Annotated in this window: 50 protein-coding genes (2 of these 50 running past the window's edge); 27 read left to right on the forward strand and 23 right to left on the reverse strand. The window is 74.4% G+C overall.

The window, feature by feature from the left end; all coding sequences use genetic code 11:
• Positions 1-674, reverse strand: partial view of an acyl-CoA dehydrogenase family protein gene (locus tag IE326_RS02065; protein WP_190040664.1) — the 5' portion only. Its footprint begins 478 nt before the window's first position; the window shows 674 of its 1,152 coding nt (coding positions 1-674); the start codon lies at positions 672-674; its stop codon lies off the left edge, out of view.
• A gap of 116 nt (positions 675-790) precedes the next feature.
• Between IE326_RS02065 and IE326_RS02070 the strand changes: the two genes are divergently transcribed.
• The 3 genes from IE326_RS02070 (at position 791) to IE326_RS02080 (ending at position 3,988) form a co-directional block, all read left to right on the forward strand.
• Complete coding sequence (locus IE326_RS02070) at positions 791-1,396, forward strand: TetR/AcrR family transcriptional regulator (RefSeq protein WP_190040665.1); 606 nt, start codon at positions 791-793, stop codon at positions 1,394-1,396.
• A gap of 72 nt (positions 1,397-1,468) precedes the next feature.
• On the forward strand, positions 1,469-2,770 hold the full coding sequence (locus tag IE326_RS02075; protein WP_150235660.1) for an ROK family transcriptional regulator: 1,302 nt from the start codon (positions 1,469-1,471) through the stop codon (positions 2,768-2,770).
• Between the two features lie 147 nt (positions 2,771-2,917).
• A complete protein-coding gene (locus IE326_RS02080; protein WP_190040666.1) occupies positions 2,918-3,988 on the forward strand; it encodes an SCO7460 family lipoprotein in 1,071 nt (356 codons plus the stop codon).
• A 97-nt stretch (positions 3,989-4,085) separates the two neighbouring features.
• Here the strand turns inward: IE326_RS02080 and IE326_RS02085 are convergent, their stop codons facing one another.
• The 6 genes from IE326_RS02085 to IE326_RS02110 all read right to left on the reverse strand — a co-directional run bounded on the left by IE326_RS02085 (position 4,086) and on the right by IE326_RS02110 (position 11,289).
• Entirely contained in the window at positions 4,086-4,421 is a 336-nt protein-coding gene (locus tag IE326_RS02085) for a hypothetical protein (RefSeq protein ID WP_150235664.1), read from the reverse strand.
• A 110-nt stretch (positions 4,422-4,531) separates the two neighbouring features.
• Positions 4,532-5,671: an XdhC family protein gene (locus tag IE326_RS02090; protein WP_150235666.1), complete on the reverse strand. Its 1,140-nt coding sequence runs from the start codon at positions 5,669-5,671 to the stop codon at positions 4,532-4,534.
• Positions 5,672-5,712: 41 nt separating this feature from the next.
• A complete protein-coding gene (locus IE326_RS02095; RefSeq protein ID WP_030760417.1) occupies positions 5,713-7,185 on the reverse strand; it encodes an NCS2 family permease in 1,473 nt (490 codons plus the stop codon).
• 215 nt (positions 7,186-7,400) lie between these two features.
• Positions 7,401-9,800 carry a xanthine dehydrogenase subunit D gene (gene pucD / locus IE326_RS02100; protein WP_150235670.1) on the reverse strand — a complete coding sequence of 800 codons (2,400 nt, stop codon included), beginning with the start codon at positions 9,798-9,800 and terminating at the stop codon, positions 7,401-7,403.
• 2 nt (positions 9,801-9,802) lie between these two features.
• Positions 9,803-10,396 carry a (2Fe-2S)-binding protein gene (locus IE326_RS02105; protein ID WP_150235672.1) on the reverse strand — a complete coding sequence of 198 codons (594 nt, stop codon included), beginning with the start codon at positions 10,394-10,396 and terminating at the stop codon, positions 9,803-9,805.
• A gap of 2 nt (positions 10,397-10,398) precedes the next feature.
• Positions 10,399-11,289 carry an FAD binding domain-containing protein gene (locus tag IE326_RS02110; protein ID WP_150235674.1) on the reverse strand — a complete coding sequence of 297 codons (891 nt, stop codon included), beginning with the start codon at positions 11,287-11,289 and terminating at the stop codon, positions 10,399-10,401.
• A 312-nt stretch (positions 11,290-11,601) separates the two neighbouring features.
• On the opposite strand from IE326_RS02110, the gene IE326_RS02115 reads away from it, so the two are divergent.
• The gene (locus IE326_RS02115; RefSeq protein ID WP_190040667.1) at positions 11,602-13,296 is read left to right on the forward strand and encodes a PucR family transcriptional regulator; all 1,695 of its coding nucleotides are present in this window, start codon (positions 11,602-11,604) and stop codon (positions 13,294-13,296) included.
• Positions 13,297-13,696: 400 nt separating this feature from the next.
• Positions 13,697-14,500, forward strand: coding sequence for a hypothetical protein (locus tag IE326_RS02120; protein ID WP_373310150.1), 804 nt, complete (start codon positions 13,697-13,699; stop codon positions 14,498-14,500).
• A gap of 13 nt (positions 14,501-14,513) precedes the next feature.
• Here IE326_RS02120 and IE326_RS02125 read toward each other — a convergent pair whose 3' ends face one another.
• Both IE326_RS02125 and IE326_RS02130 read right to left on the reverse strand, forming a co-directional pair.
• The gene (locus IE326_RS02125; RefSeq protein WP_190040668.1) at positions 14,514-16,106 is read right to left on the reverse strand and encodes a WD40 repeat domain-containing protein; all 1,593 of its coding nucleotides are present in this window, start codon (positions 16,104-16,106) and stop codon (positions 14,514-14,516) included.
• A 150-nt stretch (positions 16,107-16,256) separates the two neighbouring features.
• On the reverse strand, positions 16,257-17,147 hold the full coding sequence (locus IE326_RS02130) for a GntR family transcriptional regulator (RefSeq protein ID WP_373310151.1): 891 nt from the start codon (positions 17,145-17,147) through the stop codon (positions 16,257-16,259).
• A gap of 194 nt (positions 17,148-17,341) precedes the next feature.
• On the opposite strand from IE326_RS02130, the gene IE326_RS02135 reads away from it, so the two are divergent.
• The gene (locus IE326_RS02135; protein WP_190040670.1) at positions 17,342-18,214 is read left to right on the forward strand and encodes a (2Fe-2S)-binding protein; all 873 of its coding nucleotides are present in this window, start codon (positions 17,342-17,344) and stop codon (positions 18,212-18,214) included.
• A gap of 195 nt (positions 18,215-18,409) precedes the next feature.
• Positions 18,410-19,498, forward strand: coding sequence for a DUF2637 domain-containing protein (locus IE326_RS02140; RefSeq protein ID WP_150235682.1), 1,089 nt, complete (start codon positions 18,410-18,412; stop codon positions 19,496-19,498).
• A 37-nt stretch (positions 19,499-19,535) separates the two neighbouring features.
• Here IE326_RS02140 and IE326_RS02145 read toward each other — a convergent pair whose 3' ends face one another.
• The 4 genes from IE326_RS02145 to IE326_RS02160 form a co-directional block, all read right to left on the reverse strand.
• Positions 19,536-19,874 (reverse strand): ATP-binding protein, encoded by a 339-nt coding sequence (locus IE326_RS02145; RefSeq protein WP_308440297.1) that lies wholly within the window; start codon positions 19,872-19,874, stop codon positions 19,536-19,538.
• A gap of 150 nt (positions 19,875-20,024) precedes the next feature.
• Positions 20,025-21,767 carry a pyruvate dehydrogenase gene (locus tag IE326_RS02150; RefSeq protein WP_150235686.1) on the reverse strand — a complete coding sequence of 581 codons (1,743 nt, stop codon included), beginning with the start codon at positions 21,765-21,767 and terminating at the stop codon, positions 20,025-20,027.
• Positions 21,768-21,794: 27 nt separating this feature from the next.
• Positions 21,795-23,510 carry a protein phosphatase 2C domain-containing protein gene (locus tag IE326_RS02155; protein ID WP_190040671.1) on the reverse strand — a complete coding sequence of 572 codons (1,716 nt, stop codon included), beginning with the start codon at positions 23,508-23,510 and terminating at the stop codon, positions 21,795-21,797.
• Between the two features lie 123 nt (positions 23,511-23,633).
• Complete coding sequence (locus tag IE326_RS02160; RefSeq protein WP_190040672.1) at positions 23,634-27,404, reverse strand: S8 family peptidase; 3,771 nt, start codon at positions 27,402-27,404, stop codon at positions 23,634-23,636.
• 232 nt (positions 27,405-27,636) lie between these two features.
• Between IE326_RS02160 and IE326_RS02165 the strand changes: the two genes are divergently transcribed.
• Together IE326_RS02165 and IE326_RS02170 are read left to right on the forward strand one after the other, a co-directional pair.
• Positions 27,637-28,620 carry a helix-turn-helix domain-containing protein gene (locus IE326_RS02165; protein WP_150235691.1) on the forward strand — a complete coding sequence of 328 codons (984 nt, stop codon included), beginning with the start codon at positions 27,637-27,639 and terminating at the stop codon, positions 28,618-28,620.
• A 166-nt stretch (positions 28,621-28,786) separates the two neighbouring features.
• Positions 28,787-29,269, forward strand: a complete 483-nt coding sequence (locus IE326_RS02170; RefSeq protein WP_150235693.1) for a DUF456 domain-containing protein — start codon at positions 28,787-28,789, stop codon at positions 29,267-29,269.
• Here the strand turns inward: IE326_RS02170 and IE326_RS02175 are convergent.
• From IE326_RS02175 to IE326_RS02185, 3 genes are all read right to left on the reverse strand, one after another.
• Entirely contained in the window at positions 29,256-30,599 is a 1,344-nt protein-coding gene (locus IE326_RS02175; RefSeq protein ID WP_229915172.1) for a bifunctional transcriptional activator/DNA repair enzyme AdaA, read from the reverse strand. The genes IE326_RS02170 and IE326_RS02175 overlap by 14 nt on opposite strands.
• Before the next feature lie 100 nt (positions 30,600-30,699).
• Entirely contained in the window at positions 30,700-31,827 is a 1,128-nt protein-coding gene (gene rsgA / locus IE326_RS02180; RefSeq protein ID WP_190040674.1) for a ribosome small subunit-dependent GTPase A, read from the reverse strand.
• Between the two features lie 288 nt (positions 31,828-32,115).
• Positions 32,116-33,072, reverse strand: coding sequence for a GlxA family transcriptional regulator (locus tag IE326_RS02185; RefSeq protein ID WP_150235700.1), 957 nt, complete (start codon positions 33,070-33,072; stop codon positions 32,116-32,118).
• 124 nt (positions 33,073-33,196) lie between these two features.
• Here IE326_RS02185 and IE326_RS02190 point away from each other — a divergent pair, with 124 nt between their 5' ends.
• Positions 33,197-34,129, forward strand: a complete 933-nt coding sequence (locus IE326_RS02190) for an NADP-dependent oxidoreductase (protein WP_150236279.1) — start codon at positions 33,197-33,199, stop codon at positions 34,127-34,129.
• Between the two features lie 114 nt (positions 34,130-34,243).
• The gene (locus IE326_RS02195) at positions 34,244-34,651 is read left to right on the forward strand and encodes a VOC family protein (protein WP_150236280.1); all 408 of its coding nucleotides are present in this window, start codon (positions 34,244-34,246) and stop codon (positions 34,649-34,651) included.
• On the opposite strand, the gene IE326_RS02200 is transcribed toward IE326_RS02195, so the two are convergent.
• Both IE326_RS02200 and IE326_RS02205 read right to left on the reverse strand, forming a co-directional pair.
• Positions 34,576-35,325 carry a helix-turn-helix domain-containing protein gene (locus tag IE326_RS02200; RefSeq protein ID WP_190042129.1) on the reverse strand — a complete coding sequence of 250 codons (750 nt, stop codon included), beginning with the start codon at positions 35,323-35,325 and terminating at the stop codon, positions 34,576-34,578. The genes IE326_RS02195 and IE326_RS02200 overlap by 76 nt on opposite strands.
• Positions 35,326-35,383: 58 nt before the next feature.
• Entirely contained in the window at positions 35,384-36,508 is a 1,125-nt protein-coding gene (locus IE326_RS02205; RefSeq protein ID WP_190040675.1) for a YihY/virulence factor BrkB family protein, read from the reverse strand.
• A 17-nt stretch (positions 36,509-36,525) separates the two neighbouring features.
• Between IE326_RS02205 and IE326_RS02210 the strand changes: the two genes are divergently transcribed.
• The 14 genes from IE326_RS02210 to IE326_RS02270 all read left to right on the forward strand — a co-directional run bounded on the left by IE326_RS02210 (position 36,526) and on the right by IE326_RS02270 (position 50,302).
• Positions 36,526-38,163, forward strand: a complete 1,638-nt coding sequence (locus IE326_RS02210) for an acyl-CoA dehydrogenase family protein (protein ID WP_190040676.1) — start codon at positions 36,526-36,528, stop codon at positions 38,161-38,163.
• 433 nt (positions 38,164-38,596) lie between these two features.
• Entirely contained in the window at positions 38,597-39,910 is a 1,314-nt protein-coding gene (locus IE326_RS02215; protein ID WP_229915173.1) for a helix-turn-helix domain-containing protein, read from the forward strand.
• Positions 39,911-40,175: 265 nt separating this feature from the next.
• Complete coding sequence (locus IE326_RS02220) at positions 40,176-40,745, forward strand: GNAT family N-acetyltransferase (RefSeq protein ID WP_150235706.1); 570 nt, start codon at positions 40,176-40,178, stop codon at positions 40,743-40,745.
• A gap of 145 nt (positions 40,746-40,890) precedes the next feature.
• Positions 40,891-40,974, forward strand: a complete 84-nt coding sequence (locus IE326_RS41795; protein ID WP_311136957.1) for a putative leader peptide — start codon at positions 40,891-40,893, stop codon at positions 40,972-40,974.
• A gap of 125 nt (positions 40,975-41,099) precedes the next feature.
• Positions 41,100-42,797: a nitrite/sulfite reductase gene (locus IE326_RS02225; protein ID WP_150235708.1), complete on the forward strand. Its 1,698-nt coding sequence runs from the start codon at positions 41,100-41,102 to the stop codon at positions 42,795-42,797.
• Positions 42,794-42,973, forward strand: a complete 180-nt coding sequence (locus tag IE326_RS02230) for a hypothetical protein (protein ID WP_190040677.1) — start codon at positions 42,794-42,796, stop codon at positions 42,971-42,973. The genes IE326_RS02225 and IE326_RS02230 overlap by 4 nt, the downstream gene beginning before the upstream one ends.
• Complete coding sequence (locus IE326_RS02235) at positions 42,970-43,686, forward strand: phosphoadenylyl-sulfate reductase (protein WP_190040678.1); 717 nt, start codon at positions 42,970-42,972, stop codon at positions 43,684-43,686. Before IE326_RS02230 ends, IE326_RS02235 begins: the two co-directional genes overlap by 4 nt.
• The gene (gene cysC, locus IE326_RS02240; RefSeq protein ID WP_150235714.1) at positions 43,686-44,252 is read left to right on the forward strand and encodes an adenylyl-sulfate kinase; all 567 of its coding nucleotides are present in this window, start codon (positions 43,686-43,688) and stop codon (positions 44,250-44,252) included. Before IE326_RS02235 ends, cysC begins: the two co-directional genes overlap by 1 nt.
• The gene (gene cysD, locus IE326_RS02245; protein WP_150235717.1) at positions 44,249-45,184 is read left to right on the forward strand and encodes a sulfate adenylyltransferase subunit CysD; all 936 of its coding nucleotides are present in this window, start codon (positions 44,249-44,251) and stop codon (positions 45,182-45,184) included. Before cysC ends, cysD begins: the two co-directional genes overlap by 4 nt.
• The gene (locus IE326_RS02250; protein ID WP_150235719.1) at positions 45,184-46,524 is read left to right on the forward strand and encodes a sulfate adenylyltransferase subunit 1; all 1,341 of its coding nucleotides are present in this window, start codon (positions 45,184-45,186) and stop codon (positions 46,522-46,524) included. The genes cysD and IE326_RS02250 overlap by 1 nt, the downstream gene beginning before the upstream one ends.
• A 204-nt stretch (positions 46,525-46,728) precedes the next feature.
• Positions 46,729-47,850 carry an aliphatic sulfonate ABC transporter substrate-binding protein gene (locus IE326_RS02255; RefSeq protein WP_190040679.1) on the forward strand — a complete coding sequence of 374 codons (1,122 nt, stop codon included), beginning with the start codon at positions 46,729-46,731 and terminating at the stop codon, positions 47,848-47,850.
• A 26-nt stretch (positions 47,851-47,876) separates the two neighbouring features.
• The gene (locus IE326_RS02260; protein WP_150235723.1) at positions 47,877-48,671 is read left to right on the forward strand and encodes an ABC transporter ATP-binding protein; all 795 of its coding nucleotides are present in this window, start codon (positions 47,877-47,879) and stop codon (positions 48,669-48,671) included.
• Positions 48,658-49,545 carry an ABC transporter permease gene (locus tag IE326_RS02265; RefSeq protein ID WP_190040680.1) on the forward strand — a complete coding sequence of 296 codons (888 nt, stop codon included), beginning with the start codon at positions 48,658-48,660 and terminating at the stop codon, positions 49,543-49,545. Before IE326_RS02260 ends, IE326_RS02265 begins: the two co-directional genes overlap by 14 nt.
• Positions 49,546-49,558: 13 nt before the next feature.
• On the forward strand, positions 49,559-50,302 hold the full coding sequence (locus IE326_RS02270) for a sirohydrochlorin chelatase (RefSeq protein ID WP_190040681.1): 744 nt from the start codon (positions 49,559-49,561) through the stop codon (positions 50,300-50,302).
• 15 nt (positions 50,303-50,317) lie between these two features.
• Here IE326_RS02270 and IE326_RS02275 read toward each other — a convergent pair whose 3' ends face one another.
• A complete protein-coding gene (locus IE326_RS02275) occupies positions 50,318-50,869 on the reverse strand; it encodes a DUF1697 domain-containing protein (RefSeq protein WP_150235729.1) in 552 nt (183 codons plus the stop codon).
• 194 nt (positions 50,870-51,063) lie between these two features.
• On the opposite strand from IE326_RS02275, the gene IE326_RS02280 reads away from it, so the two are divergent.
• Together IE326_RS02280 and IE326_RS02285 are read left to right on the forward strand one after the other, a co-directional pair.
• Positions 51,064-51,921 carry a phosphotransferase gene (locus IE326_RS02280; protein ID WP_150235732.1) on the forward strand — a complete coding sequence of 286 codons (858 nt, stop codon included), beginning with the start codon at positions 51,064-51,066 and terminating at the stop codon, positions 51,919-51,921.
• A gap of 54 nt (positions 51,922-51,975) precedes the next feature.
• Positions 51,976-52,803: an alpha/beta fold hydrolase gene (locus IE326_RS02285; RefSeq protein ID WP_150235735.1), complete on the forward strand. Its 828-nt coding sequence runs from the start codon at positions 51,976-51,978 to the stop codon at positions 52,801-52,803.
• Positions 52,804-52,850: 47 nt separating this feature from the next.
• Here IE326_RS02285 and IE326_RS02290 read toward each other — a convergent pair whose 3' ends face one another.
• The 4 genes from IE326_RS02290 to IE326_RS02305 form a co-directional block, all read right to left on the reverse strand.
• Positions 52,851-53,576 carry a 3'-5' exonuclease gene (locus tag IE326_RS02290; protein WP_150235737.1) on the reverse strand — a complete coding sequence of 242 codons (726 nt, stop codon included), beginning with the start codon at positions 53,574-53,576 and terminating at the stop codon, positions 52,851-52,853.
• Positions 53,577-53,642: 66 nt separating this feature from the next.
• Complete coding sequence (locus tag IE326_RS02295; protein ID WP_150235739.1) at positions 53,643-54,929, reverse strand: DUF5919 domain-containing protein; 1,287 nt, start codon at positions 54,927-54,929, stop codon at positions 53,643-53,645.
• Positions 54,930-55,038: 109 nt separating this feature from the next.
• Entirely contained in the window at positions 55,039-56,364 is a 1,326-nt protein-coding gene (locus IE326_RS02300) for a copper amine oxidase (protein ID WP_150235741.1), read from the reverse strand.
• A gap of 71 nt (positions 56,365-56,435) precedes the next feature.
• A protein-coding gene (locus IE326_RS02305; RefSeq protein ID WP_229915174.1) for a Tat pathway signal sequence domain protein crosses the window boundary here: on the reverse strand, positions 56,436-56,689 show its 3' portion. The gene runs 574 nt beyond the window's last position; the window shows 254 of its 828 coding nt (coding positions 575-828); its start codon lies off the right edge, out of view; it ends in the stop codon at positions 56,436-56,438.

The raw sequence follows: 56,689 nt of genomic DNA on the forward strand, positions 1-56,689 counted from the left end.
AGGCGGTCCTCCTCGATGAGGGCGCCGTCCCAGTAGGCGGAGGTGGTGGGGACCGCCTGGAGGCCCATCTTGCGCTCGGGGGCGCCGAAGGAGAGGCCCTCGGCCTCGCCGGGGGCGAGGAAGCAGGAGACGCCGTGGCCGCCGGGGGCGGTGCGGGCGAAGAGGGCGTAGAAGCCGGCCCTGCCGCCGTGGGTGATCCACGCCTTGGTGCCGGTGATCCGGTAGCCGCCGTCCTCCTGCCGCTCGGCCTTGCAGGCGAGGGCGGCGGCGTCCGAGCCGGCCTGCGGCTCGGAGAGGCTGTAGCCGCCGACGAGGCGGCCCTCCAGCATCGAGGGGAGCCAGCGCTCCTTCTGCGCGTCGGTGCCGAAGGCGTAGAGCGGGTGGCAGGCGAGCGTGTGGACGCTGGTGGCGACCGCGACGGCCGCCCAGCGGGCCGCGAGCTCCTCCAGGACCTGGAGGTAGACCTCGTACGGCTGCCCGCCGCCGCCGTACTCCTCGGGGTAGGGCAGGCCGAGCAGCCCGGCCCGGCCGAGCGTGGCGAAGAGACCCTCGGGATAGGTCTCGGCGGCCTCGTGTGCGTCCACCCGGGGCGAGAGCTCGCGGTCGGCGATCTCGCGGGTGAGGGCGATGAGGTCCGCCGCCTCGGGGGTGGGAAGCAGGCGGTCGACATCCATGGCGACTCCATCGGCGCGCAAAGTGGTACTCGGACGGGTACTCCAGTACCGCTAAAAATAGCGCACCGGAGAGCGGACGTAACCCCTCCGGTCGAGTGGCCCGGCATACTGTCCGGGTGATCGAGACCTCCGCCGCCGGTGCCCCGAAGCTCACGGGCCGCGGAGCGGCGCGCCGCTCCGCCCTCTTCGAGGAACTGGTCGCCCTGCTCGTCGACGAGGGCTTCGCCCGGCTGACCCTGGACGACCTCGCCGCCCGCCTGCACTGCTCCAAGCGCACCCTCTACGGCCTCGCCGGCAGCAAGGAGCAGCTGGTCCGGGCCGCCGTCGTGCACTTCTTCCGGCGCGCCACGGCCCGGGTGGAGGCCGTCCTGGCCGCCGCGACCGGGCCCGCCGAGCGGCTCGCCGCCTATCTGCGGGCCGTCTCCGCCGAGCTGGCCCCGGTCTCCCCGCGCTTCTTCGACGACGTGGCCGCCTTCGAGCCCGCCGCCGAGGTGTACGAGCGGAACACCCGGGCCGCCGCCGGCCGGGTGAAGGAGATCATCGAGGAGGGCGTCAGGGCCGGCGTCTTCCGGGAGGTCCACGTGGCCTTCGCCGCCGACATCATCGCCTCCGTCATGGTCCGCATCCAGCGCCGCCAGGTGGCCTCCGCCACCGGCCTCGCGGACGCGGAGGCGTACGACCAGCTGGCCGAGCTGCTGCTCAGCGGGCTGCGCCGGGCCTGAAGCGGCCCCGGACGAACCACCCCGCCGGACGGACCGCCACCGTCCGCCGGACCACCACCGCGAAGGAGCCCAGTGACCAGACCGAACGGCCGGACCGTGCGGGACCTGCGGCGCGAGAACCGCACCGCGGTCCTCCGGCGGCTCTACTTCGACGGCCCCATGAGCCGCTTCTCGCTCGGCCCCGCCACCGGGCTCAGCTCGGGCTCCATCAGCAACGTCGTCGCGGAGCTGGTCGCCGAGGGCCTCGTCGAGGAGGCCGGCAGCGTCGACTCGGCCGGCGGGCGCCCCCGCATCCTGCTGCGCGTCGCCCCCGCCGGGGGGCGCATGATCGGCGTCGACATCGGCGAGACCCGGGTCCGGATCGAGCTCTTCGACCTCACCCTCACCGAGCTCGCCCGCGCCGAGCGCCCGCTGGCCCCCTCGGGGACCGGGAGCGGGCGGTACGACGTCGGGGTCGTCGTGGGCCACGTCCGCGAGGGCATCGCGGAGGTGCTGCGGGAGGCGGACGTCCCCGCCGGGGCGCTCCTCGGCGTCGGCGTCGGCGTCCCCGGCATCGTCGAGCACCCCGAGGGCGGCGGGGCGGTGGTGCACGGGCAGACGATCGGCTGGGACGCGGTGCCGCTGGAGCGGCTGCTGCGCGAGGCGGTCGACCTGCCGGCGGAGGTGCCGTACCGGATCGAGAACGGCGCCCAGACCCTCGGCCAGGCCGAGACCTGGTTCGGCGCGGGCCGGGACGCGGCGAGCGCCGTCGTGGTCCTCTTCGGCTCCGGCGTCGGCGCCTGCGTGACCACCGACCCGCTGGGGCCGGGGCGCGCGCTGGAGTGGGGCCACCTGAAGGTGCGGGTCCGGGGGCGGCGCTGCCGCTGCGGCGCCCGGGGCTGCCTGGAGGCGTACGCCGGCGCGGGGGCGCTCCTGGAGCGGTGGCGGGAGGCCGGCGGCGAGCCCCCGGCGGGCGCCGACGAGGAGACCGCGCTCGCCGCGCTGCTGACCGCCGCGTATCCCTCGGAGGGCGCCCCGGACCCGGCCGCGCTCGCCGTCCTGGAGGAGACCGCCGAGTACCTGGGCGCCGGCTTCGCCGACCTCGTGAACCTCTTCCAGCCGGAGCGGATCCTCGTCGGCGGCTGGGCCGGACTGCTGCTCGGCGCCCGTTTCCTGGCATCCGTCGAGGAGCACGCCCGCGCGTACGCCCTGGCGTACCCGGCGGCCCGGGTCACCATCGGCATGGGCATGCTCGGCCCGGAGGCGGTCACCGTGGGCGCGGCGATACTCCCCCTGGCCGACTTCTTCGCGCGCGGCGGTCGCCACGAGTCCCCCGGCCCGGCCGGCGAGCCCCCGGCCTGGGCGGAGACCGTCCGGGAACGCGCGGCCCGCTGACCCCACCGGGCGCGGGAGCGGGTACGCGGCTCCCGGACCGATGCGGGTACGGCGCCGGGCCCCGGTGAGTAGCCGTACTCACGCGGACCCTTCCGCTCCCGGCCTACCGTCGGTCCGGGAGACGCGGACGGCGGCGGGGAGGCCCTCATGGCACGGTCACGGCGCGGCGCGGGGCGCCGTCGGGCGGGGGCGCTCGCCCTGGTCCTGGCGGCGGCCGGCGTCACCGGCTGCGGGACCTTCTCGACCGGGGACGACCGGGGGCGCGCGGTGGAGATCGCGGAGCGGGTCGCCCCCGGCGAGCTGGAGGTGATCGGCGCCCGCACGCTCTTCCCGCAGGCCGGCGGCTCGGAGGTGAGCTTCCGCGTGGTGGGCGACGCCGACGCCGTCGTCCGGCTGCGGGTGGACGCGGAGAAGAGCGACTGCGAGGGCCGCGACTGCGCGGAGCGGCTGACCGCCGCGGTCGCCGACGCGCGGCGGGAGGCGGACGGGTTCCGGCTGATGCGGCGGGAGTTCGGGGCGTGCGGGTACGAGGTGCACGGGCTGTCCGCCGACGGGACGGGGCCGTGGATCGCCGCCCCCGTCGACGCGGAGTCCGTACGTCCCCTGGTCGCGTCCGTCGGCGCCTGCCTGGAGCGGTGGACCCGGGCCCGGGGCGGCGCGGCGCCCCCGTACCTCTCCGTGAAGGTGGCCCCGCCGGAGCGCGCGGACGGCCTTCCCGGCGACCCCGGGCTCCCCTCCCTGGTGCGGCTCACCTCCGGCGAGCGGCTGGGGAGGCTGGGCTCGGGGACGTACCACCGGGTGGGGTTCCGCGCGGGGCCCGGCGGGCGGCTCGACCGGGACTCGGGCGAGATCGACCTCGTCCAGCCCTTCGAGGAGCGGCAGCGCTTCGCCGCGGCGGTCCGGGAGGCGGCGGCCGAGTGGCTCCGCACCCGCGCCGAGCCGCCGCTGCCGGACGCGGTGACCTCCGAGTTCACCGGCGTCTGGAAGCTGGTCCCGGGCCGGGTCGACCGGTTCGGCGGCTGGGTCCTGTACTGCGAGCGGCCCGAGGGCGAGCGCCCGGTCTGCCCGGGGCGGCACGCCCTGGCGGTCACGGTCGGCCCGGACGGCGCCCTGACCGCCGAACCGCGGGCCTTCCGGGACGTCCGGGAGGGCAACGGCCTCCTCGGCCTCCCGGACGAGGGGGACGGCGCGCCGTCGTACGCCTGGCCCGGCCCCTGAGCACGGGCCCGGCCGGGCCCCGGTCCTCGCCGGGGGTCCCCCCGTACGGCGGGGCCCCGTACGCCGGTCGGCCCCGGGCGCCGGTCGGTGCCGGGCGTCAGTCCTGGCCCCGTCCCGTCCCGCCCGGGACGGGACGGGGCGCGCGGGTGACGAGGACCTCGCCGTCGGCGGTGGCGGTGGCCGTGAAGCCGGCCTCGCGGAAGACGCTGAGGAGGGCCTGGCCGAGCACCGCGCGGATGCCGTCCATCCGGGCGAACCCGGCGACCTCGGGGTCGTCGGCGTGGGCGGCGATGGCGGGCCGGACGAGGGCGTCGGCGTGCCAGCCGACCCGGACGCCGTCGCCGTGGGCCATCACGGTGAGGCCGCTCCCGGAGCCGTAGCCGGCGCGGGCCAGCACGGTCTGCACCTCGTGGATCAGCCGCCCGTCCGTCACGGGTCCTCCGTCCGCTCTCCGTACCTTCCCCTCCGGCACCTCCCATTCTGGCGGCAGACCGCTCCGGGGGCAGGCCGCGGGGAGTGACGTGCGGGGGGGGGAGCCGGGATCTAGGCGACGGAGCCGATGCGGCCCGCGACGGGGGCGTCCGGGCCGTCGTGGTGGATCGGGGTGTGGGCGCCCGTGAGGGAGACGCCGCTGCCGCCGCGGCGGTCGGCGACGATCTCCGCGGCGATCGACAGGGCCGTCTCCTCCGGGGTGCGGGCACCGAGGTCGAGGCCGATCGGAGAGCGCAGGCGGGCCAGTTCGAGTTCGGTGACGCCGACCTCGCGGAGCCGGGCGTTGCGGTCCTCGTGGGTGCGGCGGGAGCCCATCGCGCCGACGTAGGCGACGGGGAGCCTCAGGGCGGCCCGGAGGAGGGGGACGTCGAACTTGGCGTCGTGGGTGAGCACGCACAGGACGGTACGGGCGTCGACCTCCGTCGACTCCAGGTAGCGGTGGGGCCACTCGACGACGACCTCGTCGGCCTCGGGGAAGCGCCGGGCGGTCGCGAAGACCGGGCGGGCGTCGCAGACGGTGACGTGGTAGCCGAGGAACTTGCCGACCCGGACGAGCGCGGAGGCGAAGTCGATGGCACCGAAGACGATCATGCGGGGGGCGGGGACGGAGGACTCGACGAGCAGGGTCAGCGGCTGTCCGCAGCGGCTGCCGTCCTCGCCGATCTCCACCGTGCCGGTGCGGCCGGCGTCGAGCAGGGCGCGGGCCTCGGCGGCGGCGGTGCGGTCCAGCTCCGGGTGGCCGCCGAGCCCGCCCTCGTACGAGCCGTCCGGGCGGACCAGGAGCGCCCGGCCGAGCAGCTCGCCGGGGCCGGAGACGATCCGGGCGAGGGCCGCCGCCTCCCCCGAGACGGCGGCGGCCAGCGCGGCGGGGAAGACCCCGCCGCGGACCGGGGTGACGAGGATGTCGATGATGCCGCCGCAGGTCAGACCGACCGCGAAGGCGTCCTCGTCGCTGTAGCCGAAGCGTTCGACGACGACCTCGCCGTCGTCGAGCGCCGCCCGGCACAGCTCGTACACCGCGCCCTCCACGCATCCGCCGGAGACCGAGCCGATCGCCGTGCCCTCGCTGTCGACGGCGAGCGCGGCGCCGGGCTGCCGGGGCGCGCTGCCGCCGACGGCCACGACGGTGGCCACGGCGAAGTCGCGTCCCTGCTCGACCCACCGGTGCAGCTCTTCGGCGATGTCCAGCATGTCGGTCTCCTTGGCGGTGTGGGGAGGGCGGCGGTCGGGCGTCAGCTGACGCCCAGCCATCCCTCGATGGGGTGAAGGGCGAAGAACACGATGAATATCGCGGTCAGGCACCACATGAACGCGCCGACCTCGCGGGCCTTGCCCTGCGCCACCTTGATGACGGTGTAGGCGATGACGCCGGCCGCGACGCCCGGGGTGATGCTGTAGGTGAACGGCATCAGGACGACGGTCAGGAAGACCGGGATGGCGACGGAGCTGTCGCCCCAGTTCACGTGCTTGGCGTTCATCATCATCATCGCGCCGATGACGACCAGGGCGGCGGAGCCGACCTCGCGGGGCACGATCTGGGTGATGGGGGTGAAGAAGAGGCAGGCCGCGAAGAACAGGCCGGTGATCACCGAGGAGAAGCCGGTGCGGGCGCCCTCGCCGACGCCGGTGGCGGACTCCACGAAGACGGTCTGGCCGGAGGCGCCGGAGACGCCGCCGATCGCGCCGCCCGCGCCGTCGATGAAGAGGGCCTTGGACAGGCCGGGCATGCGGCCCTTGTCGTCGGCGAGGTTGGCCTCGGTGCCGACGCCGATGATGGTGGCCATGGCGTCGAAGAAGCCGGCGAGGACCAGGGTGAAGACGATGACGCCGACGGTGATGTAGCCGACGTCGCCCCAGCCCCCGAAGGAGACGTCGCCGAAGAGCGAGAAGTCCGGGGCGGAGACCGCGCTGCCCTTGAGCTCCGGGGAGCCGTTGGCCCAGGAGCCGGGGCCCTTGGCGGGGATGTCGGCGACGGCGTTGACGATCAGGGAGACGATCGTGCCGCCGACGATGCCGATGAGGATGGCGCCGGGGACCTTGCGGGCCTGGAGGGCGAAGATCGCGAGCAGGGTGACCGCGAAGATCAGGACCGGCCAGCCGACGAGTTCGCCGCCGGAGCCCATGGTGACGGGCGGGCCGAACTGCGGTCCCGCGCCGACGAAGCCGGCCTTGTTGAAGCCGATCAGGGCGATGAAGAGGCCGATGCCGATGGTGATGCCGTGCTTGAGCGGCAGCGGGATGGCGTTCATGATCATCTCGCGGAGGCCGGTGACCACCAGGAGACAGATCACCAGGCCGTAGACCACGCACATGCCCATGGCCTGCGGCCAGGTCATCTGGGGGACGACCTGGGTGGCGAGCACGCCGGAGACGCTGAGGCCGGCCGCGAGGACGAGCGGGACCTTGCCGACGAAGCCCATCAGCAGGGTGGTCACCGCCGCCGCGAGGGCGGTCGCCGTGATGACGGCGGAGGAGGCGAGGACGTGCTTGTCGACGTCCGGGCCGCCCAGGAGGATCGGGTTGAGCAGGAGGATGTACGCCATCGCCATGAAGGTGGTGACGCCACCGCGGATCTCCGTGCCGACGGAGGATCCTCTCTCCGAGATGTGAAAGTACCGGTCGAGCCAAGACCGTCCGGCGGGGTTGCGCGAGCCGGAGCCCGCGTCTTCCGCTGCGGTCTTGGGCTCCACGGACGACTGGGTCATGGGGCCTACTCCCAAGGTTCAAAGGGGCACCCGCATCAGATGTCGAACTCTGAGGTGGAGAACGCGGGATTTGGGATATTTCGTTGGCTGCACGACCCGGGGGACGGCCCGAGACGAACGGGGTGCTGCGGGGCACTGCGGGGATACGACTCCGGGCGGCGCGTGCGCGGGGAAGGTGTGACGTTCCCGGGGAGGCGCGCACCGCCCGGAGGGTCCTACAGGGTGCCGGTGAGCGCCTCGGGGCGGACCGGCGTCTTATTGAGCTCCAGGCCCGTCGCCGCCCGGATCGCCGCGAGGACGGCCGGCGTGGACGACAGGGTCGGGGCCTCGCCGATGCCCCGCACGCCGTACGGCGCGTTGGGGTCGGCCAGTTCGAGGTAGTCGACCGGGATGGTCGGCGTGTCGAGGATGGTGGGGATCAGGTAGTCCGTGAAGGAGGGGTTGCGCACCTTCGCGGTCTTCGGGTCGACGATGATCTCCTCCATCACCGCGACGCCCAGGCCCTGGGTGGTGCCGCCCTGGATCTGGCCGACCACGGAGAGCGGGTTGACCGCCTTGCCGACGTCCTGGGCGCAGGCCAGTTCGATGACCTTGACCAGGCCGAGCTCGGTGTCGACCTCCACCACCGCGCGGTGCGCGGCGAAGGCGTACTGCACGTGGCCGTCGCCCTGGCCGGTGACGAGGTCGAAGGCCTGGGTCGGACGGTGCCGCCACTCCTCCTCGACCTCCACGGCCTGGTCCTCCAGGACGTCCGCGATGGTGGCGAGGGCCTCGCCGCCGTCGGTGACGACCTTGCCGCCCTCCAGGAGGAGTTCGGCGTTGGCCCACGCCGGGTGGTACGAGCCGAACTTGCGCCGGCCGATCTCCAGGACCTTCTCGCGGACGAGCTCGCAGGAGTTCTTGATGGCGCCGCCGGTCATGTACGTCTGGCGGCCCGCGGAGGTCGAACCGGCCGAGCCCACCTGGGTGTCGGCGGGGTGGATGGTGACCTGCTGGACGCCGAGCTCGGTGCGGGCGATCTGGGCGTGGATGGTGACGCCGCCCTGGCCGACCTCCGCCGCGGCGGTGTGGACCGTGGCGACGGCCTCGCCGTTGATGACCTCGATGCGGATCTTGGCGGTCGAGTAGTCGTCGAAGCCCTCGGAGAAGCCGACGTTCTTGATGCCGACCGCGTAGCCGACGCCGCGCACGACGCCCTCGCCGTGCGAGGTGTTGGACAGGCCGCCGGGCAGCGCGCGGACGTCCGCGCCCTCGCCGGCGGTCTCCCACTGGCGCTCCGGCGGCAGCGGGCGGGCCTTGACCCGGCGCAGCAGCTCGGCGACCGGGGCCGGCGAGTCCACGACCTGGCCGGTCGGCATGATCGTGCCCTGCTCCATGGCGTTGAGCTGGCGCAGCTCCACCGGGTCCATGCCCAGCTTCGCCGCGAGCTTGTCCATCTGGGCCTCGTAGGCGAAGCACGCCTGGACCGCGCCGAAGCCGCGCATGGCGCCGCAGGGCGGGTTGTTGGTGTAGAGGCCGATCGCCTCGATCTCCACGTCCTCGACGACGTAGGGGCCGATCGAGAGGGAGGAGGCGTTGCCGACGACCGAGGCCGTGGAGGAGGCGTACGCGCCGCCGTCGAGCACGATCCTGCACTTGACGTGCGTGAGCTTGCCGTCCTTGGTGGCGCCGTGCTCGTACCAGAGCTTCGCCGGGTGCCGGTGGACGTGCCCGAAGAAGGACTCGTACCGGTTGTAGACCATCTTGACCGGCTTGCCGGTGCGCAGGGCGAGGACCGAGGCGAGGATCTGCATGGAGATGTCCTCGCGGCCGCCGAAGGCGCCGCCGACACCGGCCATGGTCATCCGGACCTTCTCCTCGGGCAGGCCGAGGCAGGGCGCGATCTGCTTGAGGTCCGAGTGCAGCCACTGGGTGGCGACGTAGAGGTCGACGCCGCCGTCCTCGGCCGGCACGGCGAGGCCGGACTCGGGGCCGAGGAACGCCTGGTCCTGCATGCCGAAGGTGTACTCGCCGGTGACGATCACGTCGGCGCGCTTCGCGGCCTCGGCGGCGTCGCCGCGGATGATCGGCTGGCGGTGCACGATGTTGGGGTGCGGGACGTGACCGGAGTGGTGGTCGTCGCGGTTCTCGTGCACCAGGATCGCGTCGGGGGCGAGGGCGGACGCCTCGTCCGTGACGACCGGGAGCTCCCGGTACTCGACCTTGATCTTGGCGGCGGCGCGGCGGGCGGTCTCCGGGTGGTCGGCCGCCACGAGGGCGACCGGCTCGCCGTGGTGGCGGACCTTGCCGTAGGCGAGGACCGGGGTGTCCTGGAACTCCATGCCGTAGTTCTTCGCGGCCGGCAGGTCCTCGTGGGTCAGCACGGCGTAGACGCCGTCCATCGTGAGGGCCTCGGAGGTGTCGATGGACACGATCTCGGCGTGTGCGACGGTGGAGCGCAGGATCTGGCCCCACAGCATGTCCTCGTGCCACATGTCCGAGGAGTAGGCGAACTCGCCGGTGACCTTGAGGGTGCCGTCCGGGCGGAGCGTGGACTCGCCGATGCCGCCCTTGACGTGGTTCTGGGTGACGTCGGTGGGCGTGCCCACCGGTACGGTACGGGTGTTCTGAGCCATCGTCAGACCGCCTCTCCCTGACGCTCCTGGCGCGCGGCCGCCAGGCGGACCGCGTCGAGGATCTTCTCGTAACCGGTGCAGCGGCAGAGGTTGCCGGAGAGCGCCTCGCGGATGTCCGCGTCCGTCGGGGACGGGTTGCGCTCCAGCATCTCGTCGGCCGCGACCAGCAGGCCGGGGGTGCAGAAGCCGCACTGGACGGCGCCGGCGTCGATGAACGCCTGCTGGATCGGGGAGAGTTCGACGCCCTCGCCGGTCTGGGAGTCCTGCGGCTTCGCCTCCCACTTCTTGGCGGAGTCGATGGAGGTGCCACAGGCGCCGGAGGCGCAACCGCCGTGCTCGGCACGCTGCTTGGCGTAGTCCGCCAGCCCCTCGACCGTGACGACCTCGCGGCCCTCGGCCTGACCGGCGGCGACGAGACAGGAACAGACCGGCACGCCGTCGAGGCGGACCGTGCAGGAACCGCACTCGCCCTGCTCGCAGGCGTTCTTGGAGCCGGGCAGGCCCAGGCGCTCGCGGAGGACGTAGAGGAGGGACTCGCCCTCCCAGACGTCGTCGGCTTCCTGCGGACGGCCGTTGACGGTGAAATTGACGCGCATGGTCATGCAGCTCCCTCAAGCGGGCGGCCGGTGCCGCGGTACTGCTCCCAGGTCCAGCCCAGCTGGCGGCGGGCCATGATGCCGACGGCGTGGCGACGGTACTTCGCGGTGCCGCGGACGTCGTCGATCGGGTTGGCGGCGCCCGAGCACAGGTCGGCGAACTGCTTCGCGATCGACGGGGTGATGATCTTGCCGTTGTCCCAGAAGCCGCCCTCCTCCAGGGCCGCGTTCAGGAAGGACTCGGCCTCCTTGGCGCGGATCGGGGTGGGCGCGGCCGAACCGATGCCGGTGCGGACGGTCCGGGTCTCCGGGTGCAGTGCCAGGCCGAAGGCGCAGACGGCGATGACCATCGCGTTGCGGGTGCCGACCTTGGAGTACTGCTGGGGGCCGTCCGCCTTCTTGACGTGGACGGTCTTGATGAGCTCGTCGGGCTGGAGCGCGTTGCGCTTCACGCCGGTGTAGAACTCGTCGATCGGGATGAAGCGGCTGCCGCGCACCGACTCGACCTCGACCTCGGCGCCGGCGGCGAGGAGGGCGGGGTGGGCGTCACCGGCCGGGGAGGCGGTGCCGAGGTTGCCGCCGACTCCTCCCCGGTTGCGGATCTGGGGGGAGGCGACCGTGTGGGAGGCGAGCGCCAGGCCCGGCAGCTCGGCCCGCAGGTTCTCCATGATCTGCGTGTACGGAACGGAAGCGCCGAGCCGGACGTTCTCCTCGCCGACCTCCCACTCGCGCAGCAGCTCGATGCGGTTCAGGTCCAGCAGGTACTCGGGTCGCCGGTGGTCGAAGTTGATCTCGACCATGACGTCGGTACCGCCGGCGATGGGCACGGCTGTGGGGTGCTCTGCCTTGGCGGCGAGCGCCTCCTCCCAGCTGGCGGGGCGAAGGAAGTCCATGGTGGCTCTCTTCTAGTGATTCTGGTGGGGGTCGGACGTCTGGGCCCTGGGGGACGTTCGGCCCTCGACTTCGGTGTTCATGTCCTGTTCACGCGGTGTGTGGCCTAGTACACAAGCCCGCCGACCCGGTGTGCAGTAACCGAAAACATGAAGGAGTTGGCCGGTGCCCCGGCACGTCTTGTAGATTCGAACGAAAGGCGGACACCTGTCACCTCGCTGTTTCCCCCTGGAAACGGTGACACCACTCCGCCGACCCCACCCGTCGACTATGCGACAACCCCACCACCCACTCGAAGGAACGGCGGCGACACCATGCGGCTGCGCGCACTGCTGGAGAACGACGCGCTCGGGCTGCGCCTGCTGGGCGGCGAGGACGAGCTGGACCGCTCGGTCCGCGGCGTGATGACCACGGACCTCAAGGACCCCAGCCGCTACCTGTCGGGCGGCGAGCTGGTGCTCACCGGTCTGGCCTGGCTGCGGGAGCCGGCCGACGCCGAGCCCTTCGTCCGGATCCTCAGCCAGACCGGGGTGGCCGCGCTCGCGGCCGGCGAGGCCGAGCTCGGCGACATCCCCGACGATCTCGTGACGGCGTGTTCGCGCCATCGCCTGCCGCTCTTCGCGGTCAACGAATCCGTTGCGTTCGCGACGATCACCGAGCACGTCGTCCGCCAGGTCTCCGGCGAGCGGGCCGGCGACCTGGCGGCCGTCGTGGACCGGCACCGGCGCCTGATGACCTCCGGTCCGGCCGGCGGCGGCCCGGAGGCCGTCCTCGACCTCCTCGGCTCCGACCTGGACCTGCGGGCCTGGGTCCTGTCCCCCACCGGACGGCAGATCGCGGGCGCCGGCGAGCCCCTCGACCCGGCCCTCGCCGCCGGCCTGGCGGGCGAGCACCTGGCCGCCACCCGGACCGGCCGGCGCGGCCCGCACCGGCTGACCTCGCACGGCACGGCGTACTCGCTCTTCCCGATCCGCAACACCGGCCGGGCCGCCGGGCCCGCCGCCCGGGACGTGCGCGAGACGGTCCTGTCGGACTGGCTGCTCGCCGTCGAGGCCGACGCCGGGGACTGGCCGGCCGCCCGGCTCGACCTGCTCCAGGGCGTCACCCAGCTGATCTCCGTCGAGCGCGACCGGCGCGACGCGGCCCGCACGGTGCGCCGCCGCCTCGCCCAGGAGGTCCTGGAGCTGGTGCAGACGGGTGCCGCGCCCGCCGAGATCGCGGCCCGGCTGCGGGTCGCCGCCCCGGTGCTGCTGCCCGGCCTCGGCGCCGCCCCGCACTGGCAGGTCGTCGTCGCCCGCGTCGAGTGGGACCAGGACGGCGGCCAGGCCCCGATCGAGGCCGGCCCGGTCACCCAGGCGCTCCTGGAGGAGATCCTGGTGGACCCGGCGACCGCCGGCGCCGAGTCCGCCGACCGGATCGCCGTCGCCCACACCGGCGACGAGGCCATCGCGCTGGTGCCGCTGGCCGGCGGCCCGCTCCCGGAGAGCGAGGACGACGGCCCGGCCCCCGCCCTGGGCCTGCACGCGGACGCCCTGCTCGCGGCGGTACGGGCTCCGCTCTCGGCGGGCCTCGCCGACGACGGGCGGCTCACGCTGGGCGTCAGCGCCGCCGTGCACTCGGCGGAGGGCCTGCGCGGCGCCCTGGAGGAGGCCCGGCACGCCCGCCGGGTGGCGGCCGCCCGCCCCGGCCGGGTCTGCGCGGCGGGCCACCACGAGCTGGCCTCGCACGTGCTGCTGCTGCCCTTCGTCCCGGACGACGTGCGGCGCGCCTTCACCGCCCGGCTGCTCGACCCGCTGCGGAACTACGACCGGCGCCACCGCGCCGAGCTCATCCCGACGCTGGAGGCGTTCCTGGACTGCGACGGCTCCTGGACGCGCTGCGCGACCCGGCTCCACCTGCACGTGAACACGCTGCGCTACCGGGTGGGCCGGATCGAGCAGCTGACGGGCCGGGACCTGTCCCGCCTGGAGGACAAGCTCGACTTCTTCCTCGCCCTGCGCATGAGCTGACGCCCGCGTCACGAGGTGACGCCCCGCGCGCGAGCCGACGCCTCCTCATGAGCCGACAGCCCCGCGCGGGCCGGCGCCGTCCCGCCCTCGGCCGGGTGCCTTCCGGAAGGCACCCGGCCGCTTGCGGAATTCACTCCTTCGGCTGAGTCCTGAGGGGTGGGACGAGGCCCCTCGGCGCACCCTTCCGCCGCCGCCCCGCGCACCGCCGCCCTCCCTGATCACCCCCGTGATCACGGGCCCCGGCGGCCCCCGACGGCCCCTCCGCCCCGGCTCCGGCGGCGCGCCCCACCCGCTCCGCGGCTTTGTGAAATTTTTCACCCGACCCCTTGGCCGGGTACTCCCCTTCGTGCTGAGATGCCGTCCTACTCAACAGCTCGATGGCGCGCTCGGGGAGGGCAATGTGGCGGACACCGCCATGTCTGGTTCCGAATCAGGGGGCGGCGGAGACCCGTCCCTCGCCCACGGCAAGGAGACTCCGGTGGAGACCGCCATATGGCGGCTCCGCTCCCGCGGCTGCTGGGCCGACGCGGCGGCGCTGCTCGCCCCCCGCGCCCACGAACCGGCCGCCGCGCTCGAACGGGCCGCGCTGCTGATCGAGCGCTGCCTCTACACCGAACAGGGCTGGGCCGAGGCCGAGGAGGCGCTGCGCGCCGCCGAGGCGGTCGCGAGCAGCGACGAGGAGCGCGGCGCGGCGGCCTGCGAACGCGGCTACCTCGCCTACGCCTCCACCCTCCTCGGCGTGCGGGACCGCGCCGACGAGGCCCGGATGGCGCTGGGCCGGGCCGCGGCCCTGATCGCCCCCTCGGCGGCGGGCCGTCCGCTGCTGGACTACCGGCGCGGGCTGATCGCGCAGAACCTCGGCGACTCCCCGCAGGCGGCCAGGGCCGCGTACCGCCGCGCGCACGCCGGGGCGACCGCGCAGGACGACCGGCTGCTGCTCTCCTCCACCTGGCGGCACCTCGCCGGACTGGCCCTGCGCGAGGGCGAGTTGGCGGAGGCCCGGCACGGCTTCGCCGAATCGCTGCGGATCCGGGAGGAGTTGGGCTATCTGGTCGGCACGGCTCCGGCGCTGACCGCGCTGGCCGACACGGAGACGGAACCGGAGGCGGGCCGGCTGCGCGCCGAGGCCCGCCGCCTCTTCCGCCTCCTGGGCGGCGTGCCGACCTGGCTGGCCGGCCAGCTGACGCCCCGCACCGCCATGTGACGGGGCGTCACCCTCACCGCGGTTCGAGGCAGACGAGGCTCTCGTCGGTGCCGACGACGAGCGCCCCGGTGGCGGTGACCGCGACGGCGCGGACCGCCGGGCCCGGCCGGAAGGAACGGCGCCGGCCGCCCTCGGCGGGGATCAGCTCGACCCGTCCGTCCGCCCAGGCGGCGGCGACGAGCGGGCCGCCGGGGGCGGGGGCCGCGTGCAGGGCCACGACCGGCGCCCCGCGCTCGGCCAGGGGCTCGGGGACGGGCGCGCGGCCGGGGGTCCACAGCCGGACGGTGCCGTCGGCGCCGCCCGAGCAGACGAAGGGGGTCTCCGACTCGACGGCGGTCACCGCCGTGACCCGGCCGCTGTGCGCGGCGGCCTGGTGGAGGCCGGTCACCCCGAAGGCGTGGACGGAGCCGAGCCGGTCCCCCACCACCACCGAGCCCGCGATGGCCGCGAGGGCCGTGCCGGGGTGCCGGGACAGGGTGGTGGAGACGGCCTCGGTCAGCCGCTCCAGATAGGGCGGCCGGGGGGCCGTGCCCGGCACCGTGTGCAGCCGGCCGCGTTCGTCGAGCAGCAGCACCGTGCCGTCCGCGGTGGGCGCGAGGGCCGTGATCCGGCCGCCGGCCCGGTGCGCGAGCCGTCCCTCGGGGGCGGCGTCGGACTCCCGCACCAGCCGGACCGTGCCCGTGCCGTCGCCGACCAGCAGCAGTCCGGCCGAGGGGCCCCCGGCGGTGGCGCCGAGCACCGCGACCGGTCCGGGCCAGGGCGGGGCGACGTCGCCGCGGTGCCGCGCCCAGCGCATCCGCCACGGCGCGGCCCCGGCCCGCGCGGCGAGGGCGGGCCGCAGCCGGGGGTCGGCGCCGTCGCCGAGCGCGGTGAGCAGCACCAGGGCCCGGCCGGCCGGGCCGTCCGCCGCGCACACCGCCTGTCCGGCCCGCAGCCAGGCGTCCCGCAGCCCGCCGTGGTCCTCGGCGCGGGCGGCGTAGCCGGTGGTGACGAGCAGCGGGTCGGCGGCGCAGACGGCGGCGGGGTCGGAGAGCTCGGGCAGCGGGGGCGAGGGCGGGGCGGACGGGACGGGCGGGACGTCCCCGTCCCCTTCGAGGTCGACGACGGTGGTGCGGGCGGCCCGGGGCGGCCGGGTGCCGGTGCGGACCTCCACCACCAGCCGGATCCGGCCGATCTCGGCGAGCCCGGCGAGGAGTTCGGCGACGGCCTCCGGCTCGGCGGCGGCGTGCAGGTCGGTGAGGAGCAGGACGGTCCGCCCGGCACGGCGGGCCTCGCTGGTGGCGAGGGCGGGGGCGAGGTCGGCGGGGGTCCTGGCGACCACGCCCAGGCGGTCGGCCAGCGTCCAGGCCACGCCGAGGGCGCTCTGCCCGGCGAGGGGGACGAGGACCCGGGCGGTCCTGGTCCGGCCGCGCCGGGCCCGGGTCTCGTGCCCGGCGAGCCAGCCGAGCAGCGCCGTCTTCCCGCTCCCCGCGCCCCCGGTGACCAGGCACAGCCGGGGCGCGTCCGGGTCGGTGAGCCAGCCGAGCAGGGCGGTGGCCCCGGGGTCCGCACCGCTGCTGGGGGAGGGTCGGCGTCCGTCCGCGGGGGACGGGGTCGCGGACGGCATGGGGCACACCTCACGGGTGACGCGGTACGGGCTGACGCCCCCGACCTTAGTGGGCCCCGGTGACGCGGGGCGCCCCCTCCGCCGCACCCCTTCCACCGCACTTTCCGGCCACTCCCCGGACGGCGCCCGGGGAGCGCCCCGCTCCCCCTCTCAGGCTCCGGCGAAGTGCTCCCGCACCAGGGCCTCGACGACCGGGAGGTCCTGGGCGGCCAGGGCGTCCAGGAGCGCGCTGTGCTCGGCGGCGTCGGCGACCAGGTCGGCGTGGCGCGGGACGGGGGCGCTGAGGAGGGGCCACTGGGAGCGGCGGTGGAGGTCGTCGGCGATGGCGAGGAGCTGCTCGTTCCCGGCGAGGGCGAGGACCGCGTGGTGGAAGGCGCGGTCGGTCTCGGCGTAGTGGGCGCGGTCGCCGCGGGCCGCCGCGGCGCCGGTGGCCTCGGCGAGCGGGCGGAGTCCGGCCCAGCGCGCGGCGGGGACGGTGCGGGCCAGCCGCAGCATGACCGGGACCTCGATGAGGGCGCGGACCTCGGCCAGCTCGGCCAGCTCGCGGGGGGTGCGGACGACGACGCGGAAGCCTCGGTTGGGGACGACCTCGACGGCGCCCTCGACGGCGAGGCGCTGCATGGCCTCGCGGACGGGGGTGGCGGAGACGCCGAAGCGCTCGCCGAGGGCGGGGGCGGAGTAGACCTCGCCGGGCCGCAGCTCCCCGGCGACGAGGGCGGTGCGCAGGGCGTCGAGGACCTGCCCCCGGACCGAGTGCCGCCGCACGGCCCGCGGACCGCCGCCGGGCAGGGGGGCCTCGCCGTGGGTGTGCTCGCCCCGCGCCTGCTCGGGGACCCGCGCATCCCGCTCCGCCTCCGGTACGCCCCCTGGGCCGCCGGCCTCGCGAGCGCCGCCGCCGGAGCCGTACGCGCGGGGGTCGTGCGCACCGGAGCCGTACGCGTCGGAGGCGTACCCCCGCGTCCCGTACCCCTCGGTTCCGGGGACGCCGAATCGCACGGACGGTCCCTCCGTCGCCCGCTCGCGTGCTGCGCCCTGCTCCACCCGGGTCCTCCTGCGGCCTCGTGCCGGGCCCGGCTCGCGCCGCCGGGATCCCCTGTGCACCATAGGCGAACGGACCGTTCCGCGGGATCGCGCCCTTTCGGCGCAGGTGGGAGCGGGTCCGGTGGTGGTGAGACGTGATGCCGTTTCGGGTAAGGTAAGGCTAACCTGCTAACGATCGCGATTCGGTGGCCCCCATGACCGTCCCCACCCTGTTGCCCTCCCTCCCCACCTCGCCCGTCGCGGCCTCCTACGCCCGGCTCTCCGAGGCGTTCCCCGGCCTGCGCGTGGAGGAGACGGCCCGGGGCGCGCGGCTGCCGCGCGGCGCGGGCTGGGTCCCGGCCGAGGACCTGGCGGCCGGCGGGCCCGCCCTGGACGCCTTCCTCGCCTGGGACAACGCGCAGGTGCTCCGGGACCACGGCCGGCAGGCCCGCCCCGACGTCGTCGCGAGCTTCGGACTGCACCGCTACGCCTGGCCCGCCTGCCTCCTGGTGACCGTCCCCTGGTTCCTGGAGCGCCGGGTCCCGCGCCTCCCCGTCGGCGCGGTCTCCTTCCAGCGGGTCCTGGGCCGGATGGCGGTCCGCGTCGAGGAGTTCGCCTGTCTGCCCGGCGACCCCGCCGCCGCACTGCCCGGCGCCCGGGTGGTGGCGGACGAGGAGGCCCTGCGCGCGGAGGTCCGCGCCTCGCTCTCCGCGCACTTCGAGGCCCTGCTCGACGGCTTCGGCCCGCGGCTGCGGCGGGGCCGCCGGGCCCTGTGGGGCATGGTGACGGACGAGGTCGTGGAGGGCCTCTGGTACGTCGGCACCCTGCTCGGCGAGGAGGAGCGGGCCATGGCCGAGCTGGAGGAGCTGCTGCCCGGCACCACCGGGCGCAAGCCGGAGAAGCCGTACGCGGGCGGGGCGGGCTTCCGCGCGCTCCCGGGGTCCGAGGGGCCGGACGGCGTCCCGCGCGCCACCCGGGACCGGGCCGCCTGCTGCTTCTTCTACACGCTGCGCCCCGAGGACACCTGCCTCACCTGCCCGCGCACCTGCGACGCGGAACGGGTCCAGCGGCTCGCCGCGACCGCCTGAGGATCACACCACCCGCAAGGGTGATGCGGATCGAACTCAACTCGCTTTCCACGCAAGGATGTTCGACAAGAACGTACCTATTCGTGCGCCCTGGGTCCCCGTTGGCGTGCTCTTGCGCCGAAACCCCCCTGGGTCCCCCGGTCGGTCGGACAGTATGGGCGGCCAAATGCCCCACTGCGATGCGAGGGACACCGCATGAGACTGACCGACATATCGCTGGACTGGCTGCTTCCGGGCGGCGTGATGGTGGCCGGAGTCCTGACGGCGGTTGCGGTGCTCGCGCGCGGTAAGCGCGCCGGTGACCAGGCCGCGGCCGAGGATTCCTGGGAGCGCAGCGAGGAACGCCGCAGACGCAAGGAGGCCATCTACGGATTCGCCTCCTACGGACTGCTGTTCTGCTGTGCCGCGGTCGCGGCGGCGCTCTCCTTCCACGGGCTCGTCGGCTTCGGCCGGCAGAACCTCAACCTGACGGGCGGCTGGGAGTACCTGGTGCCGTTCGGCCTCGACGGCGCCGCGATGTTCTGCTCGGTGCTCGCCGTCCGCGAGGCCAGCCACGGCGACGCGGCCCTCGGCTCCCGTCTCCTGGTCTGGCTCTTCGCGGGCGCGGCCGCCTGGTTCAACTGGGTGCACGCGCCGCGCGGTCTGGGCCACGACGGGGCTCCCCAGTTCTTCTCGGGGATGTCCCTGTCGGCGGCGGTGCTCTTCGACCGGGCGCTGAAGCAGACCCGCCGGGCGGCGCTGCGCGAGCAGGGCCTGGTGCCCCGCCCGCTGCCGCAGATCCGGATCGTGCGGTGGCTGCGCGCCCCCCGGGAGACCTTCGCGGCCTGGTCGCTGATGCTCCTGGAAGGCGTGCGGACCCTGGACGAGGCCGTGGACGAGGTCCGGGAGGACCGGCGCGAGAAGGAGCAGAACCGGATCCGCCGGCGCGAGCAGGCCAAGCTCGACCGGGCGCAGATCAAGGCGCTCAACCGCCAGCACCGGGCCTTCGGGCGCGGGCGCCAGGTGGAGGTGGCGGCGCTGGGCGCCGCCACCGGGACCGGCGGGGGCCAGGCCCCCGGGTCCGGGTCGGGTTCCGCGACGGCCGCGGTCACCGCGGGCGTCGCGGAACCCGCCATAGCGGACCCGGGACAGCTGCCTCTTCGGCCCCGGCCCTCCCTGCAAGCCGTCAGGGCGAGTAGCAGGTCTCGGACGGTGGACCTCACCGCCGAGGACGACACGCAGGGACTGCCCCTGCTCGACGACCTGGAGGCGAAGATCTCCGAGATGGAGCGGAAGCTCGGCTGACCGGCCGACCGCTCCGCCCCGGACGGCGGGGCCGCCCTCAGGCGGCCCCGCCGTTCAGTTCGAACCAGACGACCTTCCCGGTGCCGCGCTCCTCGATCCCCCAGGAGTCGGCGAGTTCCCTGACGAGGAAGAGCCCCCGGCCGTGCGTACCGTCGTCGGCGGGCGGTACGAACGGCTCGGTGAGCCCGGGCTCGAAGTCGCGGACCTCGACCCTCAGTTGCTCCGGCTCGACGGTGGCGCTCACCACGGCCCCGTGACCGGTGTGGACGAGGGCGTTGGTGACGAGTTCGCTGGTGAGCAGTTCGGCCACCTCGCCGGCGCCCGGTCCGCCCCAGGCGGCCAGCAGCTGCCGTAACGCGTGGCGGACCTCCGGCACCGCGGTCAGGTCCGTCCCCCCGACCTTCCTGAGCAGTTGAGTCGGTTGTCGTGCCTTCCCGGCCATAACCCCCACCCGTGTTCGCGTCGAACAGGCTCACGGGAAAGCCTGCCCCGCGGGGCCTGGGGCATGCGCCGGACCCGCGGGTCCTCAGGGGCGCGGGACGTTGCGCAGGTTGGACCGGGCCATCTGGAGCATCCGGCCCACTCCGCCGTCGAGGACGATCTTCCCGGCGGAGAGGGCGAAGCCGGTGACCATGTCGGTGCTGATCTTCGGGGGGATGGAGAGGGCGTTGGGGTCGGTGACGACGTCGACGAGGGCGGGGCCCTTGTGCTTGAAGGCGTCCTTGAGCGCGCCGGCGAGTTGTTTCGGCTTCTCGACGCGGACGCCGTAGGCGCCGGCCGCGCGGGCGACGGCGGCGAAGTCGGGGTTCTTGTTGGTCGTGCCGTACGACGGGAGGCCGGCGACCAGCATCTCCAGCTCGACCATGCCGAGCGAGGAGTTGTTGAACAGCACGATCTTCACCGGGAGTTCGTACTGGACAAGGGTGAGGAAGTCGCCCATGAGCATGGAGAAGCCGCCGTCGCCGGAGAGCGAGACGACCTGCCGGCCGCGGTCGGTGAACTGCGCGCCGATGGCCTGCGGCAGGGCGTTGGCCATGGAGCCGTGACTGAAGGAACCGATGATCCGGCGGCGGCCGTTGGGGGTGAGGTAGCGGGCCGCCCAGACGTTGCACATGCCGGTGTCGACCGTGAAGACCGCGTCGTCGTCGGCGAGTTCGTCGAGGACGGAGGCGACGTACTCGGGATGGATCGGGACGTGCTTCTCGACCTTGCGGGTGTACGCCTTGACCACGCCCTCCAGGGCGTCGGCGTGCTTCTTCAGCATCTTGTCGAGGAAGCGGCGGTCGGTGCGCTCCCGGATCCGGGGGGTGACGCAGCGCAGCGTCTCCCGGACGTCGCCCCAGACCGCGAGGTCGAGGCGGGAGCGGCGGCCGAGGTGCTCGGGGCGGACGTCGACCTGCACGATCCGGACGTCGTCGGGCAGGAAGGCGTTGTACGGGAAGTCGGTGCCGAGCAGGATCAGCAGGTCGCACTCGTGGGTGGCCTCGTAGGCGGCGCCGTAGCCGAGCAGTCCGCTCATGCCGACGTCGAAGGGGTTGTCGTACTGGATCCACTCCTTGCCCCGCAGGGCGTGGCCGACGGGGGCCTTGAGGCGCTCGGCGAAGCGCATCACCTCGGCGTGGGCGCCCGCCGTGCCGCTGCCGCAGAAGAGCGTCACCCGTTCGGCCGCGTCGATCATCCGGACCAGGTCGTCGATCTCGGCGTCGCCGGGGCGGACGGTGGGCCGGGAGGTGACGAGGGCGGAGCCGGTGGTCTTCTCCGGCGCGGGCTGGTCGGCGATGTCACCGGGGAGGGAGACCACCGAGACGCCGCCGCGGCCGACGGCGTGCTGGACGGCGGTGTGCAGCAGCCGGGGCATCTGCTTCGGGTTGGAGATCAGCTCGCTGTAGTGGCTGCACTCGCGGAACAGCTGGTCGGGGTGGGTCTCCTGGAAGTAGCCGAGCCCGATCTCGCTGGACGGGATGTGGGAGGCGAGGGCGAGCACGGGCGCCATCGAGCGGTGGGCGTCGTACAGGCCGTTGATGAGGTGGAGGTTGCCGGGGCCGCAGGAGCCCGCGCAGGCGGCGAGGCGGCCGGTGATCTGGGCCTCGGCTCCCGCGGCGAAGGCCGCGGTCTCCTCGTGCCGCACGTGGATCCAGTCGATGGCGGGGTTGCGCCGGATGGCGTCGACGACCGGGTTCAGGCTGTCGCCGACCACCCCGTACAGCCGCTGCACCCCGGCGCGGACGAGGATGTCGACGAATTGTTCCGCTACGTTCTGTTTGGCCATGGGTCCATCAACACACGGCCCGGCTCCTCACGCCTCCCAGACCGCGGCTCCCGTACGGTCATCGGCGTACCCCGTCACCCTCAGCTGGGTGTCGGCGAGGAAGGCGGCGAGGCCGGGCGGCTCGGCGCCGGCCCAGCGGGCCGCCAGCTCGCGGGCGAGGGCGGGTTCGCCGCGCATCGGCTCGGCGAGGCCGGGCGAGGCGAGGAGGAGGGTGTCGCCGGGCCGGGCCACCGAGGCGCGGAAGCGGAAGGGCTCGGCGGGCGGCGGGACGGGGTCCTCGACGAGCGGCCCGGGGGCGGTGGTGATGCCGAGGTCCATGGTGAGCCGGTCGCCCTCGTCGGTCGCTTCCGGAACTCCGTGCGGCGGGGTCGAGCCGAAGCCGACGACGGGCGCGCCGGCGGCCGCGGCGGGGTCCGGGAGCAGCGGCTCGATGTCCTGCCAGGCGCCGTCGCGGAGACGGAAGAGCCCGCCGCCGCCGACGCCGAAGAAGACGCGGGTGCGGCAGTCGGGGTCGGCGGGGATCAGCAGGCAGCGCAGGGTGGCGGTGTACGCGTCGGGCGCCAGGCCCCGCTCGGCGGCGCCGGCCCGGAGCCGGCCGTAGGTGCGGTCGGTGAGCCGGTGCAGTCCGGACTTGAGGTCGCCGCGGCGGCCGGAGCGGATGTCCTCGGAGAGGCGGGCGTGGCTGCGGCCGACGGCCTCGCCGATCCAGCGGCAGACGTCCCCGGCGGCGAGGTGGGCCTCGTCGGCGGCGCGGGAGCCCGCGGCGACGGCGACGAGCACGAGGGCGGCCTCGTCGTGTCCGAAGCGGGCGGTGAGGAGGGCGTCGCGGCGGGGCTCGCCCCGGTAGCGGGCCGAGTCGCCGCGCACGGAGGCGGCGCGGAGGGTGGCGGAGCCGTAGCGGGCGCCGTCGAGGACGGTGTCGGCGACCAGGTCGCCGAGCGCGCCGGGCCGCGCGGCGGGCAGTGCGGTGGGCTCCGCCTCGTACGTGGGCGGTCTGCTGCCGACGAAGCCGGTACGGGGCCGGGGCACGGGCACCTGGAGCGTCGGCTCGTGGCCCCCGGCGGCCCGCACCTGGACCTGGACGGTGGCGTCCTCCCCCGCGGCCGCCTCCGGCGCGGGCGCGGGGTCGGGTTCCGGTGCCCGCGGCGGCGAGGGGAAGGTGCGGGGCCCCGTCCCGGTCCCGGCCCCCGGCGCCTCCCAGGGCGCGGGCCCGAACGCCACGGGCGGCAGCACGGTCCGCACGGGCGGCGGGGCGGCGGGCGGCGCGGACGGGGCCGGGGGCGCGGCGGGCGGAGCCGGGGGCGCGGCGGCGGGCGGGCGGACCGGCGGCGGTACGGCGGCCTCCGGCGCGGCCGGCGCCGTCGGGGTCCGCGGCGCGGCGGCCGGGGCCTGGACCGGGGGCGCGGGAAGCACCGGCCGGGGCGGCGGGGGCGCGGCGGCCGGGACCGGCGGGGCGGGCACGGCGGGGTGGGCCGGGGGCGGCGGACCGACGGCCGTCTCAGGAGCCGGAGCCTGAGCCTGTGTCGGGGCCGGGGCCTGTGTGGGGGCCGGGGGCGCGGCGGCCGGAGGGCCGGGCGCCGGCTCGGGCTCCGGGGCCGGGCGGGGTGGTGGGGCGGTGGGTGCGGTGGCGCGGGTGGCGGAGGCGAAGCGGGCGTCGAGGCTGTCGCCCGAGGCCGCCGGGGCGGTGTCCTCCGCCGCGTCGTCGTAGAGAGCGTCCCACCAGTGGTCCCCCTGCTGCGTCATGCCCTTATTGTCCACCGCGGGCGGCGCGGGAAAACGGGACACGAGGAAAACCGTTGCGGCGAATGGGTGGTCCGCCGGACGGCCCCACCCCCCACGGGAAGGACGTCCGGCGGACCGGCGTGGTCAGCGCACGTCGTAGGCGCGGACCACGGTCTGGGTGACGGAGTTGCCTTCGGCGTCCGTCAGTTCGGTCTTCAGGGTGACCTGCTTGCCCGTCGCGCCCGCGTGGTTCACGGTCGCGACCCACTCGCCGCCCGCCTTGGCGACCCGGGCCTCGGTCCAGGTGGTGCCGCCGTCGTAGGAGTACGAGAGCGCGGCCGAGGCGAGGTCGCCGGGCTGGTGGCCCGCGTGTCCGGTGGCGGTGAGGCGGATCCGCTGGCCGTCGGTGGCGGCGAGGGTCTTGAGCCCGTCCACCGGCAGGTCGTACCGGGGGAAGAGGATCGGGATGCCCTGAGAATAGACGGTCTCGTCGAGCCGGGAGGTGAATTTCCAGATCGAGCGCACGGAGGTGGAGCGGGCCCAGTTCCGGTTGCCGAGCTTCATGGTGTTCTGTTCCAGCTCGTACGTGCCCTCTTCGGCGGGCACCTCGAAGGCGCCGAAGGGCCAGGCGTTGCGGCCGATCTCGATGCCGTCGCGGCGCAGCAGCAGGTTGCCGATGTCGCCGAAGGAGCCGGGCTCGGCGTAGTGGGAGCCGTCGCCCCACATGGCGGCCTGGAACCCGATGAGGTTGCCCTGCCGCTCGGAGACGAGGACGGGCTCGCCCTGGGCGTCCCGGGGGGCGGTGGGGGCGATGACGCCGTCGTACCAGCGCTCGGTGCGACGCTCGCCCGCGGTGTACGCGTGCCGGTCGCCGACCATCAGCTCTCCGTAGGGGAAGCTGCTGCCGGTCATCTGCTGCCAGGAGGTGTCGCCGGGCGTGTAGTACTCGGTGCGGCTGCCGGGGGCGGGCACGGTCTCCAGGCCGGCGAAGCCGACGGAGACGCCGTTCGGACGGTACGCGGCGGGGAAGTTCATGAAGTCCGCGGCGACGCCGGCCGAGCCGACGGTGACGTCCGAGCGGCCGAGGCGGGAGTCGCGGACCCGGTAGGTCCGGTCGTCCTCGATCTCGCCGGTCTCGGGGAAGGCGAGCGAGTAGACGTACGCGGGCTTGGCCGCGGCCTTCCAGTGCAGGGTGACCTCTCCGGCGGCGAGCCGCTCGCGCAGCGCGGCGGCCTCGGCGGCCGGGATGCCGAGCGCGGGCAGTCCGGCGCCGGTGAAGCCGCCGGCGGGGTACCAGCGGGCCGCCGACTCGTGGTGGACGAGCACCCCGACCGCGCCCGCGGTCCTGGCGTCGCGGGCGAGGGCGGAGACGCTGGTGCTGTCGTCGGGGAGGCGGACCAGCGCGATCCGGCCCTGGACCCCGGCGGCCCTCAGTTCGTCGGGGGTGCCGGTGCCGGCGTCGGCGAGCACGGCGGAGCCGGTGCCGTCGAGGTTGTCGGAGCCGGTGGACGCGGTGACCGGGTGGAGGTCCAGGCCGTCGCCGGTGCGCAGCGAGGAGAGCTGCGGGGCGGTGGCGCGCCAGTAGCTGCCGGACTCGAAGGAGCCGTCACGGGCCTCGCCCTCGACGGAGGCGTAGTAGCCGCGGATGGTGCGCGGGCCGATGGCGGTCCCGGCGTGCAGCCAGGTGTCGTCCCAGGAGCGGGCGAACGCGAGGGTGGTGCCGCGGAGTTCGGACGGGCGCTCGGTGCGGACGGAGAGCCTGGCGGCCTCGCGGGCGTCGAGGACGACGGTGGTGTCCTTCCGCACCTCGACCTGCGGCCGGGCCAGGTGGGTGAGCGAGTCGGTCAGCGTGGCGCCCTCGCCGGCGTCGGGGGTGGTGACGAAGGAGGTGAGGAAGTAGCTGCCGGGACGCACCCGGAAGACCTGGTCGGCGGCGCCCTCGTTGAAGCGGCGTTCGCCGGTGGCGGTGTCGGTGCCGATGACGTCGAGCGAGGACGCGCCGTCGGCGGGCCTGCCCCGACGGTCGATCAGCTTGACGCGGAGGGTGACGGTCTCGGGCTCGACGTAGAGCGAGAACGGGGTGGAGACGTGGACGCCGCCGCGGCCGGTGGCGACGACCCTGCCCGTGACGTCGCCGTACTGCGCGCGCTCCAGGCGGGCGCTGGGGTCGAGGATCAGCGGCACCCGGACGGTGGCGCCGGCGGGGACGGTGACGCGGCGCTCGCCGAGGCGGGCGACGGCGGACCGGACGGCGGAGCCGTCGTTGCCGGTGACCTTCTCGACGGCGAGGTCGAGGGTGACGGGCCGGTCCCCGGTGTTGGTGTAGGGGACGGTGACCGTGGTGCGGTCGCTCCTGTCCTGCGGCCAGTGGTGGGTGCCGCCCTGGACGGCGGGGGCGGAGAGGACCGTCTGGTCGATCGCGGCCTTGACGTCGAGCCGGCCGCCGCCGGTCTCCCGGACGTCGCCGGGGATGTCGGTCTCGGCGGAGGCGACGAGCGCGGCCTTCAACTGCTGGGCGGTCCAGTCGGGGTGACGCTGCTTCAGGATCGCGGCGGCGCCGGCGACGTGCGGGGTGGCCATCGACGTACCGGACATCGACCGGTACGCGTAGATGCCCCGGCCGCCGGCGGCGGCCGCGGAGATGCCGACGCCGGGGGCGGCGATCTCCGGCTTGAGGGTGTGGGCCTCGTTGGCCATCGGGCTGCGGCTGGAGAAGTACGCGGTGGAGTCGTCGCGGTCGGTGGCGCCGACGGTGAGGACGCTGGGCGCGCAGCCGGGCGAGGAGACCGAGTTGAGGGACGGGCCGGTGTTGCCGGCCGCGATGACGAAGAGGGTGCCCTCGTTCTGCGCGAGCTTCTCGGCGGCGGCGCTCATCGGGTCGTCGCAGTCGGTCTCCGAGGGGTTGCCGAGGCTCATGGAGACGACGTCGGCGCCCTGGGCGACGGCCCACTCCATGCCGGCGATGATCCACGAAGCGGCTCCGGATCCGGAGTCGTTGAGCACCTTGCCGTTGAGGAGCCGCGCGCCGGGGGCGACGCCCTTCTTCCGGCCGCCGCTCGCGGCGCCGGAGCCGCCGACGGTGGAGATGGTGTGGGTGCCGTGGCCCTGGAAGTCGTCGGCGGTGTCGGAGTCGGTGAAGTTCTCCGAGACGTCGATCCGGCCCTTCAGGTCGGGGTGTTCGGCGTCGGCGCCGGTGTCGAGGACCGCGACCTTGGTGCCGGTGCCGTCGTAGCCGGCGGCCCACGCCTCGGGGGCGTGCACCTGCGCGGTCGAACGCTCCAGGAGCGCCTCGACCTTGCGGTCCAGCCAGAGCTTCTCGATGCCGGCGGAGGCGGAGCGGGCGGCGGGTGCGGAGACCTCGGCCCAGAAGGTGGCGGCCTGCTTCTTCTCGGCCCGGAGGGCGACGCCGCCGATGGTCTTGAGGACCTGGCCGCGACGGGCGCCGCGCGGGGCGGCCGGGGTGGTGCGGGCGGTGGCGCCGGAGCCGTAGACGGCGATGAGCGGCAGCGTGGCGGTGGAGGCGTCGTCGTAGCCCTGGCGGACCAGGCCGGTGACGTTGAACAGCTCCTCGTCGACCAGGTCGGCGGCGAGCGCGTCGGTGGCGCCCTCGGGGTAGACGTACAGGTCCTGGCCGGAGCGGCGGGTCTGGACCAGGGGCACGGTGCCGTCCTCGCGGGGCAGCACGGTGGCGGCGGGGTTGCCCCGCTCGTCCCGGCCGACCAGGACGCGGTCGCCGGTGACCAGGGTGACCGTGGCGGGCCGCTCCCCGGTGCGGGCCTGGGCCTCGCTGCCGACCGGCGGGCGTTCGGCCGGGGCGCCGGCCTGCGGCTGGGCCGCGACGGACGGCAGGGCCGCGGTGACGGCCAGGACGGCGGCGGTCGCCGCCCCCAGGGCCGTACGCGAAATCGGGCGCATCGCTCTCCCCATCAGAATCCGGACAACAGGCGCAAGACACCCGTCTCCGAAGGCGGTTGGTGCTGCGGTGGCGCCACATTGGCAGAGGTGGGGACGGTGCAGGGATGATGGGCGAGGCGGGAATACGCCGTGGCCGTTTCCCGCCAGATCACCAACGGAACGAATGCCTCCGGAGAACACTCGCGGAACGTCCCGCGCGGTGTGCCGGGGGCACGGCGAGGGGCGGGAACCGATGCTGGGAGCGATAGGACTCGACGAGCGGCAGGAGTCGGCCTACCGGGCGCTGATCGCGCTCGGGGCGGCCGAGGTGACCGACCTGGCGCACCGGCTCTCGCTGCCCGAGCAGGACACCGAGCGGGCCCTGCGCCGGCTGGAGGCGCAGGGCCTCGCCGCCCAGTCCTCGGCGCGCACCGGCCGCTGGGTGGCGGCGCCGCCCGCGGTCGCGCTCGGCGCGCTGCTGACCCAGCAGCGGCACGAGCTGGAGCAGGCGGAGCTGGCGGCGGCGCTGCTCGCGGAGGAGTACCGGGCGGAGGCGGCCGAGCCGGCCGTGCACGACCTGGTCGAGGTGGTCACGGGGGCGAGCGCCGTCACCCACCGCTTCCTCCAGCTCCAGCTCGGCGCGACCGAGGAGGTCTGCGCGCTGGTCACCGGCCGGCCGATCGCGGTCACCGGCCTGGAGAACGACGCCGAGGAGCTGGCCGCCGGGCGGGGGGTGAGCTACCGGGTGGTCATCGAGCGGGAGGTGCTGACCCTCCCCACGGGGCTGCTCGAACTGTCGGCGGCGCTCGGCCGCGAGGAGCGGATCCGGGTCGTGGACCGGGTGCCGACCAAGCTGGTGGTGGCCGACCGGAACCTGGCGATGGTCCCGCTCACCGGCCGGGGCGCGGAGCCGGCGGCGCTGGTGGTGCACGCGAGCGGACTGCTGGAGTCCCTGATGGGCCTCTTCGAGGCGGTGTGGCGGGAGGCGCTGCCGCTGCGGCTGGGCGCGGGCGCGCAGATCACCGAGGACCAGGTGCCCGGCCCGGACACCACCGACCTGGAGATCCTCTCCCTGCTGCTCGCCGGGATGACCGACGCGAGCGTGGCCAAGCAGCTGGACCTGGGCCTGCGGACCGTGCAGCGGCGGGTGAAGGGCCTGATGGAACTGGCGGCGGTGACGACCCGCCTCCAGCTGGGCTGGCACGCGTACGAGAAGGGCTGGGTCTCCCGCCGCTGAGGGACGGCCCGGCGCCGGGGAGTGGGGGCCGTCCTGCGCTGCCGGCCACGGGACGGCCCCGCGACCTCGAAGCAGCCCCCGGAGCGGACCCCCGAACGGTCCCCGAGCCGCCCCCGAACGGCCCTCGCGACCTGCGGGGACGCGGCGGATGGGGGAGGCTGGCCGCGTGGGTGTGTGGCAGCTCCTGATGGTGGCGACCGTGATGCTGCTCGGCCTGTTCGGGGTCCTCGCGCCCGGCGTGCCGGGCACCTGGCTGGTGTGGGCGGCCGTGCTCTGGTGGTCGCTGCACGAGCAGACCGGCCTGGCGTGGATCCTGCTGGTGTCCTCGACCGCGCTGCTGCTGCTCACCCAGGTCGTCGTCTGGCAGCTGCCGCCGCGCCGCTTCCGGGGCGTAGGCCTCACCCGCCGGACCATCGGGTACGCGGGCGCGGGCGCCCTCCTCGGCTTCGTGCTGCTGCCGGTGGTCGGCGCGGTCCCCGGCTTCGTCGGCGGGATCTACCTCTCGGAGCGGCTGCGGCTCGGCGGCCACGGCCAGGCCCGCACGGCGACCCGGGCGATCATGCGGGCGGCGGGGACGAGCGTGCTGGTCGAGCTCTTCGCCTGTCTGCTGGTCGTGGGCGCGTGGGCGGGCGCGGTCATCCGGGGGTGACGGCCTCCAGGTAGCGCCGGGCGTACGACCTCCAGGGCGCCCGGCGCGGCGCGTCGGGGACGTCCGGGGCGGGGACGTCCGGGTCGCCGAGGGAGCGGGTGCGGATCAGGGCGGCGGTGCGGGGGCCGACGCCGGGCACGTCCGCGAGCGCGCGGGCGGCCTCGTCGCGGTCGGCGCCCGGGTCGAGGCGGAGGGCGCCGCCGTCGAGGGCGCGGGCGAGCGGCCCGGCGACGGGGTGGCCGGTGAGGTCCGCCGGGGTGGGGAAGAGCGCCCGGAGGGTGCCGTCGGGGGCGTCCAGCGGGGTGCCGTGCTCCGCCAGGACGCGGGCCGACTCCTCGGGGCCGAGCACGGCCCGCAGGGCGTACTCCTCCGGGTCGGCGGCGCCCGGTGAGCGGACGCCGGGGCGGGCGGCGACCTCGGGGGCGAGCAGCGGGTCGGCGGCGAGCCGTTCGGCGACGGCGTACGGGTCGGCGTCGAGGTCGAGGAGGCGGCGCAGCCGGTGCACGGCGGTGGTGAGGTCGCGCAGGTCGGCGAGGTGCAGCCGGGCCTCCAGCCAGGGGCCGGGCGCCCGTTCGCCGACGGCGACGACCCCGGGGCCGTACGGCAGCCGCAGGGTGCGCCGGTAGGTGCGGGCGCCGGGGCGTCCGGTGACCTCCTCGACGCCCGGCAGTGCCTCGGCGGCCAGCAGGTCGAAGACCTCGCCGGCGGCGTACGGGCCCCGGTGGGCGAGGCGCAGCGGGACGCCCGAGGCGGTGGCGGGGACGGCGGCCGTCTCGGCGCGCAGGGCGGTGGGGGTGCGGGCGTAGACGGCCCGGATGGTGTCGTTGAACTGGCGGACGCTGCTGAAGCCCGCGGCGAAGGCGACGTCGGTGACCGGCAGGGCGGTGGTCTGGAGCAGGACCCGGGCGGTGTGGGCCCGCTGGGCGCGGGCGAGCGCCACCGGTCCCGCGCCGAGCTCGGCGGTGAGCTGGCGCTGGACCTGGCGGGTGCTGTAGCCGAGGCGGACGGCGAGGCCGGGGACGCCCTCGCGGTCCACGACCCCGTCGCCGATCATCCGCACGGCCCGGCCGACGACGTCGGCCCGGACGTTCCACGCGGCGGAGCCGGGCACCGCGTCGGGGCGGCAGCGGCGGCAGGCGCGGAAGCCGTGGCCCTGGGCGGCGGCGGCCGTGGGGAAGAAGGCGACGTTCCGCCGCTTGGGGGTGACGGCGGGGCAGCTGGGCCGGCAGTAGATGCCGGTGGTCCGGACGGCGAAGAAGAACTCGCCGTCGAACCGCGCGTCCCTGCTGCTCACCGCCTGGTAGCGGGGGTCGCACTCGTCGTCGGTCATGCCCTCCAGTGTGCGCCGCGGGAACGACGCGCACCGGCGGGATTCGGACATGACGTCGGTGGTGCCGGCGCCCGGTCCGGCGCCGGCCGTCGGGCAGGCCCTAGCGGAGCCGGCCCTCGCGCTTGAAGGCCAGGGCGGCGCGGCCCTCGGCGCCCTTGCGCTTCCAGTCCTTGCGGATCTCGTGGCGCAGGCGGGCGTCGGTCTTGGCGACGAGCCGCTGGTTCTCGCGGAGCAGCTTGTGGTAGCTCTCCAGGCGGCGCACCGAGAGGGTGCCTTCCTCCAGGGCGGCGGCCACCGCGCAGCCGGGTTCGGCCTGGTGGGAGCAGTCGTGGAAGCGGCACTCGGCGGCCAGTTCCTCGATCTCCGCGAAGGTCTGGCCGACGCCGGACTCCGCGTCCCACAGTCCGACGCCGCGCAGGCCGGGGGTGTCGATGAGGACCCCGCCGCCGGGCAGCACGAAGAGGTTGCGGGTGGTCGTGGTGTGTCGGCCCTTGCCGTCCACGTCACGGGCCGCCTGCACGGTCATGACGTCCTCGCCGACGAGGGCGTTGGCGAGGGTGGACTTCCCGGCGCCGGAGACGCCGAGGAGGACGGTGGTGCCGCCGGAGACGATCGCCCGGAGGGTGTCGACGCCCTCGCCGGTGGCGGAGCTGATCGGCACGACCTCGACGCCGGGCGCCGTGCCCTGCACGTCCTCCACCAGGTGGGAGAGGACGACGGGGTCGGGCACCAGGTCGGCCTTGGAGAGGACGACGGTGGGCTGGGCGCCGGACTCCCAGGCGAGGGAGAGGAAGCGCTCGATCCGGCCGAGGTCCAGCTCGACGGCGAGCGAGACGGTGATGACGGCGTGGTCGACGTTGGCCGCGAGGACCTGTCCCTCGGACCGCTTGGACGAGGTCGACCGCGCGAAGGCGGTGCGGCGCGGCAGGCAGGCCCGTACGTACCGGGGGTCGGACGCCCCCTCCGGGTCGACGGCGGCCCAGTCGCCCGTGCACACGACCCGCAGCGGGTCGTGCGGGGTCACGAAGGCGGTGTCGGCGCGGACGACCCCGTGGGCCGTGGCGACGTCGCACTGCCCCCGGTCGACCCTGACGACCCGGCCGGGGAGGAGTCCCTGGGCGGCGTACGGGGCGAAGCTCTCGGCCCAGCCGGCGTCCCAGCCGTGGGCTTCGAGGGAGGACGAAGAGGTCGAGGTGGAGGTGGAGACGGGGGAAAGCGGGAAAGACAAGGGGGACCCTTCGGAGGGCGGCCCCGGCGGCGCGCCGTGCGCGCGGAGATCGAGTGGTGTCAGCCGGAGGCCACGGAGGTGGGAACGATGAACTCCTGAATGCGGGCAGCGCCCGTCACCGTGACAGTCATCACTGTCCTCACCTCCTGCTTGGCGCTCGACGAACCGACACCGCGTCCCCCTGGGGGGAGCGGACGGACGGAACCATAGCCCCGCCGCCCGGCACGGCACCACCGATTTAAATCCGGCATCGGATCCGGGGGCTGGGGCCGCCGCGTCCTCCGGGTCTCACACCGCCGGGGTGGCGGTCCCCCGGAAGGTGCGGCGGTAGGCCATCGGGGAGACGCCGATGGCGGAGTGCAGGTGCTCGCGCAGGGAGGTGCCGGTGGCGAAGCCGACCTGGCCGGCGATGTCGTCGACGGGCAGGTCGGTGGTCTCCAGGAGGTGCCGGGCCCGGGAGACGCGCTGCTGGATGAGCCAGCGGCCGGGGCTCATGCCGACCTCGTCGCCGAAGCGGCGGGCGAAGGTCCGCAGGCTCATCCGGGCGTGGGCGGCGAGCCGGTCCAGGGTCAGCGGTTCGTGGAGGTTCTCCAGCGCCCACTGGCGGGTGGCGGAGGTGCCGTGGGCGGACGGCGGGGGCACCGGGTGCTCGATGTACTGGGCCTGGCCGCCCTCCCGCCACGGCGGTACGACGCAGATCCGGGCCACGTGGTTGGCGACGGCCGCGCCGTGGTCCCGCCGGACGACGTGGAGGCAGACGTCGACGCCGGAGGCGGCGCCGGCCGAGGTCAGCACGTCGCCGTCGTCCACGAACAGCACGTCCGGGTCGAGGTCGACCTGCGGGTACCAGGACCGGAAGACCTCGGCGACGGCCCAGTGGGTGGCGACGGGCCGGCCGTCGAGCAGCCCGGCGGCGGCGAGCACGAAGGCGCCCGTGCAGATGGAGACGAGCCGGGTGCCGGGCCGGATCCGGGCCAGGGCCTCGGCCGCGCCGGGCGGGAGTTCGCGGGCGAGGCGGGAGATGTCGAAGGGCGGCAGCAGCACGGTGTCGGCCTCGGCGAGGATCTCGGGGCCGTGGCCGACCGTGACCGAGAAGTCGGCGTTCGTGGTGACGGGGCCGCCGTCGACGGAGCAGGTCAGGACCTCGTAGCGGTCCTGGAGGGTGCCGAAGACGCGGCTGGGGATGCCCAGCTCGAAGGCGTAGACCCCCTCCAGGGCGAGGACGGCGACGCGGTGGACGGCCATGGCATGATCCCGTCGTAAGTTGGCATTCATGCCATGGTACGGCCGGGGGCGCCCGGGCGAGGCTGGACGCATGACGAACCACGCCGACACGGCCACCGCCCCCGCCACGCCCGCCGCCCCCACCATGCGCGCCATCAGCCAGGACGTCCACGGCGCCCCCGACGTCCTCAGGGAGGTCGTGCTCCCCCGCCCGGTGCCCGGCCCCGGCCAGATCCTCGTCGCCGTCCGCGCGGCCGGGGTGAACCCGACCGACTGGAAGCACCGCACGGCCGGCTTCTTCGTCGACCGCCTGCCGCTCGTCCTCGGCTGGGACGTGTCCGGCGTCGTCGCGGCCGTCGGCTTCGGCGTCACCCTCTTCAAGCCGGGCGACGAGGTCTTCGGGATGCTGCCCTACCCCCACGGCGTCGGCTCCCACGCCGAGTACGTGACGGGCCCCGCCCGCGCCTTCGCCGCCAAGCCCGCCGGCCTCGACCACGTCCAGGCCGGGGCCCTGCCGCTCGCCGCCCTCACCGCGTACCAGGCGCTCGTCGACACCGCCGGGGTCCGCGCGGGGCAGCGGGTGCTGGTCCACGGCGCGGCCGGCGGCGTCGGCCACCTCGCCGTCCAGATCGCGAAGGCCCGGGGCGCGTACGTCATCGGCACCGCCAGCGCCCCGAAGCACGACTTCCTCCGCTCGCTCGGCGCGGACGAGGTCGTCGACTACCGCACCACCGACTTCCGGGACGCCGTCCGGGACGTCGACGTGGTGCTCGACACCGTGTCGGGCGACACCCGCGTCCGCTCCCTCGACGTGCTGCGCCCCGGCGGCGTCCTCGTCGGGCTCCTGCCGGGGACCGACCCCGAGGAGGCCGAGAGGGCCCGGGCCCGCGGGGTCCGCGTGGAGAACCTCCTCGTGGAGGCCGACCACGCCGGGATGAACGCCGTCGCCGCGCTGGCCGCGTCCGGCGCCCTGCGCGCCCACGTCGAGGCCGTCTTCCCCCTGTCCGAGGCCGCCGACGCCCACGCCCTGGGCGAGACGGACCGCACCACCGGCAAGATCGTGCTGACCGTCTCCTGAACCCCCGCCCCCCGGGATCCCGCCGCCGGTTCCGTGGCCGCCTCCGTGTCCGATCCGTACAAGACCGGGCGGGGGCGGCGCGCCTAGCGTGGCGGGATGGACACGACACCTCGCATCGCCCCCCGTCTCGACCTCGTCGGCCTCGTCGTCGCGGACATGGCGGCCTCGCTCGCCTTCTACCGGCGCCTCGGCCTGGACGTCCCGGAGGGCGCCGAGGACGCCCCGCACGTGGAGGCGGCGCTGCCCGGCGGGCTGCGGATCGCCTGGGACACGGAGGAGTCCGTCCGTTCCTTCGACCCGGGATGGACGCGGCCCTCGGGCGGCAACCGGGTCGAGCTGGCCTTCCGGTGCGGGTCGGCCGCGGAGGTGGACGCGGTGTACGCGGAGCTGACCGCCGCCGGGCACCCGGGGCACCTGGAGCCCTGGGACGCCGTGTGGGGCCAGCGCTACGCGGTGGTCCTGGACCCGGACGGCGGCGGGGTCTCGCTCTTCGCGGACGTGCCGGCGGACCCCCGGGCGTAGGCCCCGGGGGTGGTCCCGGCGAGGGCTCGGGTGTCGCGGGTCAGGTGGGCCTGGTCCGCGTAGCCCGCGCGGGCGGCCGCCCGGCCTGGCGGGACCCCGGCCCGCAGCAGGGCCAGGGCGCGCTGGAGGCGGAGGACGCGGGCGAGGGTCTGGGGCCCGTAGCCGAAGGCGTCCAGGGAGAGCCGGTGGAGGCGGCGGACGCCGAGGCCCAGGGCGTCGGCCGTCTCGGCGACGGGGCGGCCCGCGCCGAGCCGGGCGGCGACCGCGCGGAGCAGCGGGTCGGGCGGTCCGGCGTCGGCCGCGCGGCGGAGCCCGTACGCCTCCAGGGCCGCGGCCGGGTCGGGGGCGGCGCCGATCCGGCCGGCGAGGCGGCGGGCCCGGGCGGCGTCCCACAGGTCGGCGAGGTCCACGCGCCGGTCGCGGAGCGCGGCGGCGGGGACGCCGAGGAGGCGGGGGGCGTCGCCGGGGGCGAAGCGGAGTCCGGCGTAGCGGGCGACGGCCTCGGCCGAGCGGTGGGCGCGGGTGTCGGGGCCCGCGACGAGGAGCCGGCCGTCGGCCCAGATCAGGTCCATGCACCCGTCGGGGAGGACGGTCGCGGCGGAGACGACGGGGGCCGGTGCCGTCCGGGTCCACAGGACGGCGCCGTCGAGCCGGGCGGGGCGTTCCTCGTACACCACTCCTCCAGTGTCCCCGCTCCTCCGGCGTGCCCGCGGCTCCGGCGGCCCGCTCCGGTCACTCCTTCTCCCAGCCGGTGTGCAGGCGGGACTTCACGTCGTCCGGGGGGAGGAACCTGGACCAGCGCTCGGGGAACTCGGAGGGCATGTCCGGGTCGTCCTCGTCGACGTCCTCCGCCTCGGCGCGGATCCGGGCGACGAGCTCGGCGGCCTGGACGGCGCGGGCCCGTTCGTTGGCCTCGCGGGCGGCGGCGGTGGCCACGGACGGCCAGACGCGGTCGATGGCCGCGTTCACGGCGGCGCCGACGAGGACCGCGAAGGCGGAGACGCCGATCCACAGCAGGATGGCGATGGGGGCGGCGAGCGAGCCGTAGATGGTGGGGCCCTCGACCTGGCTGGTGAGGTAGATCCGCAGCAGGAAGCTGCCGAACGCCCACATCGCGAGGGCGACGAGCGCGCCCGGGATGTCCTCGATCCACGGCGATCTGACGGGGACGGAGACGTGGTAGAGCGTGGTGAGGAAGGCGATGGAGAGCAGGATGACGGCCGGCCAGTAGAGGACGGCGACGACGTCGGTGCCCCAGGGGACGAGTTCGACGACCCGGTCGGGGCCGACGACCGCGAGCGGCAGCACGACGGCTCCGATGAGCAGCGCCACGATGTAGAGGAGCAGCGCGAGGAGCCTGGTCTTGACGATGCCGCGCTGTCCGTCGAGGCCGTACATGACGGTGATGGTGTCGATGAAGACGTTGACCGCGCGGGAGCCGGACCACAGGGCGATGACGAAGCCGATCGAGATGAGATCGGGCCGTTTCGCCCGGGTGATGTCGTCGAGGATCGGCTGCGCGATCTCGGCGACGCCCCGGTCGGAGAGGATCGTTCCGGCCGCCCGGAGGATGTTCTCCTCGATGCTGGCGACGGTGTCGGTGTTGGTCCAGTCGTCGGCGTAGCCGAGGACGGCGATGAGGCCGAGCAGCAGGGGCGGCAGCGACAGCAGGGTGAAGAAGGCCGCCTCGGCGGCGAGGCCGAGGATCCGGTACTCGATGCACGAGTTGACGGTGTCCTTGAGGAGCAGCCAGACCATCTTCCGCTTGGAGACGTTGCGGTAGAGGACGCGGGCCCGGTGGAGCCTGCTCCAGGGTCGCCGCTCCGGCCGTTCGGGTGTTTCGCTTGCTGCCTGCACCTGCTTACCGTATCGGCATGGAAGCGGGCACCCACACAGTGACCAACCAGGCTCCGCCCCTGGTGGGGTACGACGTCTACGCGTGCGACCGGGCGCTGTCGGAGGCGGTCGCCCGCCACCTGCCCGGGGAGCTGTACGGCGAGGCCGAACGGGAGCTCGGGGCACTGGGCCGGGCGACCGGTTCGGAGCAGGTCCGGGAGTGGGGCGAGCAGGCGAACGCCTTCCCGCCGCGGCTGCGGACCCACGACCGGTACGGCCGCCGGATCGACGAGGTCGACTTCCATCCGGCCTGGCACCGGCTCCTCGGGAAGTCGGTGGCGGCGGGGCTGACGGACGCCTGGGGGCGGCCCGGCGGGCACGTGCGGCGCGCGGCCGGTTTCCTGGTGGCCACGCAGGCGGAGGCCGGGCACGGCTGCCCGGTGTCGATGACGCACGCGGCGGTGCCCGCGCTGCGGGCCGAGCCGGAGGTGGCCGCGGTGTGGGAGCCCCTGGCCGCGTCCCGGGTGTACGAGCGGGAGCTCCGTCCGGCCGCCTCGAAGGCGGGGGTGCTGCTCGGCATGGGCCTGACGGAGAAGCAGGGCGGCAGCGACGTACGGGCGAACACGACGTCGGCGCGTCCCCTCGCGGCGGCCGGGGAGTATGTCCTGACGGGGCACAAGTGGTTCTGCTCGGCGCCGATGTCGGACGCCTTCCTGGTGCTCGCGCGGGCTCCCGGGGGGCTGACCTGTTTCCTGGTGCCCCGGGTGCTGGACGACGGGTCCCGGAACGCCTTCGCGCTCCAGCGGCTCAAGGACAAGCTCGGGAACCGTTCGAACGCCTCCGCGGAGGTGGAGTTCGACGGGACGACGTGGGCGCGCCGGATCGGCGAGGAGGGCCGCGGGCTGCGGACCGTGATGGGGATGGTGGCGGCGACCCGGCTGGACTGCGTGCTCGGGTCGGCGGCGCTGATGCGGCAGGCGGTGGCGCAGGCCGTGCACCACGCCTCGTACCGCGCGGCCTTCGGCGGGCTCCTCGTGGACAAGCCGCTGATGCGGAACGTGCTGGCGGACCTGGCGGTGGAGTCGGAGGCGGCGACCGTCCTCGGGATGCGGCTCGCGGCGGCGTACGACTCCGGTACGGAGCGGGACCTGGCGCTGCTGCGGATCGCGGTGCCGGCGGCGAAGTACTGGGTGACGAAGCGGTGCGTGCCGGTGGTGGCGGAGGCCCTGGAGTGCCTGGGCGGGAACGGGTACGTGGAGGAGTCCGGGCTGCCCCGGCTGCTGCGGGAGTCGCCGCTGAACTCGGTGTGGGAGGGCGCGGGGAACGTCCAGGCACTCGACGTGCTGCGGGCGCTGCGGACGGAACCGGCGGCGCTCGACGCGTACCTGCGGGAGGTCGGGGAGGCGCGGGGCGCGGACCCACGGCTCGACCGGGCGATCCGCGGGCTGCTGGCGGAGCTGTCCGACCTGGAGGGCGTGGAGGCGCGGGCCCGGCGGCTCGCGGAGCGGCTGGCACTGGTCCTCCAGGGCGCGCTGCTGGTGCGGTGGGCGCCGCCGGAGGTCGCGGACGCGTTCTGCGCGGGGCGGCTGGGCGGCGAGGCGGGCACGGCCTTCGGGACGCTGCCGCCGGCGCCGGGCCTGCGGGCGGTGGTGGAGCGGGCGCGCCCGGTGGAGTGAGGGCGCGGGTTCGCGGGAGGGGCGCTTCGCCGGGGCCGCACCGGGGGCGCCGCTTCAGGGGGCTCGGTCGTGCCGCGAGCTGCCGCTTCAGGGGTTTGTGCCGCGCGTACCAGGGGTGGACCTGGCGACCGATGGGCGGGCGCGGGGTCGGCACGCGCGGAAGGCGGGGGTGGTGCTGCGCCGACACGGCACCACCACCCGCCGTCATCAGCTTCACCCCGGGGGGTGGGGTGGGGCCAGAGTTGCAAAGGGTTGCAGGATTGGCCGGACCGGGCTCCGCCGGGGGGTTCCGGGCGGCACGATGGAACCGCGACACTGCCGTCGCGACCCGATACGTCCCTTCGGACACGGTTCGGACGGCGCTCACGACGCTCCGGTCATCCGCCCGGACATGGCAGCACCGATACGGCACACCGGGTGGCGGGAGGGACCGATGGACAACACGCGGCTCGACATGAACACGCGGCTCGACATGAAGCGGCTGGCCGCGATGGACGCCGCCCAGGCGGCCCGCCTGCTGCACCGGGTCCGCGAGGAGACCCTGGCCGGGCGGACCCCGCCGATCGCGCCCCGCCCCGAGATCGACGCCTCCTGGCGGCGGATGGCCCGGCTCGGCCTCGACCCCGACCGGGGCACCAGCAGCGTGCTGCTGCGCCGCGACGAGCTGGAGCAGCGGCGGCGCGGCACGCTGCTCGCCGAGGTGCTGGAGACCCTCAGCTGCGGTCTGGCCGGGATCGCCGACGCCTCCCGCCAGATCATGGTGGTCACCGACGAGCACGGCCGGGTGCTGTGGCGCGAGGGCCACCCCGCCGTCATGCGGCAGGCCACCGGGATCTGCCTGGAGGAGGGCGCGGCCTGGACGGAGGGCGCCACCGGCACCAACGCGGTCGGCACCGCGCTCGCCACCCGCCGGGCGGTCCAGGTCCACTCCGCCGAGCACTACGTGCAGGCGCTGCACAACTGGACCTGCGCGGCGGCGCCCGTCCACGACCCGCGCGACCGGCGGCTGCTCGGCGTCCTGGACGTGAGCGGCCCGGCGTCCACCTTCCACCCCTCGATGCTGGCGCTCGTGGGCTCGGTCGCCCGGCTCGCCGAGGCCGAGCTGCGCGAGCGGCACCGGGGCTCGGTCGAGCGGCTGCGGGCGGTGGCGGCGCCCATCCTGTGCCGGGTCGGCGGGCGGGCCGTCGCGGTCGACGTCCACGGCTGGACGGCGGCGGTCACGGGCCTCGCCCCGGTGGACCGGATCGCACTGCCGAAGACGCTGGGCTCGGGCCGGGTGTGGCTGCCCTCGCTGGGGCTGTGCGCGGTGGAGCCGCTGCCGGGCGGCTGGCTGCTGCGGGTGGAGGAGGACACCGCGCGGGGCGGTACGGAGCCGGGGGCGGCGAGCCGGGTGGTGCTCGACCTGAGCCGGCCGCACCGCCGGACGGTGGCGGTCTCGGGCGAGGCGGGGAACTGGCAGCAGGAGCTGAGCCCGCGCCACGCGGAGCTCCTCTACCTCCTCGCGCTGCATCCGGAGGGGCGGACGGCGGCCGAGCTGGCGCAGGACGTGTTCGGGGACCGGACGAGGACGGTGACGGTCCGGGCCGAGATGTCCCGGGTCCGGCGCACCCTCGCCGGGGTCCTGGCCCACCGCCCGTACCGCTTCCGCGAGGAGATCGCGGTGGAGGTCCTGCGCCCGGCCGCCCCGGAGGACCTGCTCCCCCACTCGGCGGCTCCGGCGGTCCGCACGGCGGGCGCGGCGCGCTGAGCCGGGACGCAGGAACACCGGAGCGCCGGGACGCCGGGAGGGGCTTCGGCACCGGCCCCGACGATCCCGTGTCCACATGGCGGACAATCGGTCCAGTGCGACTGGAGGGCCGGTGCAGGACGGCCGAAGACCCCGGCTCCGTACGGCCGGAGGCCCGGCTCCGTACGACGGGAGACCCGGTCCCGTACGGCCGGAGGCCGGGTCGAGGCCGGATCGGGACCGGCCCGGCCTGGGAATCCGGCGCTCCGCATGATGCGATGAGCCCATGAGCATCACTCTCACCACGTGGTCCCTGGAACAGACCTCGCCCGACGACCTGCGTCCGGCCCGGGTCCCCGAGGGCGACGACATCACCGTCCGCCGGGCCGAGGTCCCCTCCCCCGAGTTCAGCCGCTTCCTCTATACGGCGGTCGGCGGCGACGTGCACTGGGGCGACCGGCTGCCGCTCACGTACGCGCAGTGGAAGGAGATCGCGGAGAAGCCGGGCGCCGAGGTCTGGGTGGCGTACGACCGGGGCACCCCGGCGGGCTACGTGGAGTTCGACCCGCAGGACGACGGGGTCGTGGAGATCGTCTACTTCGGCCTGATCGCCGCCTTCCGGGGCCGCGGCATCGGCGGCCACCTGCTCACCGAGGGCATCCGGCGCGCCTGGGACCTGGCAGAGCGCTGGCCGGACCGGGAGCCGACGAAGCGGGTGTGGCTGCACACCTGCTCGCTGGACGGGCCGCACGCGATGGCCAACTACGAGCGCCGGGGCTTCCGCCTCTTCGACACCAAGGTGGAGACGGCCGAGGAGGGCGAGACGCCGGGGCCGTGGCCGGGGGCGCAGGTCTGACCTTCCGTCCGTTCGCCGTGAAAGGGGCCCTGATCAGGGCCCCTTCCGCGTGACCCAGACCACACTGTCTCATGAGTCGAGACATCAGTGTCCACATAACGGACAATGCTGGACTGGGTCCAAACTCCCGTGACACGCTTCCGCCATGCCTGGAACTGGAACTGCCTTGGTGAGTCGGCGGCACGTCGACCTCGGCCGCATGTCCAGCGCCATCTGTCCGGCGCGCTGAACAGCCAGCACCGCCGCACCCCCTCTCTGCCCGACCCTGCTGCGCACCGCCGCGCCACTCTCTGTCCCTGCGCGCGAGTGTGCAGGTCAGAGCCGCCCTCTCGCAGTCCCGAAGGACAAGACGCCATGGCCGCCACCCCGGAAAACCCCACTCCCGCCACCGCTCGCCGCAAGACCGGGCGCCACCGCGGTGAGGGCCAGTGGGCCGCGGGGCACTTCACCCCGCTGAACGGCAATGAGCAGTTCAAGAAGGACGACGACGGTCTCAATGTGCGGACACGTATTGAGACGATCTACTCGAAGCGTGGATTCGACTCGATCGACCCCAACGACCTGCGCGGGCGCATGCGCTGGTGGGGCCTCTACACCCAGCGGAAGCAGGGCCTGGACGGCACCAAGACCGGCGTGCTGGAGCCGGAGGAGCTGGACGACGAGTACTTCATGCTCCGCGTCCGCATCGACGGCGGCCGGCTGACCACCCGGCAGCTCCGGGTCATCGGCGAGATCTCCGAGGAGTTCGCCCGCGGCACCGCCGACATCACGGACCGGCAGAACGTCCAGTACCACTGGATCCGCATCGAGGACGTCCCCGAGATCTGGAACCGCCTGGAGGCGGTCGGCCTGTCCACCACCGAGGCGTGCGGCGACACCCCCCGCGTCATCCTCGGCTCGCCGGTCGCCGGCATCGCCGAGGACGAGATCATCGACGGCACCCCCGCCATCGACGAGATCCAGCGCCGGATCATCGGCAACAAGGACTTCTCCAACCTGCCCCGCAAGTTCAAGTCCGCCGTCTCCGGCTCGCCGCTGCTCGACGTGGCCCACGAGATCAACGACATCTCCTTCGTCGGCGTGGTCCACCCGGAGCACGGCCCCGGCTTCGACGTCTGGGTCGGCGGCGGCCTCTCCACCAACCCCAAGCTCGGCGTCCGCCTGGGCACCTGGGTCTCCCTGGACGAGGTCCCCGACGTCTACGAGGGCGTCATCTCGATCTTCCGCGACTACGGCTACCGCCGGCTGCGCAACCGCGCCCGCCTGAAGTTCCTCGTCGCCGACTGGGGCCCGGAGAAGTTCCGCCGGGTCCTGGAGGACGAGTACCTGAAGCGGAAGCTGACCGACGGCCCCGCCCCCGCGGAGCCCGCCGGCCGCTGGCGCGACCACGTCGGCGTGCACCGCCAGCAGGACGGCAACTTCTACGTCGGCTTCGCCCCGCGCGTCGGCCGCGTGGACGGTCCCACCCTCACCAAGATCGCCGAACTCGCCGAGGCGCACGGCTCCGGCCGGATCCGCACCACGGCCGAGCAGAAGATGATCGTCCTCGACGTCGTCGAGTCGCAGGTCGACTCGCTCGTCGCCGCCCTGGAGGCGCTGGACCTGCGGGTCACCCCGTCGCCCTTCCGGCGCGGCACGATGGCCTGCACCGGCATCGAGTTCTGCAAGCTCGCCATCGTCGAGACGAAGGGCCGCGGCTCCTCGCTCATCGACGAACTGGAGCGCCGCCTGCCGGAGTTCGACGAGCCGCTGACCATCAACATCAACGGCTGCCCGAACGCCTGCGCCCGCATCCAGGTCGCCGACATCGGCCTCAAGGGCCAGCTGGTCCTGGACGACGACGGCAACCGCGTCGAGGGCTACCAGGTCCACCTGGGCGGTGCCCTCGGCCTGGAGGCCGGCTTCGGCCGCAAGGTCCGCGGCCTCAAGGTCACGGCGGCCGGCCTGCCCGACTACGTCGAGCGCGTCCTCACCCGCTACCAGGCGGAGCGCGAGGACGGCGAGCGCTTCGCCACCTGGGCGGCCCGCGCCTCCGAGGAGGCCCTCTCATGAGCGAGCGTGCCGCGCCGTTCTTCTGCCCCTACTGCGGGGACGAGGACCTGCGCCCGAACGAGCAGGGTCACGGCGCCTGGGAATGCGCCGCGTGCAGCCGAGCCTTCCAGCTGAAGTTCCTGGGGCTCCTCGCCCCGGTGACTTCGGGCGACTCCACTGGAGGGGAAGAGATATGACGGTAAGTCAGGTTTCGGAAGCGACCACCGACGCCGAGCTCAAGGCGCTCGCCGAGCAGGCCGGCCGCGACCTGGAGGACGCCTCCGCACAGGAGATCCTCCAGTGGGCCGTGGGCACCTTCGGCAAGCGGTTCTGCGTCACCTCCTCCATGGAGGACGCGGTCGTCGCCCACCTCGCCTCCCGCGCCATGCCCGGCGTGGACGTCGTCTTCCTCGACACCGGCTACCACTTCGAGGAGACGATCGGCACCCGTGACGCCGTCGAGGCCGTCATGGACGTCAACGTCATCACCCTGACCCCGCGTCAGACCGTGGCCGAGCAGGACGCCGAGCACGGTCCGAAGCTGCACGACCGCGACCCCGACCTGTGCTGCGCGCTGCGCAAGGTCAAGCCGCTCCAGGAGGGGCTGACCGGCTACGCCGCGTGGGCGACCGGCCTGCGCCGCGACGAGTCCCCGACCCGGGCGAACACCCCGGTCGTCGGCTGGGACGAGAAGCGGCGGAAGGTGAAGGTCTCCCCGATCGCCCGCTGGACCCAGGACGACGTGGACGCGTACGTGACGGAGCACGGCGTCCTCACCAACCCGCTCCTCATGGACGGTTACGCCTCCGTCGGCTGCGCCCCCTGCACCCGCCGCGTCGAGGCGGGCGAGGACGCCCGCGCCGGCCGCTGGGCCGGCCGCGCCAAGACCGAATGCGGGCTGCACGGCTGATGACCACCCCCGACACCCCCCTGGAGAATCACGTGACCGGTGCCACCGTCTGGCTCACCGGCCTGCCGAGCGCCGGCAAGACCACGATCGCCTACGAGCTGGCCGGCCGGCTGCGCGAGGAGGGCCGCCGCGTCGAGGTCCTCGACGGCGACGAGATCCGCGAGTTCCTCTCCGCCGGACTGGGCTTCTCCCGCGAGGACCGGTTCACCAACGTGCAGCGGATCGGCTTCGTCGCCGAACTCCTCGCCTCGCACGGCGTGACCGTCCTCGTGCCGGTCATCGCCCCGTACGCCGACAGCCGCGAGGCCGTCCGCAAGCGCCACCAGGCCGAGGGCACCGCCTTCGTCGAGGTCCACGTGGCCACCCCGGTCGACGTCTGCTCCGTCCGCGACGTCAAGGGCCTCTACGCCAGGCAGGCGGCCGGCGAGATCTCCGGCCTGACCGGCGTCGACGACCCGTACGAGGTCCCCGAGGCGCCCGATCTGCGGATCGAGTCCCAGAACCAGACCGTGCAGGAGTCCGCGGCGCAGCTCCACGCGCTGCTCACCGAGAGGGGTCTGCTGTGACCACCGTTGCCCACGCCCACGACACCACGGACAGCCCGTTCGCGCTGTCGCACCTGGACTCGCTGGAGTCGGAGGCGGTGCACATCTTCCGTGAGGTGGCGGGCGAGTTCGAGCGGCCGGTGATCCTGTTCTCCGGCGGCAAGGACTCCATCGTCATGCTGCACCTGGCCCTGAAGGCCTTCGCTCCCGCGCCGGTGCCCTTCACGCTCCTGCACGTCGACACCGGGCACAACTTCCCCGAGGTCCTCGCCTACCGCGACCGCGCCGTCGCCCGGCACGGGCTGCGCCTCCACGTCGCCTCCGTGCAGGAGTACATCGACGCGGGGAAGCTGCGCGAGCGTCCGGACGGGACCCGCAACCCGCTCCAGACCGTGCCGCTGACCGAGGCCATCCAGCAGCACCGCTTCGACGCCGTCTTCGGCGGCGGGCGCCGCGACGAGGAGAAGGCCCGCGCCAAGGAACGCGTCTTCTCCCTGCGCGACGAGTTCTCCCAGTGGGACCCGCGCCGCCAGCGCCCGGAGCTGTGGCAGCTGTACAACGGCCGGCACGCCCCGGGTGAGCACGTGCGGGTCTTCCCGCTGTCGAACTGGACCGAGCTGGACGTGTGGCAGTACATCGCCCGGGAGGGCATCGAGCTGCCGGAGATCTACTTCGCCCACGAGCGCGAGGTGTTCGCCCGCAACGGGATGTGGCTGACCGCCGGCGAGTGGGGCGGTCCGAAGGAGACCGAGACGGTCGAGAAGCGGCTGGTCCGCTACCGCACCGTCGGCGACATGTCGTGCACGGGTGCCGTCGACTCCGACGCCACCACGCTCGACGCCGTGATCGCCGAGATCGCCGCCTCCCGCCTCACCGAACGGGGCGCCACCCGCGCCGACGACAAGATGTCCGAGGCCGCGATGGAAGACCGCAAGCGCGAAGGGTACTTCTAATGAGCACGTCCACCGAGCAGTTCGCCGACGTCTCGGCCACCACCCTGCTGCGTTTCGCCACCGCCGGTTCCGTCGACGACGGCAAGTCCACCCTGGTGGGCCGGCTGCTGCACGACTCCAAGTCGGTCCTCACCGACCAGCTGGAGGCCGTGGAGCACGCCTCCCGCTCGCGCGGCCAGGAGGCGCCGGACCTGGCGCTGCTCACCGACGGCCTGCGGGCCGAGCGCGAGCAGGGCATCACCATCGACGTGGCCTACCGCTACTTCGCCACCGCCCGCCGCCGCTTCATCCTCGCCGACACCCCCGGCCACGTGCAGTACACCCGCAACATGGTCACCGGCGCCTCCACCGCCGAACTGGCCGTGGTCCTCGTCGACGCCCGCAACGGCGTCGTCGAGCAGACCCGCCGGCACGCCGCCGTCGCCGCCCTCCTCCGCGTCCCGCACGTCGTCCTCGCCGTCAACAAGATGGACCTCGTCGACTACGCCGAGCCCGTCTTCGCCGCGATCGCCGAGGAGTTCACCGCGTACGCCTCCGAGCTCGGCGTCCCGGAGATCACCGCCATCCCGATCTCCGCCCTCGCCGGGGACAACGTCGTGGAACCCTCCGCGAACATGGACTGGTACGGCGGCCCCACGGTCCTGGAGCACCTGGAGACGGTGCCGGTCAGCCACGACCTGACGAGCTGCCACGCCCGCTTCCCCGTGCAGTACGTGATCCGGCCGCAGACCGCCGAGCACCCCGACTACCGCGGCTACGCGGGGCAGATCGCCGCCGGCGCCTTCCGGGTCGGCGAGCAGGTCACCGTGCTGCCCTCCGGGAAGACCTCCACGATCTCCGCGATCGACGCGCTGGGCGAGCCGGTGGACATCGCCTGGGCCCCGCAGTCGGTCACCATCCGGCTCGCGGACGACATCGACATCTCCCGCGGCGACCTCCTCGCCCCGGTGGCCGACGCCCCGGCGACCAGCCAGGACGTCGAGGCGACCGTCTGCCACGTGGCCGACCGGCCGCTCACCGTGGGCCAGCGGGTGCTGCTCAAGCACACCACCCGCACGGTCAAGGCGATCGTCAAGGAGATCCCGTCCCGGCTCACCCTGGACGACCTCTCCCAGCACCCGGAGCCGGGCCGGCTGGTCGCCAACGACATCGGCCGCGTCAAGGTGCGCACCGCCGAGCCGCTGGCGCTCGACGCGTACGCCGACTCCCGCCGCACCGGTTCGTTCCTGCTGATCGACCCGGCCGACGGCACCACCCTCGCGGCGGGCATGGCGGGCGAGTCCTTCGCCACCGCCAAGGCCGCCGCCACCACCGACGACGAGGAAGGCTGGGACTTCTGACGATGGATCAGGACTTCTACGGGACCTTCGCGAAGGAAGGCGGCCGGATCGGCTCCGGCGCCCTCGGCGCGGGCAGAGGAGGTGTCGCACGATGTGCGTGCTGACCTCGGTGCACCGCGCGAGCGGTGCGACACGGCTCCACCCGCTCCACTCCGAACGACACAAACACAGACTTCGAAGACCCTGAAACGAGGGAACACCTCCGTGCCTGCCACCACCCGCACCACCCTGCGCCGCAGCCTGGTCGCCGCCGCCGCCCTGCCCGTCCTGATCGGCGCGCTCGCCTCCTGCGGCTACGGTGCCGAGGCGAAGAAGGACGACGCCGCGGAGAAGGCCCCCGTCGCGGCCGACGCGAAGAAGCTCTCCGCCCCCGAGGTCCGGATCGGCTACTTCCCCAACCTGACGCACGCCACCGCGCTGATCGGCGTCAAGGACGGCCTCATCCAGAAGGAACTGGGCGGCACGGTCCTCAAGCCCCAGACCTTCAACGCCGGCCCGTCCGAGATCGAGGCGCTCAACGGCGGCTCTCTCGACATCGGCTTCATCGGCCCCTCGCCCTCCATCAACGCGTACGTCAAGTCCAAGGGCAAGAACCTGCGGATCATCTCCGGCTCCGCCTCCGGCGGCGTGAAGCTGGTCGTGAACCCGGACAAGATCAAGACCCTGGACGACGTCAAGGGCAAGCGGATCGCCACCCCCCAGAAGGGGAACACCCAGGACGTCGCGCTGCTCAACTGGATCGCCGAGAAGGGCTGGTCGGTCGACCCGGAGTCCGGCAAGGGTGACGTCTCCGTCGTCCGCACGGACAACAAGGTCACCCCGGACGCCTACAAGTCGGGCTCCATCGACGGCGCCTGGGTGCCCGAGCCGACCGCCTCCAAGCTGGTCTCCCAGGGCGCGTCCGTGCTCCTCGACGAGACGTCCCTGTGGCCCGACAAGAAGTTCGTGATCACGAACATCATCGTGTCGCAGAAGTTCCTCTCGGAGCACCCCGACGTGGTCGAGGCCGTGCTGCGGGGCACCGTGAAGACCAACGCGTGGATCAACGCCAACCCGGACAAGGCCAAGGCGTCCGCCAACGCCGCGCTGGAGGCGGAGTCCGGCAAGGCGCTGGCCGCCAAGGTCATCGACCCGGCGTGGCCGAGCATCGCGATCACCAACGATCCGCTGGCCGCGACGCTGAAGACCCAGTCGGAGTGGGCGGTCAAGGCGAAGCTGATCGACCAGCCCGACCTGGCCGGCATCTACGACCTGAAGCTCCTCAACAAGGTGCTGAAGGAAGCCGGTCAGCCCGAGGTCTCCGACGCCGGTCTCGGCGTCAAGTAACAGCCCATCCCCAGGAGGTGACGACCATGGCCACGACGCTCGCCAAGGCTGCCGAGGGCACCGTAGCGGAGCAGACGCACGCCGCCCGGATCGAGCACGTCTCGAAGTCCTTCTCCGGCCCGGCCGGTGCCCAGCTCGTCCTGGACGACGTCAGTCTCGACGTCGCGCCCGGCGAGTTCGTCACCATCCTGGGGGCCTCGGGGTGTGGCAAGTCCACGCTGCTGAACCTGGTCGCGGGACTGGACCGGCCGACCCAGGGGTCCATCGAGACCCCGGGCGGCCGGCCGGCCCTGATGTTCCAGGAGCACGCCCTCTTCCCGTGGCTGACCGCGGGCAAGAACATCGAACTCGCCCTGCGGCTGCGCGGAGTGCCGCGCGCCGAGCGCCGGACGGAGGCCGAGCGGCTGCTCGAACTCGTCCGTCTCGGCGGGGCGTACGGCAAGCGGGTGCACGAGCTGTCCGGCGGCATGCGCCAGCGCGTGGCGCTCGCCCGGGCGCTCGCCCAGGACAGCCGGCTGCTGCTGATGGACGAGCCCTTCGCGGCGCTCGACGCCATCACCCGCGACGTGCTGCACGGCGAGCTCACCCGGGTCTGGGAGGAGACGAGGCTCTCCGTCCTCTTCGTCACCCACAACGTGCGCGAGGCCGTCCGGCTCGCCCAGCGCGTGGTCCTGCTCTCCTCCCGGCCCGGCCGGGTCGCGAAGGAGTGGACCGTGGACATCCCCCAGCCGCGCCGCATCGAGGACGCGGACGTGGCCGAGCTGTCCGTCGAGATCACTGAACACCTGCGTGGGGAGATCCGCCGCCATGGCCAGCACTGACACCGCCGCGGCGGTCAAGAAGGACGACCTCGCCGGTCTGGAGGCCGGACTCGACGCGCTGGACGCGGTCGAGGTCCGCCGCACCCCGGTCCGCGAGGTCCTCCTCAAGAAGGTCCTCCCGCCCGCCCTCGCCGTCGCCCTCGTCCTCGTCGTCTGGCAGGTCCTCGTCTCGGCGAGGATCACCGACGAGACAAAGCTGCCCGCGCCGTCCACGGTGTGGGACGGCCTGGCCGACATGTGGCTCCAGGGCACCCTCCTGGAGGTCATCTGGACCAGCGTGTCCCGGGGCCTTTCCGGCTTCCTCCTCGCGCTGGCCATCGGCACCCCGCTGGGCCTCCTCGTGGCCCGGGTGAAGTTCGTGCGCGCCGCGATCGGGCCGATCCTGTCGGGTCTCCAGTCGCTTCCCTCGGTGGCGTGGGTGCCGCCGGCCGTGCTCTGGTTCGGCCTGAACGACGCCATGATGTACACGGTGATCCTGCTGGGCGCCGTGCCGTCGATCGCCAACGGCCTGGTCTCCGGCGTCGACCAGGTGCCGCCGCTCTTCCTGCGGGCCGGCCGCACCCTGGGCGCCACCGGCCTCAGGGGCACCTGGCACGTGGTGCTCCCGGCCGCGCTGCCGGGCTACCTGGCGGGCCTGAAGCAGGGCTGGGCGTTCTCCTGGCGTTCGCTGATGGCGGCGGAGATCATCGCCTCCTCCCCCGACCTGGGCCTGGGCCTGGGCCAGCTCCTGGAGAACGGCCGCAACAACATCGACCTGCCCGGCGTCTTCCTGGCGATCCTGCTGATCCTGGTCGTCGGCATCGCGATCGACCTGCTGATCTTCAGCCCGCTGGAGCGCTGGGTGCTCCGCAGCCGCGGCCTGCTGGCGAAGTGAGGTCGGCCCGCACATGAACCGTTCCGTCCTCCTCGTCGTCGCCCACGGCAGCCGTGACCCGCGGCACGCGGCGACCGTCCGGGCGCTGGTGAGCCGGGCCGGCGCGCTGCGGCCGGGGCTTCGGATCGAGACCGCGTTCCTGGACTTCAACCTGCCCTCGCCGGCGGGGGTCCTGGACCGGCTCGCCGGGGAGGGCGTGCGGGACGTGGTGGCGCTGCCGCTGCTGCTGACCCGGGCCTTCCACGCGAAGGCCGACGTCCCCGCCGTCCTGCGCCGGGCCCCCGCCTCCCTGCGGGTCCGCCGGGCGGAGGTCCTGGGCCCGTCCCCGCTGCTGCTGGCGACGGTGGAACGGCGCCTGTACGAGGCCGGGCTCACGCCCGGCGACAAGAGCACCACCGGGGTCGTCCTGGCCTCGGCGGGCTCCACCGACCCGGAGGCGATCGCGGCGATCGCAGAAACGGCGCGGGAGCTGCGGGACACCGGTTGGTGCTCCGTGCGACCCGCGTTCGCCTCCGCATCCCTCCCCCGGACGGAAGAGGCCGTACGGGCGCTGCGCGCCGAGCCCGGCGTCCGCCGGGTGGCGGTCGCCCCGTACGTGATCGCCCCGGGCCGCCTCCCGGACCGCGTCGCGGCCGGTGCGGCGGAGGCCGACGTCCTCGCGGACGTCCTCGGCCCCTCTCCCGAGCTGGCCCGGCTGCTCGTGGAGCGGTACGAGGCGGCGGCCCGTGCCGGACGGGCCCTGGTCGCGGCGGGTTAGGGCGCGGCTCCGGGCTCAGGCCGCGGTCATCTCCACCAGTTTGCGGACCGTGTTCCAGTTGCGGGCGGTGTTCACCACGCCCTTGTTGAGGGACGGCCGCAGGACGGCCTCGGCGAGCTTGGAGCGGCCGAGGCCGTCCGGCGTGTGGAGGTACACCACCCGGTCGCCGAGGGCGAAATCCTCGGGCGCGAAGGCCCCGGCGTCGACGGCGGCGAAGCGGTCGGCGGTGACCGGTTCGGAGTAGTACACGGCGTGCAGCTGCTTCCCCTCCAGCTCGTCCGCGGGGAAGGGGCACGCCTCGGCGACGGCCGCGAGGTAGGCGTGGTCGCGGACGAGGCAGTCGCAGGCGAAGCCGAAGCGTTCCTCGATCGCCTCGCCGATGCCGGCCGCGAGCGCGTCCCCGGCGGCGTCCGAGCCGGTGGTGAAGACGGCGTTGCCGCTCTGGAGGTAGGTCCGGACGCCGCCGTGGCCGAGTCCTTCGAGCAGGTCGCGCAACTCGGCCATGGGGAGCTTGCGGTGGCCGCTCACGTTGATGCCGCGGAGGAGGAGCGCGTACGTCGTCGTCATGCGGCCACCTTAGGGTCACCGCGCCTCGTGGGGGGCGGCGCGGTGACCTGCTCGCACCCTTCCCGATCGACGGGCGGGAACGGAAGGGCCTTCACCCATCTGTGACTTATCAAACAAGGTTTCGTAATGACGGGGGGTGCGGCCAGGGGTGGGACACTGCTCGCGCACACGTACCACCGGGTAGGGAGAGAGTGATGGACGAGGCGAGGGCGCGGGAGATCCTGGCCGCGGCGGGACTGCCGGCCGGCGGGGCGCGGCTGCTCGCACTGGGCGAGAACGCGGTCTTCGCCGTGGACGGCCTGGTGGTCAAGGTGGGCCGGTCGGCCGAACTGTTCGAGCGGGCCGGGCGGGAGGTGGCGCTGGCCGGCTGGCTCGCGGAGGCCGGGGTGCCGGCGGTGCGGGCGGCGGAGAAGGAGCCGCGGCTCGTCGAGGGCCATCCGCTGACCTTCTGGCACCCGCTGCCCGAGGCCGTCCGGCCGGCCGAGCCGCGCGACCTGGCGCCGCTGCTGCGGGCCGTGCACGCCCTGCCGGAGCCCGCGGACCTGGCGCTGCCCCGGCGCGAGCTGCTCGGCGGCGTGGAGCGCTGGCTGCGGCTGGCGGGGGACGCGATCGACCCGGCGGACGCGGCCTTCCTGCGGGAGCGGCGGGACGCCTTCGCCCCGGCGGCCGCCGCGCTCGTCCCGCACCTGCCGCCGGGCCCGATCCACGGCGACGCCCTGCCGCGCAACGTCCAGGTGGGCCCGGACGGCCCGGTCCTGATGGACCTGGAGACCTTCTCCTCGGACCTGCGCGAGCACGACCTGGTGGTCCTGGCGCTCTCCCGGGACCGTTACGGCCTGGACCCGGCGGCCTACGACGCCTTCACCCGGGCGTACGGCTGGGACGTGCGGGAGTGGGAGGGCTGCGCGGTGTTGCGCGGGGCGCGGGAGACCGCGAGCTGCGCCTGGGTGGCCCAGCACGCGCCGCACAACCCGAAGGCGCTGGCCGAGTTCGAGCGGCGGGTGGCGTCGCTGCGGGACGGCGACCCCGAGGTCCGCTGGTATCCGTTCTGACCGGCCTGCCATCATGATCCCCGTCGAACCGGCCGACGGGAACGGGGTGTTGTGATGCGCGTACAGCTGTCCGAGGTGTCGCTGGAGGTCGAGGCGAGCGGCGAGGGACCGGTGGTCCTGCTGCTCCACGGCTTCCCCGACGACCACACGCTCTGGCGTCACCAGGTGCGGGCGCTGAACGCGGCCGGCTTCCGGACGGTGGCGCCGACGCTGCGCGGCTTCGGCGCCTCGGACCGGCCGGAGGGCGGCCCGGAGGCGTACCACCCGGCGAAGCACGTCGGCGACCTGCTGGAGCTGCTGGCCCGGCTGGACGTGGACCGCTTCCACCTGGTCGGCCACGACTGGGGGTCGGGGATCGCCCAGGGGCTGGCGTCGGTGGTGCCGGACCGGGTGCGGAGCCTGTCCCTGCTGTCGGTGGGGCACATCGGGGCGGTCCGGGACGCGGGCTGGGAGCAGAAGCAGCTGTCCTGGTACATGCTGCTGTTCCAGTTCGCGGGTCTCGCGGAGGACTGGCTGGCGCGGGACGACTTCGCGCAGCTGCGCGAGATGCTGGCCGAGCATCCGGACGCGGAGTCCGTGATCGAGCCGCTGCGGGCGCCCGGGGCGCTGACGGCGGCGCTGAACATCTACCGCGCGGGGCTCCCGCCGGAGGTCCAGTTCGGCACGGACCTGCCGGTGCCGTCGCTGCCCGCGGTGCCGGTGCTGGGCGTCTGGTCGACCGGGGACCGCTTCCTCACCGAGCGCTCGATGGAGCGGACGGGCGAGCGGGCGCGGGGCCCCTGGCGGTACGAGCGGGTCGAGGGGGCGGGGCACTGGCTCCAGCTGGACCGCCCGGAGGCCGTCGACGACCTGCTGCTGTCCTTCTTCAAGGAGCACGCCTGAGCCGTCCCGGCGCGTGAGCGCCCGGGGCCACCGGCCTCCGCCTCCGGTCAGGGGGCGGCGGTCTCCGGTGCGCCGCGCAGCGGCCACACGGGGTCGACGAAGGCGTCGGGGTCGCCCTTCTTCCGCAGGAACTCCTGGAAGTTCTCGGCCCAGGCGCGGTACCAGCCGATCTGCCGCCGGTGCAGTTCGGCGGGGTCGAGCGCGGCGACCTTCGGGTGCCGCTCGGCTATCGCGACGGCGACCCGGACGGCGGCGAGGGCGTCGGCGGACGCCTGGTGCGCGGCTTCGAGGACGACGCCGTACTCGCCGCAGACGGCCTCCAGGGTCCGCTTGCCGCGCCGGTAGCGGTCGACGGCCCGGTCGATCGTGTACGGGTCGACGACGGGGCCGATGCCGGCGGAGCCGAGCCGCTCCTCCAGGGAGGGCAGCCCGTGGCGGCGGAGCTCGGCGGCGAGGAGGGTGAGGTCGAAGGAGGCGTTGTACGCGACGACCGGGACGCCCTGGCGCCAGTACCCCGTCAGCGTCTCGGCGACCTCGTCGGCGACCTCGGGGGCCGGGCGGCCCTCGGCGGCGGCCCGCTCGCTGCTGATGCCGTGGATGGCGGTCGCGGGCTCGGGGATGGGGACGCCGGGGTCGGCGAGCCAGTCGCGCTGCCGGACGACCCGTCCGGCGTGGAAGCCGACGACCGAGGCCGTCACGATGCGCGCTTCCTGCGGGTCGGTGCCGGTGGTCTCCAGGTCGAAGCCGACCAGTGGTTCCCCGTGCCAGGCCATCGGGTCCTCCTTACGTGATCTCCCCCGTGGTGTTCACCACCCTCGCACGGGCCACTGACAACGGGATCAGGAGACGGGTCGGGAATCGAGCCAGACCGACTCGAATTCCTCACGATACGTCTCGAAAAGTCCGTGCTCGCCGTGGGGGTCGCGCTGTCCCTGCCGGACGACGGCCCGGCCGCCGCCGCGCAGCACCAGGACGGGGGCCTCCATGCCGCGGGCCTTGCGGAGGTAGGACTGGACGACGCCGACGCCGTCCGGGCCGTCGCCGTCGACCAGGTAGGCGGTGAAGCGGGGGGTCTCGTCGAAGACGTGGATCTGGAAGGCGTCGGGGTCGCGGAGCCTGGCGCGGACCCGCCGCATGTGGAGGATGTTCATCTCGACCGAGCGGCTCAGCTCGCCCTTCTTGATGCCGAGCTCCCGCTCGCGGCGCTTGACGGCGCTGCTCGCCGGGTTGAGGAAGAGGAGGCGTATCCGGCAGCCGGACTCGGCGAGGTGGACCATGCGGCGGCCGGAGAAGTTCTGCACGAGCAGGTTCAGGCCTATGCCGGTGGCGTCGAGGCGGCGGGCGCCGCCGAAGAGGTCCTCGGCGGGCAGCTGGCGCTGGAGCCGGACGCGGTCGGGGTGGACGGAGACGACGTCGGCGTACCGGTCGCCCACGAGATCCTCGACGGCGTCGACGGGGAGCCGGTCGGCGGAGGGGAGTCCGGCGCCGCTGCCGAGGATCTCCAGGATCCGGGCGGAGGCCCGTTCGGCCTGGGCGAGGACGGTGGGCGAGAGGGCCCGGTTGCGGGAGACGACGTTGCGCGTCACCTCCAGCTCGTCGAGGGCGAGTTCGACCTCGCGCCGGTCGTCGAAGTAGGGCTCGAAGCAGGGCCAGTGCTGGACCATCAGCTCGCGGAGCTGGGGCAGCGTGAGGAAGGAGAGGACGTTGTCGTCGGCGGGGTCGAGGAGGTAGCCCTTGCGGCGGGAGACCTCGCGGACGGCGACGGCGCGGCGGACCCATTCCTGTCCGGCGGGACCCGCCGCGGCGACGACCCACTCGTCGCCGTGGACGGGCTCGTAGACGGGGCGCAGGACGGCGGCGACGACGGCCCGCATCCGCTGTTCCACGAGGTTGAGCCAGATGTAGGCGCGGCCGGCGCGCTGGGCGCGGGTGCGGACCTCGCTCCACGCCTCGGCGCCCCAGTCGAGCTCGGCGCCGATCTCCACCGGCCGGGCCACGGTGACCGCGCCGGGGGGCGCGGCCGTCCCGGAGGGGAGGATCACCGTGGGCGGCGCCTCCCCGGGGTCGGCCGGTCCCCCCTCGTGACCCGCGTCCCCTGGGGGCAGCTCACGACCTCCCGAGCTCACCCGCGCACCGCCTTCTGCTCTGGACGCCCGTCCCGAATTCTTCCGACAAGATCAAGGAAGGGTACTCCGCGAGCGGGAGGCGGTGCAGCAGGATCGGCCGCCTCCTTGCTCAGGGCTCCAGCGACGGCTGGCCGTTCTGCGAGGCGAGATCGGCCGGAGTGAGCGGGTTCATGGCGGTTACGTCGCGGGGGGCGAGCTGGAAGCCCTGCCAGTGGACGGGCATGGGCTGCTGGTCCTCGTCCCGGGCGATGTGGTGGAACCCGATGTTGACCCACACGGTCGGTTTGGTCAGAGTCTCCCCGTTGACCCATTTGTCCACGCTGTCACCGGCGTTGGGGGCGCAGTTGCCGATGTTGTTGCTGGCGTACTGCTCGCAGCCGCGGGCCTGGGTGAAGTAGACGTCGTGCTTGGTGAAGCCGCGGCCGGCGTGGGTGTCGGTGTGGCCGGGGACGATCTCGTAGCTGCGGGCGTGGCCGTCGGCGTTCTTGCCGGTGCCGCTGACCACCCGCCACCAGCGCATGTTCTTGGCGTCGCCGGCGAGTTCCTTGGTGACGGCGGTGCGCCGGGTCGTCACGGTGGGGCTGCCGTCGCCGGTGGGCGGAGTGACGGTGGAGTCGTACTGCTCGATGCGGTCCTTGCCGCCGTCGAGGCCGAAGTCGAGCTTCCAGAAGACGTTGTGGGCGTGGCTGGTGGCGTAGCCCCGGGCGCCCTTGCCGATGGGCCAGCCGCGGCCGTCGGTGGCGTTGTAGTCGACGGGCGAGAGGCTGCCGGTGGCGCCCACGTTGGCGCCGACGGTGCCGTCGGCGGAGAAGCGCCACTCGGAGATGTACTCGTACCAGCCGACCTTGTTGACGGTGTAGACGAGCAGGTCCTTGGCCTGGGCCTGGTGGACGCCGGTGCCGGAGTCGGCGGCCATGCGGTAGGCGTGGCCGCGGGCCCTGGTGGTGGTGCACAGGCCCTTGACCTGGCCGACCTCGGGCACCTTGACGGTGGTGAGGGTGCCGCCGGGGCATTCGGCGGCCTTGAGGTCCTGGAGGCCCCAGCCGAAGCCGGCGCCGGTGAGGTCGTCGTACTCGGCGCCGCCGTCGTCGTACGGGACGTGGATCTGGGCGAGGCGGGCGCTGGAGAGGACGCGGACGGGGGCGCCGCCGGGCGGCTGGTAGGTGACGTGGTCGAGGATCAGGCCGGCGTCGGTGCTGTAGCGCCAGCACATGTTCCAGGTGGCGCCGCCGTCGAGCTTCTTGGTGATGCGGTACGCGGCCGAGCAGACGGCGGTGACGGGCGGGTGGCTCGCGGTGGGCCGGGGGCTGGGCGGGTTCGGGAGGGCGGGCGTGCCGGAGGCGGGCGTCGCGGCGGCGGTGGCCGTGCCCAGGAGGGCGGTGGCCGCGAGTGCGGCGAGGGTCCCCCGGGTTCGCCGGTGGTGCCGGTCGGTCATGCGGGTGTGCTCCTTGACGTGTCGGGGCCCCCGCGGGGCGGGGGCGGGCGGGGAACGGCGGGCGGCGGTGGTCAGCCGACGCGGACGACGTTCCTCGCGGAGAGGTCGACGATCAGGTTCCGGGTGTCGATCCAGGCGCCGTTGCGGACCTTGGCGACGAGCCGGACGCAGCGGTGCTCTCCGCAGCGGGAGAGCGCCTCCGGCACGTTCTTCTCCCGGTAGGTGCGGTAGACGTCGCCGTTGAACCAGAGCTGGTCGACGCCCTTCAGTTCGGTGCCGGTGGCGTCCCGGTAGTCCTCCTTCACGCCCTTGCCGAGGGGGCTCG

The organism is Streptomyces filamentosus, assembly GCF_014654895.1.
GTDB classification, from domain to species: Bacteria; Actinomycetota; Actinomycetes; order Streptomycetales; family Streptomycetaceae; genus Streptomyces; species Streptomyces filamentosus.

Coding starts and splice junctions, on each gene's coding strand:
- IE326_RS02080 (WP_190040666.1), top strand. CDS start 2,918: ATGGCACGGTCACGGCGCGGCGCGGGGCGCCGTCGGGCGGGGGCGCTC.
- IE326_RS02090 (WP_150235666.1), bottom strand. CDS start 5,671: ATGCTGGACATCGCCGAAGAGCTGCACCGGTGGGTCGAGCAGGGACGC.
- IE326_RS02095 (WP_030760417.1), bottom strand. CDS start 7,185: ATGACCCAGTCGTCCGTGGAGCCCAAGACCGCAGCGGAAGACGCGGGC.
- pucD (WP_150235670.1), bottom strand. CDS start 9,800: ATGGCTCAGAACACCCGTACCGTACCGGTGGGCACGCCCACCGACGTC.
- IE326_RS02105 (WP_150235672.1), bottom strand. CDS start 10,396: ATGCGCGTCAATTTCACCGTCAACGGCCGTCCGCAGGAAGCCGACGAC.
- IE326_RS02110 (WP_150235674.1), bottom strand. CDS start 11,289: ATGGACTTCCTTCGCCCCGCCAGCTGGGAGGAGGCGCTCGCCGCCAAG.
- IE326_RS02115 (WP_190040667.1), top strand. CDS start 11,602: ATGCGGCTGCGCGCACTGCTGGAGAACGACGCGCTCGGGCTGCGCCTG.
- IE326_RS02125 (WP_190040668.1), bottom strand. CDS start 16,106: ATGCCGTCCGCGACCCCGTCCCCCGCGGACGGACGCCGACCCTCCCCC.
- IE326_RS02135 (WP_190040670.1), top strand. CDS start 17,342: ATGACCGTCCCCACCCTGTTGCCCTCCCTCCCCACCTCGCCCGTCGCG.
- IE326_RS02140 (WP_150235682.1), top strand. CDS start 18,410: ATGAGACTGACCGACATATCGCTGGACTGGCTGCTTCCGGGCGGCGTG.
- IE326_RS02150 (WP_150235686.1), bottom strand. CDS start 21,767: ATGGCCAAACAGAACGTAGCGGAACAATTCGTCGACATCCTCGTCCGC.
- IE326_RS02155 (WP_190040671.1), bottom strand. CDS start 23,510: ATGACGCAGCAGGGGGACCACTGGTGGGACGCTCTCTACGACGACGCG.
- IE326_RS02160 (WP_190040672.1), bottom strand. CDS start 27,404: ATGCGCCCGATTTCGCGTACGGCCCTGGGGGCGGCGACCGCCGCCGTC.
- IE326_RS02165 (WP_150235691.1), top strand. CDS start 27,637: ATGCTGGGAGCGATAGGACTCGACGAGCGGCAGGAGTCGGCCTACCGG.
- IE326_RS02175 (WP_229915172.1), bottom strand. CDS start 30,599: ATGACCGACGACGAGTGCGACCCCCGCTACCAGGCGGTGAGCAGCAGG.
- IE326_RS02185 (WP_150235700.1), bottom strand. CDS start 33,072: ATGGCCGTCCACCGCGTCGCCGTCCTCGCCCTGGAGGGGGTCTACGCC.
- IE326_RS02190 (WP_150236279.1), top strand. CDS start 33,197: ATGCGCGCCATCAGCCAGGACGTCCACGGCGCCCCCGACGTCCTCAGG.
- IE326_RS02210 (WP_190040676.1), top strand. CDS start 36,526: ATGGAAGCGGGCACCCACACAGTGACCAACCAGGCTCCGCCCCTGGTG.
- IE326_RS02215 (WP_229915173.1), top strand. CDS start 38,597: ATGGACAACACGCGGCTCGACATGAACACGCGGCTCGACATGAAGCGG.
- IE326_RS02220 (WP_150235706.1), top strand. CDS start 40,176: ATGAGCATCACTCTCACCACGTGGTCCCTGGAACAGACCTCGCCCGAC.
- IE326_RS41795 (WP_311136957.1), top strand. CDS start 40,891: ATGCCTGGAACTGGAACTGCCTTGGTGAGTCGGCGGCACGTCGACCTC.
- IE326_RS02225 (WP_150235708.1), top strand. CDS start 41,100: ATGGCCGCCACCCCGGAAAACCCCACTCCCGCCACCGCTCGCCGCAAG.
- IE326_RS02230 (WP_190040677.1), top strand. CDS start 42,794: ATGAGCGAGCGTGCCGCGCCGTTCTTCTGCCCCTACTGCGGGGACGAG.
- IE326_RS02235 (WP_190040678.1), top strand. CDS start 42,970: ATGACGGTAAGTCAGGTTTCGGAAGCGACCACCGACGCCGAGCTCAAG.
- cysC (WP_150235714.1), top strand. CDS start 43,686: ATGACCACCCCCGACACCCCCCTGGAGAATCACGTGACCGGTGCCACC.
- IE326_RS02250 (WP_150235719.1), top strand. CDS start 45,184: ATGAGCACGTCCACCGAGCAGTTCGCCGACGTCTCGGCCACCACCCTG.
- IE326_RS02260 (WP_150235723.1), top strand. CDS start 47,877: ATGGCCACGACGCTCGCCAAGGCTGCCGAGGGCACCGTAGCGGAGCAG.
- IE326_RS02265 (WP_190040680.1), top strand. CDS start 48,658: ATGGCCAGCACTGACACCGCCGCGGCGGTCAAGAAGGACGACCTCGCC.
- IE326_RS02270 (WP_190040681.1), top strand. CDS start 49,559: ATGAACCGTTCCGTCCTCCTCGTCGTCGCCCACGGCAGCCGTGACCCG.
- IE326_RS02275 (WP_150235729.1), bottom strand. CDS start 50,869: ATGACGACGACGTACGCGCTCCTCCTCCGCGGCATCAACGTGAGCGGC.
- IE326_RS02280 (WP_150235732.1), top strand. CDS start 51,064: ATGGACGAGGCGAGGGCGCGGGAGATCCTGGCCGCGGCGGGACTGCCG.
- IE326_RS02285 (WP_150235735.1), top strand. CDS start 51,976: ATGCGCGTACAGCTGTCCGAGGTGTCGCTGGAGGTCGAGGCGAGCGGC.
- IE326_RS02290 (WP_150235737.1), bottom strand. CDS start 53,576: ATGGCCTGGCACGGGGAACCACTGGTCGGCTTCGACCTGGAGACCACC.
- IE326_RS02300 (WP_150235741.1), bottom strand. CDS start 56,364: ATGACCGACCGGCACCACCGGCGAACCCGGGGGACCCTCGCCGCACTC.